Below are 41,207 nucleotides of genomic sequence, written 5' to 3' on the forward strand. Positions count from 1 at the left end.
GGGCTCGAATGCTGCCCGACCACGTCGAGACGCCGCCGGCGAAAGGCATCCGACTGAGTTGGCTGTCAACGGCGGCGATGACGGCGATCATCGCCTTGACGGCAGCTATGGCATGGGCGCTCATGCATGATTCCGGCCCAACACCGCCGCCGCCGGAAACCAGCTATCTGTCCGCGCTGAAGGACGCCGGACTGACGAACGTCGCCAACTCCGATGCGGGAGCCATCGCCCGCGGCAGACACGTCTGCCAACAGCTCGAAGACGGCGGAGCTGAGCAGGGCATGCCGGCCGACAAGTTCGCCGTCGACGCCTTCTGTCCCCAATTCGCCAAAGGCTTCCATATCCTCGAAAGCACCACCGCGACTGGAACATTCGTGCTCAACGACAGCAACGGACTGGGCGAGATCGCCTCCGACGGGACCACATGCGAGGGCGCCACCGATTTTGCCGATGTCGACCGCGACACCCAGGTGACCGTCAAGAACGGCAAGAACGAATTCCTCAACACCACCACGCTCGGGCCGGGGAAGGGCGACAGCGCGACGTGCACCTTCTCCTTCAGCTTCCCGGTCATCGAGGGCCAGGATCGCTACGTCGTCTCCATCGGACGTCGAGGCGAGTTCAGCTACACCTTCGAACAGCTCCGGGCCCGCGGCGTGCATATACGCCTGGGTCAGTGACTTCTGATCCCCCCGCCGCTCAAGCGCCGTTGCGTGTCTCGATGACACGCTGCGCCACGTCGGCCAGTTTGACGTTGCTGTCCTGCGACAGCTGTTTGAGCATCTCGAAAGCCCGGACGTCGTCAACGCCGTAGCGCTCCATGATGATGCCCTTGGCCTGGCCGATGCGGTCTCTGGTGGACATCGCCGACTTCAGCTGCTCACCTTCGCGGCTTGCCAGGATGGCCGCCGCGGCGTGCGCGGCGAGGATGGTGCCGATCGTTTCGTCATCGGAGTCGAAGGCGTTCGGTTCGAAACCGAACATGTTGAGCGCACCGGCGGTGCGGCCTGCGGTGTAGAGCTTGATCGAGAGCCCGCTGAACACCCCGTGCTCGACCGCTGCCGCCGAGTACCGCGGCCAGCGTCGCTCGTCGCGGAAGTCGTCGGTCCGCAGAATCAACTCGTCCAGTGCCGCCTCCACGCAGGGGCCCTCGCCGAACTGCATCTGTACCTCGTCGAGCTGATGCGGCAGGTCAGACGTGCCGGCCAGCGATTCGAACTTGCCGCCGGCGGCGATCAGCAGCACACCCACCGTGTCCGCGCCAGGGATCAGCTCCTTGGCCGTGGTGGTCACGTCGTTCAGCACATCGCCGACAGTGCGGGGCGGAGCTGATGCCCGTGCCAGCTCCGCCATCCGCTCGGCCAGTTCATGAGTCCGTGGCGCAGTCATAGTCCGAAGTCTTCCCTATCGGGCTTTGATCCATACGGTTGTTTTGCCTTCTGGAGTTGTGGGCATGACCGTGTGCAAGCACGTGTGGCGGTCGACTGTCACCCGTGCCGAGGTCTCGTCGGTTCAGACTGCGAGCCGGCGGGGCCGCCCCCTTACGCGCAACCCGCCGCGTCACTCTGTTAGTTGTAGTAGCGTCCCGATCATGGGCACCGCGAATGTGGAGATCGTCGCCAAATACCTCTCGACGTTGCCCGACGACGACGACCACCCGTACCGCACCGGACCGTGGCGGCCCCAGAACACCGAGTGGGACGCCGACGCCCTCGACGCGGTGGAGGGCGAGATTCCGTGCGATCTCGACGGCGTCTACCTTCGCAACACCGAGAACCCGCTGCATCCGGCGCTGAAGTTCTACCACCCGTTCGACGGCGACGGCATGGTGCACATGGTCGGGTTCCGCGACGGTGAAGCCTTCTACCGCAACCGCTTCGTCCGCACCGACGGACTGCTCGCCGAGAACGACGCCGGCGGACCGCTGTGGCCCGGTCTGGCCGAGCCGATCCAACTCGCCAAGCGTGACTACGGCTGGGGCGCACGGACCTTGATGAAGGATGCGTCGAGCACTGACGTCATCGTGCACCGTGGCGTTGCCTTGACCAGTCACTACCAGTGCGGCGACCTGTACCGCATCGACCCGTTCACCGGAAACAGCCTCGGCAAAGCGGACTGGCGCGGTCGATTCCCCGGCTGGGGGGTATCGGCGCACCCCAAGGTCGACGACCGCACCGGCGAGCTGCTGTTCTTCAGCTACAGCAAGCAGTACCCCTACCTGCGCTACGGCGTCGTCGACGACGGCGACCACCTCGTCCACCTCACCGACGTCCCGCTTCCGGGTCCTCGGTTGCCGCACGACATGGCGTTCACCGAGAACTACGCGATTCTCAACGACTTCCCGATGTTCTGGGACCCCAAGCTGCTCGAAGCCGACATCCATCTCCCGGGATTCCATCCGGACATGCCGTCGCGGTTCGCCGTGATCCCACGCCGGGGAGGCGTCTGCGACGTCCGGTGGTTCGAGGCTGATCCGACGTTCGTCCTGCACTTCACCAACGCCTACGAGGACGGCGACGAGATCGTGCTGGACGGGTTCTTCGAGGGCGACCCCTCCCCCGTCGACACCGGTGCGGGCGACCCTTGGCAGCGCGCGTTCCGGTTCCTGGCACTGGACCGTCTGCAGACGCGGCTGCGCCGCTGGCGGTTCAACCTCAAGACCGGGCAGACCACCGAGGAACAGCTGACCGACACGATCACCGAGTTCGGGATGATCAACGCCGCATACGCCGGACTCCCCTACCGCTACGCGTACGCGGCGACGGGAAGGCCGGGATGGTTCCTGTTCGACGGTCTGGTCCGACACGACCTGCACACCGGGGCCGAGCAGAGGTTCACTTTTCCCGACGGCGTCTACGGAAGCGAGACGGCGATGGCCCCGCGTGCGGACGGCACCGCCGAGGACGACGGCTATCTCGTCACGCTCACCACCGACATGAACGCCGACGCGTCCTTCTGCCTCGTGTTCGACGCCGCCCGAGTGGCCGACGGCCCGGTATGCAAACTGGCTCTGCCGGAACGCATCTCGAGCGGTACCCACTCGACATGGGCGCCGGGGCCGGAGCTGCGCCGCTGGCGGCAGACCGATACGGCGGCCTCGTCCATCGGGCTGTAGGTGCCGTCGCCGGAACCGAACGCCGTCGCCCGTATGCTCGGGCTGCTCGGCGACGAGTGGACACTGCTCGTCATGCAGCAGTCGCTGCTGGGCGCGGCACGGTTCGGCGAGTTCAGATCCCGGCTGCCGATCTCCAACTCCGTTCTGACGGCACGGCTCCGGACCCTGACCGCCGAGCGCCTCCTCGAGCGGCACGAGTATCAGATCAACCCGCAGCGCTTCGAGTATCGGCTCACCTCACGGGGACGCTCGCTGTGGCCGGTGCTGCTGTCGATCTGGGAGTGGGAGCGCCACTGGGTTCCCGACCACGCCGCCCCACTGCCCGGTATGCGCCACGCGGCGTGCCGCGCAGACTTCGCACCCGCGGTCAACTGTCATTCCTGCGGCCGGGCGGCTCGCGGCAAAGATGTTGTCGCACAATGGGGCCCGAGTGGATCGTGGCAGCGATCGATACCTTCGAGCGTCACACGCCGCCGCTCGGAACCCGGACAGCACGCCGGTGCCAGCCTGTTCCCGCAGACGATGAGCGTGCTGGGCAACCGCTGGGGTTTCGCGCTGCTCGTGGCGGCGTTCGTCGGAGTCCGGCGGTTCACCGACTTCCAGAGCCAGCTCGGCGCGCCGCCCGGCTCGATCGCCGACCGACTGTCGATCTTCACCGGCAACGAAGTGATGGTCGCCGCCGGCAGTCGGTACGAACTGACCGAGAAGGGCGCCGCACTGTTCCCGGTTCTGATCACCGCATTGCAGTGGGCCCAGCGGTGGTTCCCTGATCCCAAGGGGCCCGCTGTCGTGCTGACCCACCGGGCATGCGGCGGCCCATTCACCGCCGCGCTGGTGTGCGACCGATGCGGCGAACCGCTGCGGGGAACGCAGGTCTGGACGACCGAAATTCCGGAAAAAAAGTTCTGGCACTCTCGCATTACGAGTGCTAAAGTCGCTGGTGCACAGTGATTTGGCTGCCCGCCAGGGTGGCGGGCTCTGGATGATGTAGGAGGTGGATTGCTGTGCTTCGCTTTGATCCGTTCAGTGAACTAGATGCTCTGACCCGGGGCCTGCTGACGAGCCAGACCGGATCAAATCGTTCTCCCCGGTTCATGCCGATGGACCTGTGCAAGATCGACGACCACTATCTGCTGACCGCCGATCTGCCCGGCTGCGACCCCGGTTCGGTGGACGTCAACGTGGACAACGGCACGTTGACCATCTCGGCGCACCGCACGGCACGATCCGACGACGGTGTGCAGTGGCTGGCCAACGAGCGGTTCTTCGGCACCTACCGCAGACAGCTGTCGCTCGGGGAAGGCATTGACGCGTCAGCCATTTCGGCGACCTACGAGAACGGCGTGCTGGCCGTGACCATCCCGATGGCCGAACGCGCCAAGCCGCGCAAGATCGACGTCGCTCATGGCGGAGGCCAGAAGTCGATCGAGACCACAACCGTCGACTCCGGCTAGGTCTGCACCGGTCCGCACCGCGTCGAGACTGCGGGCAGATCGCGTTCCGGTCCGATTCCGCGATCTGTCCGCAGTCTCGGCACGCCTACGCGCGTCACGCGTGACGGTCCAGCCGGTACCGCAAATTGTTGCGTACCGCCGGCCATTCGACGTCGAGGATCGAGTACACGACCGTGTCTCGCCGTGAGCCGTCGGCAAGCAGTTGATGGCTTCGCAGGATTCCGTCCTGTTTGGCGCCCAGCCGCTCGATCGCCGCCCGACTGGCGAAGTTAAAGAGGTGCGTGCGGAATTCGACTGCAACACAGTCCAACTGGTCGAAAGCGTGGCCGAGCATCAGCAGCTTCGTCTCCGAGTTGACTCCGCTGCGCCGCGCCGGCCGCACATACCAGGTGTTGCCGATCTCCAGCCGGCGATTCGGCGCATCGACGTTGAGGTAACTCGACGAGCCGATGAACGACCCGTCGAGTCGACGGACCACGAACGTCAGCCCGCGATCGGGCGCCTGCGCCGCGAGCCGGTTCTCCACCCACTGCTCGACCGCGCCGGCCGCGGGTGCCGCAGTAAACCACAGCCGTCCCAGCTCCCCGTCGTCGGCGGCCGCCGCGATCTCTGGAATATGGTTGCGGCTCAACGGCTCCAGCGTCACCCAGCGCTCGCCGGTCAGTTCGACCGGCTCCACGAAGCCGCTCATGCCACCCGCGGGGACGCGGCCCAGGCCGCGACCATCGCCCAGACCGACGCCAGCACCGCGACGACACCGACCGCGCCGCCGAGATACAGGCCGTAGCCCGCAGCGACCGGCGCGTACACGTACAGCCGGTAGAACCACACCGTCAGAACGATAAGCAGAACCGAAATCGTCAGCGCCACAACGGATGCCAGGCGCGGCGAGAATCCCCGCGCCGCCATTGCCCCGGCGACGATCAGTGTCGAGGCCAGCAGCACGATGAGCTGTCCCACCCCGAAACCGGGCGCGGGACCGGGCAGCTCGCCGATGACCCCACCAATCGCGCTGAGGCGGCCACCGCCCGAGGTCAGCCACGGCAGCCAGCCGCAGACCGACGCGATCGCCCCGCACAGCGCGACCAGCCATCCGGGGGTCCGACGCGACATGCTCCGAGCCTATCGGCTGTGTCTACGCGATCCGGTCTCTACTGTGGAGTGTCCGACACCGAAAAGGCGGTACTGGGATGACCGGACTTCCGGACTGGGCGCGTCGCCTCGACCTGACGCCCCACCCCGAGGGCGGCTGGTTTCGGGAGACCTGGCGCAGCGACCTGACCGTGCCGCAGTCGGCGTTGCCACCCGATTACACCGGGCCCCGCAATGCCGGCACGGCCATCCTGTTCCTGTTGCTGCCCGGCCAGCAGTCGGCCTGGCACACCGTGCGCAGCGCCGAAATCTGGCTCTACCACTCCGGCAGCCCGCTACTTCTGGAAGTAGGCGCCGAACAGCACAGTGCGACAACGTACTTGCTTGGTGCCGACCTTGCGTCTGGTGAACAGCCGCAGTTCGTCGTGCCGCCCGGGCACTGGCAGCGGGCGCGGCCCCGCGACGACGAGCCGAGCTTGGTCAGCTGCGTGGTTGTGCCCGGCTTTGACTTCGCCGACTTCGCCCTGGCCGCGCCGACTGACTGAACACGATGCCAGCCGCGACCTTATTGTTACCTTAGATAGGCCTTATTTTTCTTAGAAACCCGTGTACGGTGGGTCCATCGTGGGGCGCGGCAGCGACGGAAGGAGCCCGACATGGATCACCAACCTGAACGGATCGTCCTGGTCACCGGCGGTTCGAGAGGACTCGGCGCGCGGGTCGCGCGCAAGATCGGCGGCGCCGACGCCCACGTCGTCGTGACCCGCGACATCTCCGACGAGTTCGAGTCCGCGCAGGTTATCGACACCATCGCCGACCGATTCGGGCGGTTGGACACCTTGATTCTCAACTCGTCGGATGCGCTCGACCCCGGCTGCGCGATGCGCCTGAACCGCGATGCCCAGCGACGGCTGGCGCTGGCGGCTCTGCCGCTGATGCCGTCGGGTGGACGGATCGTCTACGTCACCAGCCACCAGGCCCACTTCTTCCCCGACAAGGCGGTTCCCAAGGGCTACACGGCCGTCGCCGCGAGCATGCGGGCCGGCGAGACCGCATTGCACGTCCGGCGTTCGGAGTTCGACCGCGCCGGTGTGCATCTCACCGTGGTCTCCGGCGACATGGCCGACGGGGCCTTTGCCGACGCAGTCGTCGACGCCGCCACCACTTCGACTCCGGCGAGCATCGTGTTCGTCGGCGGCGCCGACTACCTCATGACGGCCTGAGCCGCCTCAGGTCGGGAACTCATCGCCGCGCCCATGGGCCGGGAACCCCTATCAACTTTGCCCGCGTAGCGAGCGACAACTGGGCCGGCATCGGAAATTGTCGCTCGCTACGCGGGCAATCCGGCAACTAGCTTCGGCCAGCTGCCTCAAGCGGCGACTCCGAGCACCCGTAGCGCGTTCTGCTTGTAGATCAACGACTGGACCGCCGGGTCGATGTCGAGGGTGTCGAAGTCGCTGCGCCACCGGTCGAGCTGGATATACGGGAAATCGGTGCCGAACAACACTTTCGTGCGCAGATGCCTACTCACCGCGCGGACCAGTTGCGGCGGGAAGTACTTCGGGCTCCAACCGGACAGGTCGATGTAAACGTTGGCCTTGTGGGTGGCGATCGCGATCTGGGAGTCCACCCACGGCACCGCGGGATGGGCCATCACGATCGTCAGGTCCGGGAAATCCGCGGCGACGTCGTCGAGCAGCATCGGGTCCGAGTAGCGCAGCTTGATCCGGTGCCCACCCGGCAACCCCGACCCCATCCCGGTCTGGCCGGTGTGAAATAGCGCGGGGACACCCGCTTCGGCGATCGCCTCGTAGATCGGATAGAAGCGACGATCGTTCGGCTCGAAAGCCTGCATGCTCGGATGGAACTTGAACCCCTTGACCCCGTAGTCGCGAACCAGTTCGTGGACGCGGTGCACCGCGCGGCGCTCGTGCCACGGGTCGACGCTGCCGAACGGGATCAGCACGTCGTTGTTGCGCACCGCACCCGCGACCAGGTCCTCGATCGAGTTCGGCGCGTGGCGCATCGCGGTGCGCGCGTCGATGGTGAACACCACCGCCGCCGTGTTGTGCCTGCGGTACAGGTCGGCTACCGCGTCGACACCGGCCATCGCGCCCGGCGGCATCTTGAAGTACTTCTCGGTCGCCTCGACGAGCTCGTCGACGTAGGCCTTGTGGCCGTGGCGGTCGATTTCGACGTGGGTGTGGATGTCGATCGCCGCGATGCGCTCGAAATCGACGCCGTATTCGTACTTCTGGCCGCGTACCGTCACCTACGTGACGATATATGCGCTGAACCTCTTCGACATCGCCGATCGCGACGAGTATCTCGCCTACTCGAGACGCTCGCCGCAGGAGGTTGCCAAGCACGGCGGTCGCGTCGTCGCGCTTGGACAATTTCGGGAGGCGGTCGTGGGCGACATCGAACCGCGCAAGGTGCTGATCCTCGTCGAATGGGACTCCAAGGAAGCCTTCGACAGCTACCGCGACGATCCCGACCTGGCGGACCTGCACCCGCATCGCGAGGACGGGTCGTCGTCGTACATCTGGCACCTGTTCGACCGCTTGGACGATCTGCGGCCGCTGCTCAAACCGTGAGAGCCGCGACTATCCTGCGGCAGCCTCCGGGGCGTAGCCGAGCGCGGCCTTGATCTCCAGGAACTCGTCGAACGCGAACGGCCCCCATTCGCGGCCGTTGCCGCTGCGCTTGTACCCGCCGAACGGGGCGGCCATGTCGAAGCCGTGGTTGATCGCCACCGATCCGGCGCGGATCCGCCGCGCGACGGCACGGGCCTTGTCCAGGTCGGCGCCCGAAACATAGCCTGCCAGACCGTATTCCGTGTCGTTCGCGATCTCGAGCGCCTGATCGAGATCGTCGTAGCCGAGGATGCACAGGACTGGGCCGAAGATCTCCTCGCGGGCGATCGCCATGTCGTTGGTGACTCCTGTGAACACCGTCGGCCTGACGTAGTAGCCCTTGTCGAGGCCCTCCGGGCGCCCGGGACCGCCGACGGCGACGGTCGCGCCCTCGTCGATGCCCTGCTGGATCAACCCCTGGATCTTGTCGAACTGCGCCTTGGATGCGACGGGCCCGATCGCGGTCTTGTCGTCCGGATCGCCGACCCTGACCGCGCCCGCCACCTCTTTGGCGATCGACGCCGCCTCGTCCATCCGTGAGTTCGGCACCAGCATCCGGGACGGCGCATTGCAGCTCTGGCCGCTGTTCATCATCATCACGGACACGCCCGCGGTCACGCTCTTGGCGAAGTCGTCGTCGTCGAGCACGATGTTCGGGCTCTTGCCGCCGAGTTCCTGAGTGACCCGCTTGACGGTCAGCGCGGCGTTCTTCGCGACGTCGATGCCGGCCCGCGTGGACCCGGTGAACGACACCATGTCGATGTCGGGATGAGCCGACAGCGCCGCCCCGACACCCGGACCGTCGCCGTAGACGAGGTTGTACACCCCGGCGGGAACGCCTGCGGCGTCGATGATCTCGGTGAAGATCTGCGCCGAGTACGGCGCGACCTCCGACGGCTTGAGCACCATCGTGCAGCCGGTCGCCAGCGCCGGGAACACCTTGCACGCGATCTGGTTGATCGGCCAGTTCCACGGCGTGATCAAGCCGCAGACACCGATCGGCTCCTTGACCACCAGCGTGGCGCCGTGCTGCTCCTCGAACTCGAAGTTCTTCAGCGCGTCGATCGCGGTCGCGAGGTGACCGAGGCCGAGGTTGACCTGCGGGCCGGCCGCGAGTGAGGCCGGTGCCCCCATCTCCTCGTTGACCGCGTCGGCGAGGTCACCGGCGCGCTTCTGGTACTCCCCCATGATGGTCTGCAGCAGATCGAGGCGTTCCTCCCGACTGGTCTGCGACCAGGTCGCGAAGGCGCGGCGGGCGGCCTGGACCGCCACGTCGACGTCCACCGACGATCCGATCGCGATTTTGCCGGAGACTTCCTCGGTGGTCGGGTTGTCGACGTCGAGCGTGTTCGGCCGGACCGGATCCACCCACTGGCCGTCGATGTAGAACTTCAGGTATTCGCGCATGGCTCTACTCTTCCTCAGATCGCCGGTCTACTGGGTGCCTTCTGCATACCAGGTGCGGAATCGGTCGTACTTCGGCATCTCCTCGGAGTTGGCCTTCGGGTCGATGCACACATGGACGACGGCGGTCTTGCCGCTGGCGAACGCCCGCTTGATCGCGGGGCCGATCTCGTCGTCCTTCTCGACGTACTCGCCGTGGCAGCCGAAACCCTCGGCGACCTTGTCCATCCGGACGTCCTTGCTCCAGTGCACCCCGGGTTGCGGCGACGGCTGTTCGAACGTGCGCTTGTAGACACCGACTTCCAGGCCCCACTGGTGGTCGACGCCGACGACGCAGACCAGCGGCAGGTTCTCCCGGACCGCGGTCTCGAGCTCGGCGATGTGGAACAGGAAGGCCGAGTCGCTGGTGAGCAGCATGACCGGGCGTTTGCGGCCCTCGGCCACCGAGGCGCCGACGGCGTATGGCAGGCCGGTGCCGAGGTGACCGAAGTTCTGGTTCCAGATGACGTCGCGCGGCTTGGTCTGCGAGTAGGTCCACTGGAAGATCACCGTGGCGCCGCCGTCGCGGACCAGGATGCCGTCCTCGGTGCATTCGTCGAACGCCTTCGTGGCTTCGACGACGTAGCGCGCCGGGTGGATCGGAGCCCGACCGCTCGGGGCTTCCTCGGCGACCCGGGCCAGCTCGGCGGCGTCGGCTTTGATCAGGGTCTCGAGGTTGGCCGACGGTTCGCGCGGAGCCTCGCGCAGCGCCTCTACCAGCTGCGGCACCACGCCGCGAAGATCGCCCACCAGCGGCACGTCGATCGGCCGGTTCACGCCGATCGCGGTCGGATCCTGTTCCACCAGAATCCATTTGCGGTTCGCGTCGTTGTCGGCCCAGTGCTGGGTGCGGCCGTAGTGCATGGGCTCGCCGAGTTCGGTACCCAGCGCCACGCACAGATCGGACTGCTCGACGGCCTCGTTGGCCGCCGGGGAGAACAGGTACGGGAAGGTCCGGTCCTGCAGGCCTGGGATGAACGAGGTGCCGCCCGACGTCTGGATCACCGGGCACGCCATCAGCTCGGCCAGTTCCCGGACCTGTTCCTGAGTGCGCGACGTGTGAACCCCGTGACCCACCAACAGGATCGGGCTCTTCGCCGCGCGAATCAGCTCGACCGCTTCGGCGACCTCGCGCTCACCTGCGCCCTGGTTGACCAGGCGATAACGCTCCGGCGGCAACGGGTCTGGCACGTCGAGTTCTTCGAGGATGACGTGCGAGGGGAACTCGACATAACTCGGGCCGGGGGTGCCGGACATCGACCGGCGGATGGCTTCGCGAATGATCTCGTCGGTCTGGTCGGCGTACTCGATCGAGCTGCTGTACTTGACCGACGGCGCGAAAAGGCTTTCCTGCTGGACGAATTGGATGCGGCCGCGCCGCACCCGGCGTTCGGTGATGCGGGCGCGCTGACCGCCGAGGAAGATGACGGGCGAGTTCTCGACCAGCGCGCACATCATCGCGCCGGCGATGTTGGCGACGCCGGGGCCCAGGGTTCCGATGCACAGGCCCGGCTTGCCGGTCATCCGCGACGCGGCCTCGGCCATGAAGCCGGCGCTCAGCTCGTGGTGTGGCGCGACAACGGACCAGCCGCGGGCGTCGGCCTCGGTGAACATGTGCACGAAGTTCGGGTCGGGGATGCCGAACAGAGTGTTGACCCCCTCGGCCTCGAACAGGTCGAGAATGCGCTTGTATACGGGTACGCCCATGTGAAACTCCTTTTACTGGTAGCGCTTTGCTAGTCGCTTGCGGTGTGCTGCCGGGGAACCGAACAGCGATCGGTTGAGGATGGCGCGCTTGAGGTAGACGTGGATGCCGCTCTCCCACGTGTAGCCGATGCCGCCGTGCAATTGCATTGCCTTGCCTGCGATGTCGACGGCCGCACTTGTCACGTACGACTTGGCCATGGCCGCGGCGGCCTCGGCGTCAGGCCGGTCGTCGACGATGGCATGGACCGCGGCGGTGACGAGTTGACGCGACACCTCGGTGCTGACCGCCATGTCAGCGCACGCGTGTTTGACAGCCTGGAAAGATCCGATGGCCCTGCCGAACTGGTGGCGCGTCTGGACGTAGCCGACGGTCGCGGAAAGCATGGCCTCGCTGATACCCAGGCTGTCACAGGCGATGGCCACTGCCGCGCGGTCGTTCGACCGCTGCACGGCCGCGTCGTCCGCGAACGGAAGTGTCTCAGCCGCCGGGGCGTTCGGGGCGACGGCAGCCAGCGCGCGGGTCTCGTCGACCACCGGTCGCGGCGTGGCCTGCTGTTGCGTCACTATCAGTCCCTGCTCGGTGACGACGAGGATCCGGTCCGCGCCCTCGGCGTCGGGTACGAAGTCGTACGAGTCGAGCGCGACGGCGATCCTGATCCGGCCGGCGGCGATGTCGGCGAGCAGCGCGTCACGAGTGTCGCTGGGCTGCAGGGCGTTCAGTGCGCCGACGGCGAGGACCGCACCGCCGAGGAAGCTCGTCGCGCTCGCGGCGCGGCCGAGCTCCTCGCAGATGACCGCTGCTTCGGCGAACGTCGCCCCCGCCCCGCCGAGCTGCTCGGGCACCTCCAGCCCGACCCAGCCGGCGTCCACCAGCTTCGACCAGTCGACGCTGCGATCCTTGGCGAGCAGATCGCCTGCCACCGAACGCAGCTCGTCGTGGAACTCGGTGAAGTCGGCCATCAGACGGCACTCGGTTCCCGAGGCAGCCCGAGGCCCCGCTCTGCGATGATCGTCCGCTGGATCTCGCTCGCTCCGCCGGGGATCGTCCACTCCCACGAGCCGATGAAGTCGAGCACCCACGCACCCGACTCCCAGCCGCTCGACATCGGCTTGGTTAGTTCCGTCTGGGCGGCCAACCCGCCCAGCTCGGCGCCGAAGTCGGTCATGCGCTGCAACAGTTCGCTGTAGAACAGCTTGACGATCGAGGCGTCGGCCGGGCCGGAACTCCCCGTCTCGTTGTCCTGCACCACTTTTCGGCACAGTCCGCGCAGCCCGGTGATCTCGGTCTCGAGTTGCGCCAGCCGGTCGGCGACGACGGGGTCGTCGACCGGAGCGGTTTCAAGCAGCCAGCGAAAGCCTGCGTTGCCCAGTCGCTCGGCGAGTTCGAGCATCGTCATGCCTCGCTCAGCACCCAGAGTCGCTTGTGCCACCTGCCAGCCGGTGTTCTCCGCGCCGACCAGGTTGGTGGCCGGAATCGTCACGTCGTTGAGGAAGATCTCGCAGAAGTGTGAGTCGCCGATCGCGTTGCGGATGGGGCGGACCTCCACACCGGGCGTCGTCATGTCGAGCAGGAAGTACGAGATCCCTTTGCGTTTCGGTGCATCCGGGTCGGTGCGGGCGAGCAGCAGGCACCAGTCCGCGTGCTTGGCTCCGCTCGCCCAGAGCTTCTGCCCGTTGACGACATATGAGTCGCCCTGTTTGCGTGCCGTGGTGCGCAGGCTCGCGAGGTCGGAGCCGGCCTCGGGTTCGGAGAAGCCCTGCACCCAGATCTCGCCGTCGAGGATGGCGGGCAGATGCCGGCGCCGCTGTTCCTCGGTGCCGGCCACCAGCAGTGTCGAGGCGGCGTGGTGGATGCCCACGAATGCGAGCACCAACCGCGGGGCGTCGTGGGCGGCCAGCTCCTGGTACAGAATCACCTGTTCGGCCACCGAGAGTCCGCCGCCCCATTCGGCGGGCCAGTGCGGGACCGCGAAGCCCGCCTCGTGCAGCTCGGCGAACCAGGCTTTCTGGAAGGCCACGAATTCGTCGTCGCTTGCACGGGTCTGCTTTTCGCGCCAGTCGGGCGGAATGTGTTCGGCACACCACCGCCGCACCTGCTGGCGGAACTCGTCGAGGCCTGCGCTCACAGCCGCACCGCCTTGGTCCGCAGGGCGTCCATGGCGTGCGCGGCGGCGAGACCGTCGGCGAACGACGGGACGATCTGTGTCCCGGTCCGCAACGCCTCGGCGACGCGGCCGAAGAAGGTTGTCAGCGCGGGCGGCGGCGACCGGCGGGGTGGCGGGGCGAACTCGGTGGTCTCCGGATCGGAGCCGGGCCGTCGCACGACGAGCGTGGTGTCCGCCGTCAGCTCGGCGGTGCCGTCGCTGCCGAGCAGCGTGACGGACGGCGCCGACGGGACGGCGGCGGCGAACCCGGTGTCATGTGTTGCGGTGCAGCCGTTCTCGAGGCGGAACCACGCCGAATACCCGTCCTCGGCGGTGGCACCGGGGATGTCGGTCCGGGTGACGCCACCGCAGTCGGCGATCTCGCTGCCGAACAGCCAGCGGGTGAAGTCGATCAGATGCGAGCCGTAGGCGCCGATCCACCCGCCGCCCAGGGCACTGTCGTTGATCCAGCCGAGCTTGCGGCCCCGCAAGCCGCTGCCGAAGAACGCCCAGTTCAGGTGTCGCGGTGTCCCGAGCGCTCCGCCGTCGGCGAGTTCCTTGAGCCGCCGCCACGACTCGTTGAACCGGAACTCGAAGTTGAGGAAGTGCGGCACACCGGCCTCGACAGCCCGCTCGTGCATCAGCGCGGCCTCGTCGGCGTTGCGGCCGAACGGCTTGTCGCACAATACCGCATGGCCGTTCGCGATCGCACCGGTCACGTGTTCGACGTGCAGGAACGGCGGCGAGTGCACGGAGACGAGGTCGACGTCCGAGGCGAGCGCGGGCTTCACCGCGGAGTCGTCGCGCGGGCTGACCACCTCGACGTCGAAGCCGGCCTCCGCGTACGCGGGCGCCGCCGCGTGCTTGCCGAACCCGGTTCCGATCACCGCGACCCTCATGCGAAGATCCCCGTCAGCCCTGCGCTGCCCGCGCGGCGGGTCAGCTCGTCGCGGGTCGCTGAGAGGCCCAAGGGAAGTCGCCGCAGCGGCTGGCTGTAGCGCGACAGCCACGACAGCGTGGTCTCGTCGCAGAACCCCACCGCGCCGTGCAGCTGATGGCAGACCCGGAAAACGACCTCGGCTGCCTCGAGCGCCGACATCCGAAGCGAAAGAGCGTCGTTGAGCGCCTCGGGGCGGCCGGCCGCGATGCTCCACAACGCGTACTTGGCCAGGATGTCCAGGCCGCTGCGTTCGACTTCGGCGTCGGTCAGCTGGAACTGCACACCCTGGAACGCCGACAGGGGCTGCCCGAACTGCTTGCGCAGCTTGACATGTGCCACCGTCAGCTCGATCGCCCTGTCGAGCATGCCGAGCAGAGTCCAGCACGGCAGCACCAGTCCCAGCGCGATGTCGACGGCGCCGTTGTCGTCGACATGGGTCGTCTCGAGTTCGGCGACGAAGCCCGGGCCGCCGGGTCCCCAGCCGGTCACGCTGCTGCGGGTACCGTCCAGCGTCACTGCGGTCCAACGGGTTTGAAGCCCAACGATTGGGGCGGACGGGCGATTGCGTGCGACCACGAGCAGGCCGTCGGTGTCCAGGTCGGCCGGGGCGGCGAGGCGTTCGGCCACCGGATACGGGAGCGCCCAGTAGCCGGCGCTGCGGCACAGCGCGGCGGCGGCTTCGAGCCCGTCGGCGTCGCGGCGGGGGTCGAGGTCCCAGGCGCCCAGGCCTGAGAGGATCGGTCCGACAGCCGACTCCCGGGTGTCGGGCTCCAGCTCCGCCTGCTGCACGAGGCGGTCGCCGCCGGCGCCCTCGAACGCCCGAAGAGCCTCGCGCCCATACTCTTTGGCGTCGTCGGACAGGTCCAGGATCATGTCGCTCACTTCGTCGCCCCCAGCAGCGCGCGCGACAACAGGATGCGCTGCATCTCGATGCTGCCCGACGACACGGTCGAGGCCTGTGAGTAGCGCCAGTGGTCCTCGACCTCGCCCAGGAACCAGGACGCCGCCGGGTCGTCGTGCGCGACTTCCGCCGCGATGTCCGTCAGCACCTCCGCGCTGTCCTGGTCCAACTTGGTGACCGCGATCCGGTACGCGGCGGCATCGCCCGGCTGGATGCGTCCGCTGCTCTGCAGCGACACCACCCGGTAGGCCATCAGGCGGGCCCGGCGGCAGTGCGTCAACATCCGGACCCAGCGGCCCCGCAACTCCGCGGGTAGCTCGTCCCAGCGATCGCCGAGCACCGCTGGAGCCGCCGCCAGCAGTCGTTCGCAGCGGGCGTACCGCGCGATGCCCACCCGTTCGTACGACATCACGTCCTGCACGACCGACCAGCCATGATCGACGGTGCCGAGGACGTCGGCCTCGGTGACACGCAGGTCGTCGAAGAACACCTCGTTGAGGTGGTGGGGGCCCATCATGCATCCGATCGGACGCACCGTGATGGCCGGATCGTCCATCGGCACAAGGAATATCGTCAGGCCCTGTTGTTTTTTCTCGCCTTTCGAGGTGCGCGCCAGCAGGAAGCACCACTGCGCCATGGTCGCGTAGGAAGTCCAGATCTTCTGCCCGCTGACCAGCCAGCCGCCGTCGTCCGGGCGCGCGGTGGTGCGCAGCGACGCGAGGTCGGAGCCGGCCTCGGGCTCGGAAAACCCCTGGCACCAGATCACCTCACCGCGCGCGATCGGCGGCAGATGCTTGCGCTGCTGCTCCTCGGTGCCGTGCCGCATGATGATCGGGCCGACCCAGTTGACACCCATGTACTGCGCGCCGCGCGGTTCGTGATGCGCCCACATCTCCTCGCGCACCACGGTCTGCTCCCACACCGACGCGTCACCGCCGCCGAACTCCTTGGGCCACGACAGGCACAGCAGTTCGCGTTCGGCGAGGACACGGCAGAACCGTTGCGCGACCTCCAGATCGGCGGGGTTGTCGGTGAATGCCCCCAGGTAGTCCTCGGGCACATGCTCTTTCACGAGGCGACGCAGTTCGCTGCGCAGTTCGCCCGCGGCGGGGCCCATGTCGAAGTCCATGACTACACCGGCTCCGCGGGGGCGTTGAGGCCGAGTTCGTCGAGCACGGCATCGGTGTCGGCGCCCAGCGTCGGGGCGGGACCCGTCACCTTGCCCGGGGTGCGCGAGAACCACGTCGGCACGCCGGGGAACCGCACCGGGCCGTGCGGCGTGTCGACGGTCTCGAACAGCCCGACCGCGTTGAGGTGGGCGTTGTCGAACAGCGCGTCGGGCGTGTTGAGCGGTGCTGCGGGGATCTCGAGCTCACGGAACAGCGTCAACCATTCGGCGGTCGTGCGCTCCCTCATCGTCTCGGCCAGCAGCCCGTAGACCGCGTCGATGTTGCGGGCCCGCATCTCCAGCGTGGCGTGGGATTCGGTGACCCATGGCGGCTGCACCGCGTCGATGAACGCGTTCCAGTGTTTGTCGTTGTAGATCAGCGCGGCGATGTACCCGTCGCTGGTGCGGTACGGCCTGCGGTTGGGCGCCACCGTGCGGGGATACACCGCGGGCCCCAGCGGAGGGTCGAACATGGCGCCGTTGGCATGTTCGACCAGCATGAAGGATGCCATGGTCTCGAACATGGCGACTTCGACCTCCTGGCCTTCGCCGGTGCGCTCCCGGTGGAACAGCGCCATCGTCGTCGCGTAGAGGGCGGTCAGGCCGGCCACCTTGTCGGCCATGATCGTGCCGACGAAATCGGCCTCGCCGGTCAATTGCTGCTGCACAGCGGGCAATCCGGCTTCGGCCTGGATCGTGTCGTCGTAGGCGGGCCGATCCCGGTCCGGGCCGCGGCGGCCGTAGCCGTAGCAGTTGGTGTACACGATCGCCGGGTTGATCGCCGCGACGTCGTCGTACCCGAAGCCGAGCTTGGCGATCGCCTTTGCCCGCATCGAGTGGATGAACACGTCGGCGCGTTCGATCAGCGCACGCATCGCGGCCTTGCCCGGCTCGGTTTGCAAGTCGAGCACGACGCTGCGCTTGCCGCGGTTGACGTTGACGAACACGCCGCTCATTCCCGGGGCGGGCCCGACCGAGATGAACCTGGTGTTGTCGCCTTGCGGCGGTTCGACTTTGATCACCTCGGCGCCCATGTCGGCCATGATCTGGGTGCAGTACGGCCCCATCACCATCGCGGTGAGATCAACGACGCGCACGCCGGTCAGCGGTCCGCTAGGCATGCTGGCTCTCCTGGGCGGCCATCGCGAAGCTGTACCGGATGTGATCGGCGTGGCCGTCGGGCACGACGGGAAAGACCAGCGGTTGGGTGTCGTCGCGGATCGCAGCGATGTGGTGGCCGACGTCTTCGATCGTCCACGACGGCCGATACACGCCCGGGGTCTCCGCCACGACCGCGGTCGCCACACGGCCCGCCAGCGCGATCAGTACCTCCCCTGTGACAGCACATGTTTCGTGTGCGAGCCAGGCGACCGCGGGGGCGACGAGCTCGGCTCCCATCGGCGGATAGGCCGACGTGTCGATGCCCTCGGCCATCCGCGTGACGGCGGCGGGCACGATCACGTTGCTCTTGACCCCGTGCGCGGCGCCCTCGATGGCTGCGACGTTGGACAGCCCGAGGACGCCCGCCTTGGCGACCGCGTAGTTCGCGATGTCGTGGTTGCCGTACAGCCCGCCGATCGAGGACGCCAGGACGATACGCCCGTAGCCGGCGTCGCACATATGCGGGAACGCCGGCCGAACGACGTGGAACGCACCCCGCAGGTGCACGTCGAGCACGGCCTCGAAGTCCTCGTAGCTCATCTCCCGAAGCGGCGCGCGCCGGACGATGCCCGCGTTGTGCACGAGGATGTCGATGCGGCCGTAGTGCTCGATCGCGGCGTCGACGATCGCCTGACCGCCTTCCGGCGTGGCCACCGAGTCGGTGCTGGCGACGGCTTGCCCACCGGCCGTGGCGATTTCGCCGACCACGTCGGCGGCGGGGCCGGTATCAATGCCATCACCGGACAGCGCGCCGCCGGGGTCGTTGACGACGACCTTCGCGCCTCGCTCGGCCAGCAGCAGCGCATAGGAACGGCCCAGCCCCCGGCCGCCACCGGTGACGACCGCGACGCGGCCGTCGAACCTCAACTCAGCCATGCGCCGACTGCACGCGTGATGTACGAAAATCGCGAGAAACTGTGCACGGGGCGTGCACTCGGCGGGAGGAAGGGATCACGTCCTCAACTCCAGGCCATCGAGATCGCCCTTGTCGCGCCACTGTTCGAGCAGATCTCCGAACGCGTAGAAGCCCGGCCCGTAGGGCTCGCCGAGATGCGAGCGGATGCCCTCCCCGCCGCCACCGCCCTCGTTGTTGTAGTAGCCCGGCGTGCAGGACGCGTCGAAAGCCGAGTTGTCGATCGCGGATTCGCGGATGGTCTGGCACCACTGCTCCTGGGCTTCCGGCGTCGGCTCGACGACCGTCGCCCCCCGCTTGAGCGCCTCGGCGATGATGTAGGCGATGTGCTCGCCCTGCAGTTCGTAGTTGGCCGCGATGTTGGCCGAGATGCCGACCTGGGTGAAGCCGGTGAAGAACTGGTTGGGAAAGCCGCGGCTGGTCATCCCGTGCAGGGTCTTGTAGCCGTCGCGCCAGTAATCGTAGAGCGACACGCCGTCGCGGCCGTCGATCGCGTCGATCGAGTAGCGCCTGCTGATCTCGGTCGTGATCTCGAAACCGCTGGCGTAGATGATGCAGTCGACCTCGTATTCCTTGCCGCCTGCGATCAGCCCTTTCTCGGTGATCCGTTCGACGCCTTGGGAATCGGACACGTCGACCAACGTGACGTTGTCCCGGTTGAACGTCGGCAGGTACTCGTCGTTGGACAGCGGCCGCTTGCACAGGAAGCGGTAGTAGGGCTTGAGCGCCTCTGCGGTGTCGGAGTCCTCGACGATCTCGGCGATGCGGCGGCGCAGCCGCTCCATGATCTTGTAGTCCTCTTCTTCACGGATCGCCATGAACTGTTCGGGTGTCAGCGAGGCCGGGTCCTCCAGCGCCAGCACCCGAGCCGCAGTGTTGCGGCCGAGCTCGGTCCAGAAGTCGCACACCAGATCCGGCTGCCCGAGCGCCATGCCCTCGAACGTCCAGGAGTGGAAGTTGCGCTGCCGTTCGGCCTGCCAGCCGGGCTGCAGCGTCTTGACCCATTCCGGGTCGGTGGGCGCGTTGTTACGCACGTCGATCGACGACGGGGTGCGTTGGAAAACGAACAGGTGCTTGGCGTCTCGGGCCAGGAACGGCACGACCTGGATGCTGGTGGCGCCGGTGCCGACGATCGCGACGCGCTTGTCGGCGAGCTTGTGCATGCCGCCGGTGGCGTCACCGCCGGTGTAGTCGTAGTCCCATCGCGACGAGTGGAAGCTGTGCCCCGTGAAGTCCTTCATTCCCGGGATGCCGGGCAGCTTCGGCCGGTGGAACGGCCCCGACGCCAGTACGACGAACCGGGCGCGGATGTCGTCACCCCGGTTCGTCGCAATGCGCCAGCGCTTGATCTCGTCGTCCCAGCGCATCTCGCGAACCTGGGTGGAGAAGATCGCCGAGTCGTACAGACCGAAGTGCTTGCCGATGCGCCGGCAGTGCTCGTAGATCTCCTGACCGTCGGCGAACTTCTTGCTCGGAATGTAGTCCAGCTCTTCGAGAAGCGGCACGTAACAATAGGACTCGTTGTCGCACTGGATGCCCGGATAGCGGTTCCAGTACCACACACCGCCGAAGTCGCCGCCCAGTTCGATGATGCGGACGTCCTCGACGCCGGCCTTCTTCAGCTGGGCCGCCGAGAGCAGTCCGCCGAAGCCGCCGCCGAGCACCGCGACGTCGATGTCCTCGGTGATCGGGTCACGCGGTGCGACCGGGGTGTACGGGTCGACCTCGTAGTAGCCGGCGAAGTCGTCGGACAACTCGACGTACTGCTTGGAGCCCTCGGGGCGCAGGCGCTTGGCCCGCTCCTGGGCGTACTTCTCGCGCAGCGCGTCGATGTCGATGTCGCTGGGCGTGTCCGTCGGCCCGCATGTGTGGTCAAGTGCCGTCATCAAAGCTCCTGGGGTTCGCCGGTGCCCATGTACTTGGACAGTTGATAGTGCAGGTTCACGGTGCTGCGTTCGCGGTACGGGTTCGGTTTGGTGCCCGGAAATCCGAGTGACTTCATGCCCTGCTGGACCGCGGCCATGTTCGAGAAGTCCTGGGGCAGCACCGACAGCCAGTTCGGGCTTTCCTTCGGCGTGTACTGCCATTCGGTCAGCGGCGCTTGGTCTTTCGGGTACAGCTCGTAGGTCGCGACCTCGAAGATGCACTTGTTCGGGTCGTAGCTCGGATGCGGCCTGGCGCTGTAGCACAGCGCGCTGGTCAGCCCCTGGCCGATCTGGAAGTTCGGGAAGATCTGCCACGCGGTGCCGCTCTGGCCGAGGATGTCGGACGGAATCGTCGGCCAGACCACGCCGCGGGCTTCGTCGTCGCGGCGCGCCGAGGCCAGCCAGTGCTGCAGCACCTCGTCGGCGGGAGTGCCCTCGGGCAGTTCGTCCACCAGCCGCTTGGCGGCGTTCACCAGCGTCTGGGTGGTGGTGGCGTTCGTCTCTTCCATTGTGTAGACCTGCATCTCGGCGGTGGAGATGCGCGGATCGCCGATGCCCAGGCGGATCTTCGACTTCGTCTCGTCCAGACCCTTGGGCGCGTCGTAGCCGATGTTGCTGTGCCGCCCTTGCGCTTTCGCCCAGCCCTTGAACTCGCCGAACTTGTTGAACTCCGGATGCGTGGTGAAGACGTGGTAGGTCTCGTTGAACGCCTCCATCGCGACTTTCCAGTTGCAGTCGAAATACAGCCACTTGCGCCACTTGTAGCGCATGTTCTCCAGTCCGAACGGGTCGAGGATCTTGGCGGCCGGGAACAGGAAGTCGGCCAGCGGCTCGCAGTCGGGGTCCATGTTGACGAACAGCCAACCGCCCCAGGTGTCGACCTGAACCGGGACGAGGTGGGTGTTCTGCGGCGTGAGCGCACCCTTCCAGTCGTCCTGTTCGCGGATGTGCGTACAGGCACCGTCCAAACCGTATGTCCAGCCGTGGAATCCGCAGACGAACGACTTGCGTGCCCGCCCGACGGCGTTCTTCGCACCGTCGGGGGTGTCGACGAGGCGCCGGCCGCGGTGCATGCACACGTTGTGATGTGCCGCAAACTCGTCAGGACCGGTTCGTACGACGATGATCGAGTCGTCGAGGATGTCGTAGGTCAGATAGCTGCCGACCTCCGGCAGCTCCTCGACGCGGCCGACCTGCTGCCACACCTTGCGCCACAGCTTGTCCCGTTCGGCGCGGGCGTAGGTCTCGGAGATGTAGGCCTCGACGCCAACGGTGACCGGTTCCGAGAGTTCCTCGGTCACCGCAGGTTCGGTATCGGTCATCACATCTCCTTGATCGCGGTGCGAAAGGTCTCGTCCTTGAGGAACAGCGAGGTGTTGTCGGCGCCGAGGTGCGTCCACTTCAAATTCAGGCCGCCGTCGACGAGAAGCGTCTGCCCGGTGATGTAGCTCGACAGATCGGACAGCAGGAACAGAATCGCCCCGGCCTGCTCCTCGGGCGTGCCGCGCCGTCCCATCGCGATCGCGGTTCGGTCGCGGTCGGGATCTTCGTCGACGTAGGTGCGCGACGCGGCCGTCTCGGTGACCCCGGGCGCCACCGCGTTGACCCGGATGTTGTCCTGTGCCAGTTCGACCGCCATGGTGCGCGTCATCGCGGCGACCGCCGCCTTCGCGGTTCCGTACGCGATGTGAAACGGTGCGGTGTTCATCCCGCTGATCGACGAGACCGACACGATCGATCCCGGCAGGCCCTGTGCGCGCAGTTCCCGGGCCACGGCCTGGCTCATGAAGAACGCGGTCTCCAGGTTCGCCGTGAACAGGGCCCGCCAGTCGTCGCGCGTCACCCGCGTGGCGGGCATCCACGTCGCCGGCGCGGCCCCGCCGGCGATGTTCACCAGGCCATGGAGGTCGCCGTCGGCGTGCCGGACGTGTTCGATCACGGTCGCGATGCCGTCGTCGGTGGACGCGTCGGCGGCCACGGCGACGACTGGCAGCCCCCGGTCGGCCAGCGGTGCGACGTGTTCGTCGAGATTGGCCTTCGACCGGCTCACGGCGACGACGGTGGCCCCGGCCTCCGCGGCCATCCGGGTCACCGTGGTGCCGATGCCGCCGCCACCCGCGCCAGAAACGACGACGATGCGGCCGGCCAGGCTCAGAAGGTCACCCATACCATTTGTCCGGACAACGAATGCTGCTCTCCATGTTGCAGAACACTATTGCGCAGGGGGAATCAGCTCGTCAAGGGCAGGGCGCGTCCTTATAGTCCCTATTGTCTGGACCAGTGAGCCTTGATAACGTGCCAGCTCATGACGCAGTCTGCGACGGGGTCCCTGCCAAGCCGCTATCCGGTGTCGGAGCCGGCGCTCGCCGAGGGCTGGCGGCTGGAGAGGCTCACCGCGCCAAGTCGGCTGTTCGGCGCCAACGGTCTGCGCACGGGCGCCGATGGGCGCATCTACGTCGCCCAGGTGACGGGCAGCCAGATCAGCGCGCTCGACCTCGGAACCGGTGAGTTGCACACCGTCAGCGCCAAGGGCGGCGACATCGTGGCGCCCGACGACGTCGCCTTCGATTCCGGCGGCAACCTGTACGCGACCGAGGTGATGGACGGGCGGGTCAGCGTCCGCGACGCCGGGGGCGGCACCCGGGTGCTGCGCGACGACCTGCCGTGCGCGAACGGCATCACCGTGCACCAGGACCGGCTGTTCGTCAACGAGTGCCGCGACGGCGGACGGTTGATGGAGCTCGATCGCGGCAGCGGTGCGGAACGCGTTCTGCTGGAGGGTCTTCCGTCGCCGAATGCGATGGAGGTCGGTCCCGACGGATTGCTCTACTACCCGCTGATGACGGCGAACGAGATCTGGCGTATCGACCCCGACCCAGACAAGCACGGTGAACCGCAGCGGGTCGCCACCGACCTCGGCGTGCCCGACGCGGTGAAGTTCGACGCAGCGGGCTTCCTGGTGTCCACCCAGGTGGCGACCGGTCAGGTGCTGCGCATCGATCCGCGCAGCGGCGAGAAAACCGTTCTGGCCCAGCTCAACCCGGGGCTCGACAACCTCACGTTCGCCGACGGGCGGCTCTTCGTCTCGAACTTCACCGGTGAGATCACCGAGATACTCGGCGGCGGCGAGACGCGCGCACTGCTTGCCGGCGGCCTGAACTGGCCGTTGGATCTCGCGGTGAGCGACGGCGAACTCTACGTCGCCGACGGTACCTACTTCTACCGCGCCGGCGGCGACGGGTCGCTGCAGACGGTCGGGATGCTCTTCTCCCCCGGCTATCCCGGCTTCCTGCGCGGCCTGGCGCCTGCGGGCACTGGCGAGTTCGTGGTCACCACCTCGGGCGGGCAGGTCGCGCGCTATCGTCCCGGCGCCGGTGAAACCGACTACCTGGCAGACGGCTTCGACCAGCTCTACGGAGTTGCCATCGGCCCTGATGAGCAGATCGTGTTCGCCGAACTGGGGACCGGCCGGGTGCATTCGTTGCGCTCAGGCGCCGCCGAGGTGCTCGCCGCGGGCCTGCAGGAGCCGGTCGGCGTCGCGTTCGACGCCGCCGGGCGCCCCTTGGTCGCCGAGTCGGGGGCCGGGCGGGTGGTCGCGGTGGGCGGTACGACGGAGACGGTGGTCGACGGTCTGCAGCGACCGCAGGGCATCGCGGTCGCCGGCAACCAGCTTTACGTCGTCGACGCCGGCGCCAAGGAAGTCCTCGCGATCGACCTGAACACCGGCGCTCGCACGACGATCGCGTCGCGCCTACCGGTCGGCCCGCCTCCGGGTGTGGAGCCCAAGCCGCTGCGGGGAATGCCGCCGTTCTCCGGGCCGCAGGGCCCGTTCGCGGGTATCGCCGTCGCCGCCGACGGCACCCTCTACGTGTCGGCCGACGGTGAGGGCAGCGTGCTGGCGCTGCGGCGCACATGACGACCAGCACCGACCATCGCTACCTGCAGGTGGCGCGCACGCTGCGCAAGGAGATCGTCGACGGCATCTACCCGGTGGGCTCGCAGCTGCCCACCGAACAGCAGCTGTGCGAACGGTTCGCGGTCAGCAGGTACACCATTCGCGAGGCGCTGCGACGGCTGCGCGAGGACAACCTCGTCGCGTCGCGACCCCGCGCCGGGACGCTGGTGGTTCCGCGCGCCGCGTCGAACTCCTATGCCCAGGACGTGGTTTCGATCAACGACCTGCTCGCGTTCGCGGCAGGCGCGCAGTTGACGATCGAATCGAACGCGATGGTCACCGTCGACGACGAACTGGCCGCCCGCACCGGGCTTGCCGCCGGATCGCAATGGCTGGCGGTGCGTGGGCGGCGGCAGCCCGACGGCAGCGAAGCACCGGTCTGCACGACGGAGTACTACATCAACCGCGCGTTCGCAGCGGTCGGGCGCCTCCTGCAGCGGCACTCCGGCCCGATCTTTCCCTTGATCGAGGATCTGTTCGGTGTGAGCATCGTCGAAGTGCATCAGGAGATGGCGGCCGTGACGGTCACGGCGGAACTCGCCGACGCGCTCAAGGTCAACCCCGGCAGCGCGGCGCTCGAGATGCGCAGGACCTACACCACTTCCGACGGCGAGGTCGCGCAGGTCACGATCAACACGCACCCGTCGTCGCGGTACCGGCACTCGATGACGATGCGCCGGATCAAAGGCTGACCGGTGCGGGTCGACGAGAAGCGCAGCGCCGACGCCTACCGGCGCGGGCTGTGGGTGCACGAGACGCTGGCCGACTCGCTACGTGACACCGCCGCGTCCACTCCGGATCGAATCCTGTTGGTGGACGGCGACATCCGGCTGACCTGCGCTCAGCTACACGACCAGGCGGTGACGCTGGCGCAGACCCTGATGTCACGGATGCCGGCGGGCAGCGTGGTGTCGTTCATGCTGCCGAACTGGCACGAGGCGGCGGTCGTCTACCTCGGTGCGACGTTGGCGGGCATGGTGGTCAACCCGATTCTCCCCTCGCTGCGGGAACGCGAACTCTCGTTCATCCTGGCCGACGCGGACTGCCGGGCGATCTTCGTGCCGTCGAGGTGGCGGGACCACGACTACGTCGCGATGCTCGGCCGGGTGACTGCCGCAATGGGCGGTCCGCCGGAGGTGGTCGTGGTTCGCGGCGATGCCGGCGAGCACACCCCGTACGGATCGCTGCTGTGCGATCAGGGCACCGCCGTGTTGCCGGTGCTCGACGCCGACACCGTGCGAATGATCCTCTACACCTCGGGTACCACGGGGCGCCCGAAAGGCGTGCTGCACAGCCACAATTCGATACATGCGCTGATCCGGCAGATCGGCGCGCAGTGGCGGGTCGCCGATGGTGACACCTTCCTGGTGCCCTCACCGATCGCGCACATCGGCGGGTCGATCTACGCGTTCGAGTGTCCGCTGCTGCTGGGCAGCACCGCCGTGCTGATGGAACGCTGGGACCCCGACGCCGCCGTCGAGTTGATGCTCACCGAGCGCGTCACCCACATGGCCGGGGCGACGCCGTTCCTCGACGGCCTGCTCGCGGCTGCTCAACGGGCCGGCACCCGGCTACCCGACCTGAAGGTGTTCATCTGCGGGGGGGCGTCCGTACCACCGTCGCTGATCCGCACCGCCACCGCCTATTTCGAGGGCGCTGCGGTATCGCGCGTCTACGGGTCGACCGAGGTGCCCGTCACCACCGTCGGCGCGCTGGACGACGCGGACCATGCGGCCGACACCGATGGCAGGCCGGGCATCGCCGACGTGCGGCTGGTCGACGGCGAGATCCGCGCACGCGGCCCGCAGATGCTCGTCGGCTACCTGCACCCCGACGACGAGACCGCAGCATTCGACGCCGAGGGCTACTTCCGCACCGGCGATCTCGGCCGCTGGGTGGACGACGGCTATCTCGTCGTCACCGGCCGGGCCAAGGACATCATCATCCGCAACGGCGAGAACATCTCACCCAAGGAGGTCGAGGACGTCCTCATCGGCCATCCGGGTATCGCCGAGATTGCGATCGTCGGGCTGCCCGACGAACGCACGGGTGAGCGGGCCTGCGCCGTCGTCGTGGCAGGCGACCAGCCTCCGCCGGACGTGGCGGCCATGCGCGCGCTGCTGGCCGACCACGGCGTCGCGCGGTTCAAAGCGCCCGAGCAGGTGGAGGTTTGGGACGCGTTGCCGAAGAACGACGCCGGGAAGGTATTGAAGCATGCGATTCGAGCGGAGCTGACATGCAGGTAGCGATCGTGACGGGCGCGAGCAGCGGTATCGGGTTCGGTTGTGCGACAAAGCTCGCCGAGGCGGGGATGGCGGTGCTCGGCACCGGTCGTGACGAGTCGCGGCTCGCCGCTCTTGCGGATGCGGTCGGCGATCCAGAACGCGTCGCGACGGTCGCCGTCGACCTGACCGCCGACGACGCGCCGCAGCGGATCGTGCAGGCGGCGCTGGACCGGTGGGGCCGCATCGACTTTCTGGTCAACAATGCGGGCGTCGGCAGCCCTAAGCCGTTGCACGAGACCGACGACGAATCGCTGGACTACTTCCTGGGTCTGATGTTGCGCGCGCCGTTCCGGTTGGCGCGCGACGTGATTGTGCACATGCAACCGGGTTCGGCGATAGTCAACGTGACTTCGACGTTCGCGGTGGTCGGCGGTCTGCGCGGCGGGGCATACTCGGCGGCCAAGGGTGGCTTGACGTCGCTCACGGCGCACATCGCGTGTCAGTATGGGCCGCAGGGCATTCGGTGCAACGCGGTCGCGCCGGGCGTCACGCTGACCCCGATGGTCGCGACGCGCCTGGAAGACGAGCGCTTCCGCAAGATCAACACCGAAATGACGCCGTATCCGCGCCTCGGTGAGGTCGATGACATCGCCAGCACCGTGGCGTTCCTCTGTTCGGACGGCGCCGGTTTCATCAACGGGCAGACAATCGTGGTCGACGGCGGATGGAGCTCGACGAAGTACCTGTCGGAGTTCGCGCTGAACTCCGAGTGGGTGGCACGGCAGTGAACCTGTTCGCGCTGCTCGACCAGGCGGCCAGCCGATTCGGTGACCGAGGGGCGGTGTATCACGGTGATCGGCAACTGCATACGTGGGTGCAGCTGCGCGAGCGGTCCCTGCGGTTGGCCGCCTCGCTCGGCGAGCCCGGCACCCGGATAGCCGTCGCGAGCGAGAACCGGCCGGAGATCATCGAGCTAATGTTCGCGGTGTGGGCGGCCGAGTGCGTCTACGTGCCGATCAACTACAAGCTGCATCCCCGCGAGATGGTGCAGATCCTCGAGGATTCGGGCGGCGCGCAGGTGTTCACGTCACCGAAGATCGCGTCGGAACTCGAACCGGAAACCACCGTGCCGATCGACGTCATCGGCTCCGACAGTTACGAAAGCCGGTTGGCCGCAGCGGCTCTGACGCCACCATCGACCGACCCCGCGAAGCTGGCATGGTTGTTCTACACCAGCGGGACCACCGGGAAGTCGAAGGGCGCGATGTTGTCACACCGCAACCTGATGGCGATGACCGTCTCGCACCTGGCCGACTTCGACTCCCCCGACGAAGACTGCAGCCTGGTGCACGGGGCGCCGATGTCACACGGCTCGGGGCTGTACATCCCGCCCTACGTGCTGCGTGCGGCGCGTCAGGTGATTCCGGAGTCCGGGGCGTTCGAACCCGACGAGTTCCTGGATCTGTGCGAGCATCATCCGGGCTGCAGCGCGTTCCTGGCGCCGACCATGGTGCAGCGCCTGGTGCAGACCGGGCGATCCTGTCCGGCCAACCTGCGCACGGTCGTCTACGGTGGCGGGCCCATGTACGTCGAGAGCCTGAAGAAGGCGATGGCCGCGTTCGGCCCGATCTTCGTGCAGCTGTACGGCCAGGGGGAAGCGCCGATGACAATCACCGGCCTGCGCCGGCGCGACCACCTCGACGCCGACGATGCGGTGCTCGGATCCGTCGGTTATGCGCGCTCCGGCGTGGACGTGGCGGTGCTGCGGGCGGACGGAACACCGGCGACGACCGGTGAGATCGGCGAAATCGTCTGCCGCGGAGACGTTGTCATGTCCGGCTATTGGAACAACCCCGAGGCGACGGCCGCCACGCTGCAGGACGGCTGGCTACGCACCGGCGACATGGGATCGTTCGACGACCGCGGATTCCTCACCCTGCGCGACCGGTCCAAGGACGTGGTGATCAGCGGCGGCAGCAACATCTATCCACGCGAGGTCGAGGAAGTCCTGCTCGAGCATCCCGGCGTAACCGAGGCCGGCGTCGTCGGCGCGCCCGACGAGGAGTGGGGCGAGGTGGTGGTGGCGTTCATCGTCGGTGACGTGTCGGCCGTTGAGTTGGACGCCCATCTGCTCGAGCGCATCGCGCGGTTCAAGCGGCCGAAGCGCTATGAGTTCATCGACGAGCTGCCGAAGAACAGCTACGGCAAGGTGCTCAAACGCGAACTGCGGGCGCGACTTTCCTAACGCGGCGTTGTGCCGTTATCGGCGATGTGGGTGGGTGACTGCGTGAAGCTCCAACCGTGGGATTCCTGCGAAGTCGTCGGGATTGCAGGTGTATAGCGGCACCGCGCGCGCGATTGCGCTCGCTGCGATAAGCGCGTCGTAGGCGCGGGCCGCCGGCTTGCGACCCGATGCGCGCAGCGCCGCAGCGACCCCGCCAAAAGCCCGCGCGCACTCACCATCGAATGGAACAACGCTGAAGTCCGCCTCCGCCTGCTGCAAGTGCTGCTGGCGGGCGCTGCGCTCAGCATCGTCATGCGCGACATGCGGACCTACGGATAGTTCGGCCAGTGTTATCGCGCTTATCATCGACTCGTCGGGAAGCTCTGTTGCATCGGCTATTTCACCCAGCAGAATCACCGTGGAGGTGTCGAGCATCCCCCGGCGTGGTGCTGTTGTCACAGCGACTGATCGATCAGGTTGTCAATGTCGCGCCTGAGGGCGTCCGGGTTCACCCGCGGAAAATTCCTGCGGCGACGAATGAGTTCAGTCGGGCTCACACTGGGGCGGGGTAAGGGCCGGAGTTCGGCCACAGGTGTGCCGTCACGTGTCACCACGATCGATTCCCCACGCTCCACGCGACGCAGCACTTCTCCTCCGCTGTTGCGCAGATCCCGGACCGTCACCGCTTCCATGACGACAGTGTATCACCGGTGAGACGGGCGCCGGAGCGCGTTATTTCGGGCCGCCGATTCCCTTCGCGGGACCGCGTGGTCGAACCACAGCAGGTCAAGCCGCCGGCGCGAACACGCTCTTGAACCGGTTCAGCGACTCGCGGATGTCGCCCTTGAGCGCGCCCGCCACCACCATGCCGATCGGGCCGAACAGCGCGGGACCGCCCAGGTGCACGTCGAACGTGACCGTCGACCCGTCACCCGACGGCTTGACCTTGCCGATCAACTTCACCTTGACACCGCCCACACCGTCGCCGTTGAGCGTCATGGCTTCCGGCGGGCGGTAGTGGACGATGGTCCACCTGATCCGGTTCGGCATACCCTTGACCTCGACGATGGACCCGAGCGTCGTGCCCTTCTCCAAGGTCTGCGGTAGCTTCGAGCGCCACACGCGGTGGATGCTCAGCCACTCCTTGTAGCGCCCGAGGTCCGACGCGGCCGCCCAAGCCTGCTCCGGCGACAGTGGGACGTCGACGGATACGGAGAGTTTGGCCATCTACCGCGGGTTCTGCGGATTGCTCTTGTCGACGGCCTGCTTGGCGGCTTCCTGCACCTTGTCGACATGCTGGGCGTACTTGCCCTGCGTCTTCTTGTCGACGAGATCACCGGCCTTGTCGATCGCGGTGTCCACCTTGTCGGCGTTGCGGGCCACCAGATTCTTCACCTTGTCGAGAAATGCCATGCGCCCAACCTTACTCGGCGCGCCACAGCCGGCGGTGCTCTCCCAGCACCGCTCCCTGCGCCCACCAGAACACCTCGATTGCTGCGGCGCCCGCCACCCCGATGGCCAGTGCGATCGACGTCGTCTTGAGGTTCGAGATGTCGAGCATGAAAACCCGCTGCGCCAGCGGGATCGAGAAGATCACCACATACGCCAGACCCGAAACGGCGACCAGCGCCACCCGCCACCACTGGTAGGGCCGCGCGACGACCGCGAGCACCCAGATCGCCCCGACCAGCAGCGTGATCAATGCCGCCGTCGACGCCTGCGTCTGCTCGGTCGCCGTGGCCTGCCGCCCCTGGTAGGCGACCAGGTACGACGCGAACGTCGCAATGCCCACGACCAGGCCCGACGGCAACGCAGCAGTCATCACCCGCCGCACGAACCCCGCGTGCGCGCGCTCGTTGTTCGGCGCCAGCGACAGGATGAACGCGGGAATGCCGATCGTGAACCACGCCGCGATCGTGACGTGGATGGGCTGAAACGGGAACAGCAGGGGGTCGGTGCCGAAGAACCTCGACGCCAGCCCGGCGAGGCCGACGAACACCGCGAGCAGCACCGAGTACACGGTCTTGGTGAGAAACAGGTTCGAGACCCGTTCGATGTTGCCGATCACCCGTCGGCCTTCGCCGACGACGTACGGCAGCGTGGCGAACCTGTTGTCCAGCAACACAATCTGAGCCACTGCACGCGACGCCGAGCTGCCTGATCCCATCGCGACGCCGATGTCGGCGTCCTTGAGTGCAAGGACGTCGTTGACGCCGTCGCCGGTCATCGCGACGGTATGGCCGCGCGTCTGCAGGGCGTGCACCATCGCCCGCTTCTGATCAGGGCGCACCCGGCCGAACGTCGTGTACACCTCGAGCGTGTCGGCCAGGTCTTCGGGCGCGTCCGGAAGCCGACGGGCGTCCATCGTCTCGCCGGCCAACCCGAGCGAGCCGGCCACCGCCCCGACCGAGACGGCGTTGTCGCCGGAGATCACCTTGATCGAAACCCGCTGCGAAGCAAAGTAATCCAGGGTGTCGCGGGCATCCGGGCGCACGCGCTGCTCCAGCACCACCAGCGCCGCCGGGGTGACGTCACCAGGTGCGTGCGGGTCGTCAACGGAAAGGTCGGTGACGCCGAGCAGCAGCACGCGCAGCCCCGAAGCGCCGATCTGCTCGGCTTGTTCGGCGACCTCCGAACCCGGTTCGAGCAGGACGTCGGGCGCGCCGATCACCCAGTTGCCGTGCTCGGCATAGGAGGCGCCGCTCCACTTGGTGGCCGACTTGAACGGTGCCACCGCTGTCGCGGTCCAGCCGGGCGGCATCTTGTACGCCTCGGCGACGGCCTGCATGCTCGCGTTGGGCCGGGCGTCGTCGGCCGCCAACTGGGCGAGGATGTTTCCGACGTCGTTCTCGTCGAGCCGCTTGATATCCGACACCCGCATTCCGTTCTCGGTGAGGGTGCCGGTCTTGTCCGCACAGACGACGTCGACGCGGGCCAGTCCTTCGATCGCCGGCAGCTCGTTGACCAGACACTGCCTGCGGCCCAACCGGATCACGCCCACCGCGAACGCGATCGACGTCATCAACACCAGGCCTTCGGGCACCATCGGCACCAGCGCACCCACCATTCGCAGCACCGACTCGCGCCAGCCGGCACCGGTGGTGAACAGCTGCGTGTAGATGATCAGGAGGCCCGCCGGGACCAGCAGGTAGGTGATGAACTGCAGGATCTTGTTGATGCCGCTGCGCAGTTCGGAGTTCACCAACGTGAACTTGCTGGCCTCGTCGGCGAGCTTGGCCGCGTAGGCCTCCCGGCCGACCTTGGTCGCGCGGTAGGCGCCGGTGCCGGCGACGACGAAGCTGCCCGACATCACAGCGTCGCCAGGGCCTTTCGCGATCGGGTCGGCTTCGCCGGTGAGCAGCGACTCGTCGACCTCGAGGTGGGCCTGCTCGACGACTTCACCGTCGACGACGATCTGATCGCCGGGCCCGAGCTCGATGATGTCGTCGAGCACGACCTCGCGGGGCAGCACGGCGCGGGTGCCGGATCGCCTGCGCACCAGCGGTTTCGCCTGCCCGACGATCGCGAGCTCGTCGAGCGTCTTCTTGGCCCGCAACTCCTGGATGATGCCGATTCCGCTGTTGGCGATGATCAGCAAGCCGAAGGCGCCGTTGATCACCGAACCGGTGGACAGCACGATGACCAACAGCACACCCAGGATCGCGTTGATCCGGGTGAACACGTTCGCCCGCACGATGTCGGACACGCTGCGCGCCGCGCGGGTCGGCACGTCGTTGGTCTTGCCCTCGGCGATGCGCTGCGCGACTTCGGCGTCGCTCAGCCCGGCAGCCTGCATCTCGCGGGTGGTGGTCACTTGACGAACGTGCCCTTCTTGAACGTGTCGTAGTACTCCAGGGTCAGCTTGTCGCCGTCGAACTTCGCCGTGGAAGTCGTTCCCGGCGGGGCGTTTTCGCTGACGAACGAGAACGTGAAGGTGTCGCCGGACCAGTGGTCCAGCGGCACGTCGAGCTTGGAGCCGAGTCCCAGCCTCAGCTTGCCGTCGCGCTCGGTGACTGTGGCCGGCCCCCAGTAGTCGTTGCGGTAGACCCCGACGTATCTCGACGGCGGTGCAGCAGGCGCGGCGTTGGCGGGCGGTTTCTTGCCGACCAGCGAACCCACGGGTTTGGCCATCTCGGCGAAGATCCCGCTGTACAGCTTGTACCAGTCCTCGCGCACCTCACCGAACTGCACGAGGTCGGCGAACTGGGCGGTCAACGACTCGGCGACCCCGGCGGGCGTGGCGTTGGTGAGCGCGATGATCGCGACGTCGGCCGATGGCAGGATGACGAAATTCGTTCCCGCGCCGAGCTCGAACGCGCCGGAATGGCTGATCTCGGTGCGCGCCGCCGACGTCGACCCCACGTTGAAGCCGAAGCCGTAGAAACCCGACCGCATCGCGGGCTCGGTCGCGCGACTCGACACGATCTGCGGGGTGACCGCCGGCAGCAGCGCCTTCGCGTCGACGATCTGCTTGCCGTCGTGCTTGCCGTCGGCCAACATCATCGCCAGCCAGCGGGTCATGTCGTTGACCGACGAACTCGCGCCGCCCGCAGGCGATTCCGCGTCGGCGTCCCGAACATAGGTGGGTTCGTAGCGGCCGTCGACGTGGATGTGGCCGACGGCACGGTTGGCCCTGGCCTGATAGTCGGTGAAGCGGTAACTCGTCGCGGCCATGCCGAGCGGCCGGAACAGCACCTCGTCGGCGAGCAGCTCCCACGGCTTTGCCGCGTTCGCCGCGACCGCCTCCGCACCGGCGGTGAACCCGAAGTTGGTGTAGGCGTACGAGATTCGGAACGGATCCAACGGAAGCTGGCGGAGCCGCTCGAGCACCTGCCTGCGGTCGAAGCCGAGGTCCTCGAGCATGTCACCGGCGTGGTCGGGCAGGCCGGAGCGGTGCGACATCATGTCGCCGATGCTGACCATCGGCGTGACGACCGGGTTCGACAGCGCGAACCACGGCAGTTCGGAGACGATCGGGGTGTCCCAGTCGACGGCGTTCGTTCCGACCTGGTGGGCGACCACCGTCGACGCCAGCGACTTGGACACCGACGCGAGCTGAAACACGGTGTCGGCGTCGACCCGGTTCTGCTGATCGGCGTGCGCTGCGACGTTCTTGACACCGAAACCCTTGGCGTACAACGTCTTCCCGCCATGCACCACCGCGACCGCCATGCCGGGTATCCCCGACTTCTTCATCAGGTCCTCGGCCATGCCGTCAAGCTTCGCCACGGCGTTGTCCACCGCGTTCTCGGGCAGCGGCATGGCGGGCACCAGCGGCGGCGGGACATCGGCCTGCGCGGCCGGCGGCGTGGGTTCAGCGGGCTGCGCGGGCTGTGCGGTCTCGGCGCCGCAACCCGCGACCAGCAGCAACCCCAGCGCAGCCACCTTGGCCAGTGCGTTCATGAGGTGAACGGTAACGCCTCAGAGCCGCCACCACGGGTCGACAAGCGGTGCCGCGTCCGGGTTGACCCGCTGCCCCGGCTTGGGCACCGCCACCTGGACATGTTCCGCGTCGGCGGCGCGCAGCAGCCGCTCCACGGGTTCCGCCCACGGGTGCGGGGCGAGCCGGAAAGTCGCCCAGTGCACGGCCACCAGCAGGCCGCGATCGGCCTCGGCGACGTCGAGATGGGCCCGCACCGCTTCCTCGGGGTTCATGTGGATGTCCGGCCACGCGGGGTGGTAGGCGCCGACCGGCAGCAGCGTCAGGTCGAACGGTCCGTGCTCCTCGCCGACCTGCGCGAAACTCTTGGTGTAGCCGGTGTCGCCGCCGAAGAACGCCCGGTGCTTCGGCCCCAGGATCACCCACGAGGCCCACAGCGTGGTGTTGCGGGAGAACAGCCGGCCGGAGAAGTGCCGCGCCGGCGTGCACACCAGGGTGAGATCGCCGATGGTGTGGCTCTCGTTCCAGTCGAGTTCGACGATCCGGCTCTCCGGTATGCCCCACTTGCGCAGGTGTGCGCCGATGCCGAGCGGCACCACGAACGGCGCGCGTTGCGTGCGGGCCAGCCCGATGACCGTCTCCATGTCCAGGTGGTCGTAGTGGTCGTGGCTGATCACCACGGCGTCGACGGCGGCCAGCGCCTCGAGCGGGGCGGGCACCTCGTGCATGCGTTCGGGCCCGACGGTCTGCGACGGCGAGCAGCGGCGGCTCCACACCGGATCGGCCAGCACCCGGTAGCCGTCGACCTCGACGAGCGCAGACGAGTGGCCGAACCAGCACGTCGACAGCCGCGTCGAGGCGGGTTCGGTGGCCGACGGGGTGACGACCGGGATCGGGCCGCCCGGCTTCGTGTCGCCGCGGGAACCGATCAGCTCGCGCACCAGCAGCCGCTGCTGCTCGTGGTCGATGCTGAGCGTCGACGCCGGTTCGAGGTTGACGAACACGCCGTCGCGGTAGTTCGGCGAGCGCCGGGCGGCGAGTTCGATCTCTGCGGGCGAGGCGCCCAGCGCCGCGGGGGCGCCCCGCAGCGCGCGCAGCACCCAACCGCCGGCCAGCAGAGAGGCGGTGCCGAAGCCGATGCGCAGCGCTCCGCGGATCATCAGGCGCCCTGGAACCTCGGCGGGCGCTTCTCGATGCGCGCGACCTGCGCCTCGACGATGTCCTGGCTGGCCCACGCCTTGTCGAACAGTTCCTGGTGCTCCGGCCACGGGTCCTCGTAGGCGCCGTCGTCGTTGAGCACCCGCTTGGCGTGCTGCAGCGCAAGCGGCGCGAACCCGGCGATCTCGGCGGCCCACGCCTGGGCGTCGGCGAGCGTGCCGATGCGGTTGGCCATGCCGGTCTGCATCGCGTCGTCGGCGGTGAGCCGCTGGGCGGCCAGCAGCATGCCGCGGGCCCGGCCCGCACCGACCAGCGACGTCAGCCGCCGGATGCTCCAGTTGTCAAGCGCGAGACCATATTTCGCGACGGGGAACTGGAAGTAGGCGTCGGCAGCGACGACGCGCAGGTCGCAGATCATCGCAAGGATGACGCCGGCTCCGATCGCGGGCCCGTTGATCGCGCCGATGACCGGCACGGGCGCCTTGTCGATGGCGATGTTCAGATTCTTGGCCTTCTCGGGCAGTTGCTCGGCCAGGCCCGAGGGGTCGGAGAGGTCGGCGCCCGCGCTGAACACGTGGCCGGCGCCGGTGAGCACGATCGCCCGGACGTCTTCGGCGGCGGCCCTCTCGACAGCATCCCTGAGCGCGTCGACCAGCTCGACGTTCAGCGCATTGCGCCGCTCGGAGCGTTGCATCTCCAGGGTCATCACGTGGCCCTCGCGGGTGACACCAATCATGGGGGCAAGCCTAGCGAGCCTCGTTGGACGCACGCGCCCGCCGATACGCTGCCACCGCTCTCGAAACCGACGCAATGGTCGATTCGACGGCCGGAAACCAGCCAAAACGTCGGTCTCGGGCGCCAAATCGATCGAGGCGTGTCGGTGCCGGCAGGGCTAGCCTTCGGGGGTGAGCCGGATCGGTGCCCTTGCGCTGCGCGACGCCGTGCTGGACGACGGGTCGTTCCGCAGCTGGGACGGCCCGCCGCTGGATGTCGGCGCCGGTGAGCGCTACCGGCGCGAGTTGGCCGCGGCGACCGCAAGAACCGGCCTGGACGAGTCGGTGCTGACCGGTGAGGGCACCGTGTTCGGTCGGCGTGTCGCGCTGGTGCTGTGCGAGTTCGACTTCCTCGCGGGTTCGATCGGGGTCGCGGCGGCCGAGCGGATCACCGCGGCCGTGCGACGCGCGACGGCCGAGGGGCTGCCATTGCTGGCATCGCCCAGTTCGGGTGGTACGCGGATGCAGGAGGGCACCGTCGCGTTCCTGCAGATGGTGAAGATCGCCGCGGCGGTCGAACTGCACAAGCGCGCGCACCTGCCGTATCTGGTGTATCTGCGGCATCCCACCACCGGCGGGGTGTTCGCGTCCTGGGGATCGTTGGGGCATGTGACCGCCGCCGAACCGGGTGCGCTGATCGGGTTCCTCGGCCCCCGGGTCTACGAGCACCTCTACGGCGAGCCGTTTCCCGACGGCATCCAGACCGCCGAGAACCTGCACCGGCACGGCGTCATCGACGGCGTCGTCCCGCTCGAGGCGCTGCGCGCGACGCTGGACCGCACGTTGACCGTCGTCGCGGATCCGCCGGGGCCGCCGCCACCGACACCGGAGCTGGGCAACCTGCCGGATGTGCCGGCATGGGACTCGGTGGAGGCGTCGCGGCGGCCGGACCGCCCGGGCGTCGGCTATCTGCTGCGACACGGGACGACCGATCGGGTGCTGCTGTCGGGAACGGGCCAGGGCGAGGCTGCGACGACGCTGCTGGCGCTGGCCCGGTTCGGCGGTCAGCCGGCGGTGGTGCTGGGCCAGCAGCGGGTGGTGGGCGGCATGGTCGGACCGGCAGCGCTGCGCGAGGCGCGGCGAGGCATGGCGTTGGCGCAGAGCCTGCAACTGCCGCTGGTGCTGGTGATCGACACGGCCGGTCCGGCGTTGACCGTCGAGGCCGAACAGGGCGGCCTGGCCGGTGAGATCGCGCGTTGTCTGGCCGAACTGGTCACGCTGGACACTCCGACGGTGTCGGTGCTGCTGGGCCAGGGCAGCGGCGGGCCGGCGCTGGCGATGGTGCCGGCCGACCGGGTGCTGGCCGCGCTGCACGGCTGGCTGGCTCCGCTGCCGCCCGAGGGTGCCAGCGCGATCGTGTTCCGGGATCTCGACCATGCCGCGGAACTCGCTGCGGCTCAAGGCATTCGGTCGGCGGACCTGCTGCGTGACGGCATCGTCGACGTCGTCGTACCCGAACTACCCGACGCCGCCGACGAACCGGCGCAGTTCACGCAGCGACTGTCGGCCGTGATCGCCGGCGAACTGCACTCGCTGCAGTCGGTTCCCGCCGATGACCGGCTGTCGGCCCGGCTGCGCCGCTACCGCCAGATCGGCCTGTGAGTCAGCCGCCCAGCTCGGAGACCGCGGTGTCCAGCTGGGCAGCCTGCTCGTCGACCTCGCGCTCGGACGGGCTCTCACCGATGCGCCGCACCAGGTCGTCGCGCGACACCACCTCGAGGGCACCGCGGTAGTCCGCCGACGCGAGCTTGCCCGCGCCGATCACCTCGGCGCGGCCTTCGATCACGACCAGCACCGCATCCTTCTCGTCGGACCGCAGCAGCCCGCGCACATCATCGGCGGAGATCATGACTCCCGTCCTGTCTGTTTCTGCAGCGCTCACTCATGCCCTAGCTATGCCCGCTGATCGACCGGTCTATGCGAGTGAGGGCGCAGTCGGATCCCGTGGCAGGATCCCGACATGGCAGCGATCCGCCCCTTCCGAATCGCGGTGCCCGACGCCGACCTCACCGACCTGCAGGACCGGCTGCACCGGACGCGCTGGCCCGAAGCGGAATGCGTCGACGACTGGAGCCAGGGCATCCCGCTGGCCTACACCCGCGAACTGGCCGAATACTGGGCCGACGAGTACGACTGGCGGGCCCGCGAACAGGCGCTGAACCGGTTCGACCAGTTCGTCACCGAGATCGACGGACTCGACATCCACTTCATCCACCAGCGCTCGTCGCAGCCCGACGCGTTTCCCATCCTGATCACCCACGGTTGGCCAGGTTCGGTCGTCGAGTTCGGCAAGGTCATCGAGCCGTTGACCGAGCGCGGGTTCGACGTGGTGTGCCCGTCGCTGCCGGGATACGGGTTCTCGGGCAAGCCGACGCGGACCGGGTGGGGTGTCGAGCGGATCGCCGCGGCGTGGCACACGCTGATGGGCCGGCTCGGCTACGACCGCTACGGCGCGCAGGGCGGGGACTGGGGCGCCGCGGTGACGACGCAGATCGGCCGCGATGAGGGCACGTGCGTGGGCATTCACCTCAACATGCCGATGGGCCGTCCGCCCAAGGGCGTCACCGAGTTCAGCGCCGAGGAACTGGCCGCGATCGAACGCCTCGAGTACTACCGCAAGCTGGATTCGGGCTACATGAAACAGCAGTCGACGCGGCCGCAGACGCTGGGATACGGCCTGGTCGATTCGCCGGCCGGGCAGTTGGCCTGGATCGTCGAGAAGTTCTGGTCCTGGACGGACTGCGACGGGCACCCGGAGAACGTCCTGCATCGCGACGAGATGCTGGACAACGTGATGCTCTACTGGGTGACCGCGTCGGCGGCCTCGTCGGCGCGGCTGTACTGGGAGAGCTTTTCCACCTTCGGCGGCGGCGACGCGGTGCGCCTGCCCACCGGCATCGCGTCGTTTCCCAAGGAGATCCTGCGCGCACCGCGAAGCTGGTGCGAGGACCACTACAACATCACCCACTGGACGACGATGCCGCGCGGCGGACACTTCGCAGCCTTCGAACAACCGGAGCTCTTCGTCGACGACGTCACAGCGTTCTTCGCTAGCGTGCGATAGATGAGGACTCTGCAGGCCGACTATCTGGTGGTCGGTGCGGGCGCGATGGGGCTGGCGTTCACCGACACGCTGGTCGCCGAGACCGACGCCACCGTGGTGATGGTCGACCGCAACGACCGGCCGGGCGGGCACTGGACCACCGCGTACCCGTTCGTGCGGCTGCACCAGCCGTCGGCGTACTACGGCGTGAACTCGCGCGGCCTAGGCAGCGACACCATCGACCACGCGGGGCTCAACGCCGGCTTCTACGAGCTGGCCAGCGGCGCCGAGGTGTGCGCGTACTTCGACGCCGTCATGCGCCAGCAGCTCCTGCCCAGCGGGCAAGTGACTTACCTGCCGATGAGCGAATACCTGGGCGAGGGCCGGATTCGCACGCTCGGCGGCGAGGACATCGCGGTGACCGCGCGCCGCGTCGTCACCAGCCACGTCGAGATCATCGTGCCGTCGATGCGCAAGCCGTCCTACTCCGTCGCGCCCGGCGTGGAGTGCGTGCCGCCCAACAACCTGCCGCTGATCCGCGAGCCGCGCGACCGCTACGTCATCGTCGGGGCGGGCAAGACCGCGATGGACTCGTGCCTGTGGCTGTTGCGGCACGGCATCGACGCGGCACGGCTGACGTGGATCAAGCCCCGCGAATCGTGGGTGCTGGACCGGGCGGCGATCCAGCCCGGCCGCAAGTTCGCCGGCACGGTGCTCACCGACGTCGCCAACCAGATCGCCGCGGTGAATGAGGCGTCGTCGCTTCCCGAACTGTTCGAGCTGCTCGAGGACAAGGGCTGCCTGATGCGCATCGACCAGTCCGTCGAACCGACGATGTTCCGGTGCGCGATTCTGTCGCAGACCGAGCTGACCGAGTTGCGGCGCATCACCGACGTCGTGCGCATGGGCCATGTGCGGGCGCTGGACCCGGGGCGGGTGACGCTCGACGACGGCGTGCTCGACGTCGACGGTTCCGTGCTCTACATCGACTGCAGCGCAGACGGTTTGGCGCATCGCGAACCGACGACCGTCTTCGACGGCCAGCACATCTCGTTGCAGACGGTGCGCACCTGCCAGCCGGCGCTCAGCGCGTCGCTCATCGCGCACGTCGAGGGCGCCTATCCCGACGACGAGACGCGAAACGCGTACTGCGGTCCGGTGCCCTATCCCCGCGAGCCGATCGACTGGCTGCGAATGATGTACTCGTTCAATAAGAATCAGCTGCAGTGGTTCTCCGATCCCGACATGATGGCCTGGATGGACGCCGCCCGGCTCAACGTGCTGCACCATGTGGCGTCGGCGGTGAGCGAGCGGGCCCGCGAGCGGATCATCTCGGTGCTGACGTCGACGTTGCCCACGACCAACGAGAAGCTGGAAACGCTGTTGGCCTCAGCCGGCTAGCTTCAGCCGTCCCGCCGCCGGCGTCACCGGGCGCGGCGCTCAGGCCAGCGACTCGACCCACGCGCGGTGCAATGCGGCGTAGCGGCCGCCGTCGCGCGCGATGAGCTCGGCGGGCGTGCCGTCCTCGACGATGCGGCCGTGTTCGAGCACCAGCACCCGGTCGGCGATCCGCACCGTCGAGAGCCGGTGCGCGATCACCAGCGCCGTGCGGTCGGCGAGCACCGTCTCCAACGCGCGCTGGACCATCCGCTCGCTCGGGATGTCGAGCGACGACGTCGCCAAGCGGGGCGGCCGGCTGTCGGCGGGCCAGCGCCAGCTCGTCGCGTTCGCGCGGGCGTTCCTCGCCGACCCCGCGGTGCTGATCCTCGACGAGGCGACGTCGTCGCTCGACATCCCGAGCGAGCGGATGGTCCAGCGCGCGTTGGAGACGGTGCTCGCCGACCGCACGG

42 protein-coding genes are annotated in these 41,207 nt (G+C 67.9%); 16 read left to right on the forward strand and 26 right to left on the reverse strand.

All coding sequences use genetic code 11. The features are described 5' to 3' along the window. Positions 1-680: DUF732 domain-containing protein (locus A5663_RS03280; RefSeq protein WP_197503275.1), on the forward strand; the 680-nt coding region annotated here is incomplete at its 5' end. A gap of 19 nt (positions 681-699) precedes the next feature. Here the strand turns inward: A5663_RS03280 and A5663_RS03285 are convergent. After that, on the reverse strand, positions 700-1,389 hold the full coding sequence (locus A5663_RS03285) for a GAF and ANTAR domain-containing protein (protein ID WP_068143849.1): 690 nt from the start codon (positions 1,387-1,389) through the stop codon (positions 700-702). Positions 1,390-1,591: 202 nt separating this feature from the next. On the opposite strand from A5663_RS03285, the gene A5663_RS03290 reads away from it, so the two are divergent. Genes A5663_RS03290 through A5663_RS03300 form a run of 3 tightly spaced genes read left to right on the forward strand, consistent with a single transcriptional unit; the run spans position 1,592 to position 4,569 of the window. Next, positions 1,592-3,115, forward strand: a complete 1,524-nt coding sequence (locus A5663_RS03290; RefSeq protein WP_068143851.1) for a carotenoid oxygenase family protein — start codon at positions 1,592-1,594, stop codon at positions 3,113-3,115. Positions 3,116-3,148: 33 nt separating this feature from the next. Next, positions 3,149-4,066, forward strand: coding sequence for a helix-turn-helix domain-containing protein (locus tag A5663_RS03295; protein WP_082973912.1), 918 nt, complete (start codon positions 3,149-3,151; stop codon positions 4,064-4,066). 53 nt (positions 4,067-4,119) lie between these two features. After that, on the forward strand, positions 4,120-4,569 hold the full coding sequence (locus tag A5663_RS03300; protein ID WP_068143853.1) for an Hsp20/alpha crystallin family protein: 450 nt from the start codon (positions 4,120-4,122) through the stop codon (positions 4,567-4,569). 94 nt (positions 4,570-4,663) lie between these two features. Here A5663_RS03300 and A5663_RS03305 read toward each other — a convergent pair whose 3' ends face one another. After that, a complete protein-coding gene (locus A5663_RS03305) occupies positions 4,664-5,260 on the reverse strand; it encodes a GNAT family N-acetyltransferase (protein WP_068143855.1) in 597 nt (198 codons plus the stop codon). Next, positions 5,257-5,682 (reverse strand): hypothetical protein, encoded by a 426-nt coding sequence (locus A5663_RS03310; protein ID WP_068143856.1) that lies wholly within the window; start codon positions 5,680-5,682, stop codon positions 5,257-5,259. Before A5663_RS03310 ends, A5663_RS03305 begins: the two co-directional genes overlap by 4 nt. A gap of 77 nt (positions 5,683-5,759) precedes the next feature. Here A5663_RS03310 and A5663_RS03315 point away from each other — a divergent pair, with 77 nt between their 5' ends. Next, complete coding sequence (locus tag A5663_RS03315; RefSeq protein WP_068143858.1) at positions 5,760-6,206, forward strand: cupin domain-containing protein; 447 nt, start codon at positions 5,760-5,762, stop codon at positions 6,204-6,206. A gap of 111 nt (positions 6,207-6,317) precedes the next feature. Next, complete coding sequence (locus A5663_RS03320) at positions 6,318-6,884, forward strand: short-chain dehydrogenase (RefSeq protein ID WP_068143860.1); 567 nt, start codon at positions 6,318-6,320, stop codon at positions 6,882-6,884. Between the two features lie 146 nt (positions 6,885-7,030). Here A5663_RS03320 and A5663_RS03325 read toward each other — a convergent pair whose 3' ends face one another. Continuing rightward, complete coding sequence (locus A5663_RS03325; protein WP_068143861.1) at positions 7,031-7,933, reverse strand: amidohydrolase family protein; 903 nt, start codon at positions 7,931-7,933, stop codon at positions 7,031-7,033. A gap of 4 nt (positions 7,934-7,937) precedes the next feature. Between A5663_RS03325 and A5663_RS03330 the strand changes: the two genes are divergently transcribed. Beyond that, entirely contained in the window at positions 7,938-8,258 is a 321-nt protein-coding gene (locus A5663_RS03330) for a DUF1330 domain-containing protein (RefSeq protein WP_197503276.1), read from the forward strand. Positions 8,259-8,267: 9 nt separating this feature from the next. On the opposite strand, the gene A5663_RS03335 is transcribed toward A5663_RS03330, so the two are convergent. The 12 genes from A5663_RS03335 to A5663_RS03390 all read right to left on the reverse strand — a co-directional run bounded on the left by A5663_RS03335 (position 8,268) and on the right by A5663_RS03390 (position 22,766). After that, a complete protein-coding gene (locus A5663_RS03335; RefSeq protein ID WP_068143864.1) occupies positions 8,268-9,704 on the reverse strand; it encodes an aldehyde dehydrogenase family protein in 1,437 nt (478 codons plus the stop codon). Between the two features lie 27 nt (positions 9,705-9,731). Continuing rightward, complete coding sequence (locus tag A5663_RS03340; RefSeq protein WP_068143866.1) at positions 9,732-11,447, reverse strand: thiamine pyrophosphate-binding protein; 1,716 nt, start codon at positions 11,445-11,447, stop codon at positions 9,732-9,734. Positions 11,448-11,459: 12 nt separating this feature from the next. After that, on the reverse strand, positions 11,460-12,407 hold the full coding sequence (locus A5663_RS03345; RefSeq protein WP_068143868.1) for an acyl-CoA dehydrogenase family protein: 948 nt from the start codon (positions 12,405-12,407) through the stop codon (positions 11,460-11,462). Continuing rightward, a complete protein-coding gene (locus tag A5663_RS03350) occupies positions 12,407-13,573 on the reverse strand; it encodes an acyl-CoA dehydrogenase family protein (RefSeq protein WP_068143870.1) in 1,167 nt (388 codons plus the stop codon). The genes A5663_RS03345 and A5663_RS03350 overlap by 1 nt, the downstream gene beginning before the upstream one ends. After that, complete coding sequence (locus A5663_RS03355) at positions 13,570-14,490, reverse strand: Gfo/Idh/MocA family protein (RefSeq protein WP_068143872.1); 921 nt, start codon at positions 14,488-14,490, stop codon at positions 13,570-13,572. The genes A5663_RS03350 and A5663_RS03355 overlap by 4 nt, the downstream gene beginning before the upstream one ends. After that, entirely contained in the window at positions 14,487-15,404 is a 918-nt protein-coding gene (locus A5663_RS03360) for an acyl-CoA dehydrogenase family protein (RefSeq protein ID WP_068143922.1), read from the reverse strand. Before A5663_RS03360 ends, A5663_RS03355 begins: the two co-directional genes overlap by 4 nt. A 5-nt stretch (positions 15,405-15,409) precedes the next feature. Further along, positions 15,410-16,561 carry an acyl-CoA dehydrogenase family protein gene (locus A5663_RS03365; protein WP_068143874.1) on the reverse strand — a complete coding sequence of 384 codons (1,152 nt, stop codon included), beginning with the start codon at positions 16,559-16,561 and terminating at the stop codon, positions 15,410-15,412. A gap of 2 nt (positions 16,562-16,563) precedes the next feature. Then, positions 16,564-17,721, reverse strand: coding sequence for a CaiB/BaiF CoA-transferase family protein (locus A5663_RS03370; RefSeq protein ID WP_068143876.1), 1,158 nt, complete (start codon positions 17,719-17,721; stop codon positions 16,564-16,566). Then, a complete protein-coding gene (locus tag A5663_RS03375; protein ID WP_068143879.1) occupies positions 17,714-18,637 on the reverse strand; it encodes an SDR family NAD(P)-dependent oxidoreductase in 924 nt (307 codons plus the stop codon). Before A5663_RS03375 ends, A5663_RS03370 begins: the two co-directional genes overlap by 8 nt. Before the next feature lie 75 nt (positions 18,638-18,712). After that, on the reverse strand, positions 18,713-20,560 hold the full coding sequence (locus A5663_RS03380) for an NAD(P)/FAD-dependent oxidoreductase (protein ID WP_068143881.1): 1,848 nt from the start codon (positions 20,558-20,560) through the stop codon (positions 18,713-18,715). Then, the gene (locus tag A5663_RS03385; protein ID WP_068143884.1) at positions 20,560-21,921 is read right to left on the reverse strand and encodes an SRPBCC family protein; all 1,362 of its coding nucleotides are present in this window, start codon (positions 21,919-21,921) and stop codon (positions 20,560-20,562) included. The genes A5663_RS03380 and A5663_RS03385 overlap by 1 nt, the downstream gene beginning before the upstream one ends. After that, a complete protein-coding gene (locus A5663_RS03390) occupies positions 21,921-22,766 on the reverse strand; it encodes an SDR family NAD(P)-dependent oxidoreductase (RefSeq protein WP_068143886.1) in 846 nt (281 codons plus the stop codon). The genes A5663_RS03385 and A5663_RS03390 overlap by 1 nt, the downstream gene beginning before the upstream one ends. Before the next feature lie 138 nt (positions 22,767-22,904). On the opposite strand from A5663_RS03390, the gene A5663_RS03395 reads away from it, so the two are divergent. Genes A5663_RS03395 through A5663_RS03415 form a run of 5 tightly spaced genes read left to right on the forward strand, consistent with a single transcriptional unit; the run spans position 22,905 to position 29,024 of the window. Then, the gene (locus A5663_RS03395) at positions 22,905-24,515 is read left to right on the forward strand and encodes an SMP-30/gluconolactonase/LRE family protein (RefSeq protein ID WP_068143887.1); all 1,611 of its coding nucleotides are present in this window, start codon (positions 22,905-22,907) and stop codon (positions 24,513-24,515) included. Then, positions 24,512-25,246, forward strand: coding sequence for a GntR family transcriptional regulator (locus tag A5663_RS03400; protein WP_068143889.1), 735 nt, complete (start codon positions 24,512-24,514; stop codon positions 25,244-25,246). The genes A5663_RS03395 and A5663_RS03400 overlap by 4 nt, the downstream gene beginning before the upstream one ends. Before the next feature lie 3 nt (positions 25,247-25,249). Further along, entirely contained in the window at positions 25,250-26,800 is a 1,551-nt protein-coding gene (locus A5663_RS03405) for an AMP-binding protein (protein WP_068143891.1), read from the forward strand. After that, positions 26,791-27,567, forward strand: coding sequence for an SDR family NAD(P)-dependent oxidoreductase (locus A5663_RS03410; protein WP_068143893.1), 777 nt, complete (start codon positions 26,791-26,793; stop codon positions 27,565-27,567). The genes A5663_RS03405 and A5663_RS03410 overlap by 10 nt, the downstream gene beginning before the upstream one ends. Beyond that, positions 27,564-29,024, forward strand: coding sequence for a long-chain fatty acid--CoA ligase (locus A5663_RS03415; RefSeq protein ID WP_068143924.1), 1,461 nt, complete (start codon positions 27,564-27,566; stop codon positions 29,022-29,024). Before A5663_RS03410 ends, A5663_RS03415 begins: the two co-directional genes overlap by 4 nt. A gap of 15 nt (positions 29,025-29,039) precedes the next feature. On the opposite strand, the gene A5663_RS03420 is transcribed toward A5663_RS03415, so the two are convergent. The 8 genes from A5663_RS03420 to A5663_RS03450 all read right to left on the reverse strand — a co-directional run bounded on the left by A5663_RS03420 (position 29,040) and on the right by A5663_RS03450 (position 36,277). Next, positions 29,040-29,438, reverse strand: coding sequence for a type II toxin-antitoxin system VapC family toxin (locus A5663_RS03420; protein WP_068143895.1), 399 nt, complete (start codon positions 29,436-29,438; stop codon positions 29,040-29,042). 20 nt (positions 29,439-29,458) lie between these two features. After that, a complete protein-coding gene (locus A5663_RS22455; protein ID WP_082973911.1) occupies positions 29,459-29,695 on the reverse strand; it encodes a type II toxin-antitoxin system Phd/YefM family antitoxin in 237 nt (78 codons plus the stop codon). Between the two features lie 94 nt (positions 29,696-29,789). Beyond that, on the reverse strand, positions 29,790-30,230 hold the full coding sequence (locus A5663_RS03425; RefSeq protein ID WP_068143897.1) for an SRPBCC family protein: 441 nt from the start codon (positions 30,228-30,230) through the stop codon (positions 29,790-29,792). Further along, a complete protein-coding gene (locus A5663_RS03430) occupies positions 30,231-30,416 on the reverse strand; it encodes an antitoxin (RefSeq protein ID WP_068143899.1) in 186 nt (61 codons plus the stop codon). A gap of 10 nt (positions 30,417-30,426) precedes the next feature. Further along, complete coding sequence (locus A5663_RS03435) at positions 30,427-32,799, reverse strand: cation-translocating P-type ATPase (protein ID WP_197503278.1); 2,373 nt, start codon at positions 32,797-32,799, stop codon at positions 30,427-30,429. Between the two features lie 14 nt (positions 32,800-32,813). Further along, positions 32,814-34,406: a serine hydrolase gene (locus A5663_RS03440; protein WP_068143903.1), complete on the reverse strand. Its 1,593-nt coding sequence runs from the start codon at positions 34,404-34,406 to the stop codon at positions 32,814-32,816. 18 nt (positions 34,407-34,424) lie between these two features. Further along, positions 34,425-35,543 carry an MBL fold metallo-hydrolase gene (locus tag A5663_RS03445; RefSeq protein WP_068143905.1) on the reverse strand — a complete coding sequence of 373 codons (1,119 nt, stop codon included), beginning with the start codon at positions 35,541-35,543 and terminating at the stop codon, positions 34,425-34,427. Then, a complete protein-coding gene (locus A5663_RS03450; protein WP_068143907.1) occupies positions 35,543-36,277 on the reverse strand; it encodes an enoyl-CoA hydratase in 735 nt (244 codons plus the stop codon). Before A5663_RS03450 ends, A5663_RS03445 begins: the two co-directional genes overlap by 1 nt. A gap of 169 nt (positions 36,278-36,446) precedes the next feature. On the opposite strand from A5663_RS03450, the gene A5663_RS03455 reads away from it, so the two are divergent. Next, the gene (locus tag A5663_RS03455) at positions 36,447-37,916 is read left to right on the forward strand and encodes a carboxyl transferase domain-containing protein (RefSeq protein ID WP_068143909.1); all 1,470 of its coding nucleotides are present in this window, start codon (positions 36,447-36,449) and stop codon (positions 37,914-37,916) included. A 1-nt stretch (position 37,917) separates the two neighbouring features. Here the strand turns inward: A5663_RS03455 and A5663_RS03460 are convergent, their stop codons facing one another. Further along, complete coding sequence (locus tag A5663_RS03460; protein ID WP_068143911.1) at positions 37,918-38,163, reverse strand: hypothetical protein; 246 nt, start codon at positions 38,161-38,163, stop codon at positions 37,918-37,920. A gap of 111 nt (positions 38,164-38,274) precedes the next feature. Here A5663_RS03460 and A5663_RS03465 point away from each other — a divergent pair, with 111 nt between their 5' ends. Together A5663_RS03465 and A5663_RS03470 are read left to right on the forward strand one after the other, a co-directional pair. Then, entirely contained in the window at positions 38,275-39,378 is a 1,104-nt protein-coding gene (locus tag A5663_RS03465; RefSeq protein ID WP_068143914.1) for an epoxide hydrolase family protein, read from the forward strand. After that, complete coding sequence (locus A5663_RS03470; RefSeq protein ID WP_068143916.1) at positions 39,379-40,758, forward strand: NAD(P)-binding protein; 1,380 nt, start codon at positions 39,379-39,381, stop codon at positions 40,756-40,758. Positions 40,759-40,797: 39 nt separating this feature from the next. Here the strand turns inward: A5663_RS03470 and A5663_RS23240 are convergent, their stop codons facing one another. Further along, positions 40,798-41,004 (reverse strand): hypothetical protein, encoded by a 207-nt coding sequence (locus A5663_RS23240; protein WP_068143918.1) that lies wholly within the window; start codon positions 41,002-41,004, stop codon positions 40,798-40,800. A 13-nt stretch (positions 41,005-41,017) separates the two neighbouring features. Here A5663_RS23240 and A5663_RS23245 point away from each other — a divergent pair. Then, positions 41,018-41,207: ATP-binding cassette domain-containing protein (locus A5663_RS23245; RefSeq protein WP_369816585.1), on the forward strand; the 190-nt coding region annotated here is incomplete at its 3' end.

This window comes from Mycobacterium sp. E740, assembly GCF_001672895.1.
GTDB lineage: Bacteria > Actinomycetota > Actinomycetes > Mycobacteriales > Mycobacteriaceae > Mycobacterium.

Coding starts and splice junctions, on each gene's coding strand:
- A5663_RS03345 (WP_068143868.1), bottom strand. CDS start 12,407: ATGGCCGACTTCACCGAGTTCCACGACGAGCTGCGTTCGGTGGCAGGC.
- A5663_RS03435 (WP_197503278.1), bottom strand. CDS start 32,799: ATGCAGGCTGCCGGGCTGAGCGACGCCGAAGTCGCGCAGCGCATCGCC.
- A5663_RS03290 (WP_068143851.1), top strand. CDS start 1,592: ATGGGCACCGCGAATGTGGAGATCGTCGCCAAATACCTCTCGACGTTG.
- A5663_RS03410 (WP_068143893.1), top strand. CDS start 26,791: ATGCAGGTAGCGATCGTGACGGGCGCGAGCAGCGGTATCGGGTTCGGT.
- A5663_RS03340 (WP_068143866.1), bottom strand. CDS start 11,447: ATGGGCGTACCCGTATACAAGCGCATTCTCGACCTGTTCGAGGCCGAG.
- A5663_RS23240 (WP_068143918.1), bottom strand. CDS start 41,004: ATGGTCCAGCGCGCGTTGGAGACGGTGCTCGCCGACCGCACGGCGCTG.
- A5663_RS03430 (WP_068143899.1), bottom strand. CDS start 30,416: ATGGCATTTCTCGACAAGGTGAAGAATCTGGTGGCCCGCAACGCCGAC.
- A5663_RS03360 (WP_068143922.1), bottom strand. CDS start 15,404: ATGATCCTGGACCTGTCCGACGACGCCAAAGAGTATGGGCGCGAGGCT.
- A5663_RS03305 (WP_068143855.1), bottom strand. CDS start 5,260: ATGAGCGGCTTCGTGGAGCCGGTCGAACTGACCGGCGAGCGCTGGGTG.
- A5663_RS03375 (WP_068143879.1), bottom strand. CDS start 18,637: ATGGCTGAGTTGAGGTTCGACGGCCGCGTCGCGGTCGTCACCGGTGGC.
- A5663_RS03365 (WP_068143874.1), bottom strand. CDS start 16,561: ATGGACTTCGACATGGGCCCCGCCGCGGGCGAACTGCGCAGCGAACTG.
- A5663_RS03310 (WP_068143856.1), bottom strand. CDS start 5,682: ATGTCGCGTCGGACCCCCGGATGGCTGGTCGCGCTGTGCGGGGCGATC.
- A5663_RS03425 (WP_068143897.1), bottom strand. CDS start 30,230: ATGGCCAAACTCTCCGTATCCGTCGACGTCCCACTGTCGCCGGAGCAG.
- A5663_RS03355 (WP_068143872.1), bottom strand. CDS start 14,490: ATGAGGGTCGCGGTGATCGGAACCGGGTTCGGCAAGCACGCGGCGGCG.
- A5663_RS03450 (WP_068143907.1), bottom strand. CDS start 36,277: ATGATTGGTGTCACCCGCGAGGGCCACGTGATGACCCTGGAGATGCAA.
- A5663_RS03295 (WP_082973912.1), top strand. CDS start 3,149: ATGCTCGGGCTGCTCGGCGACGAGTGGACACTGCTCGTCATGCAGCAG.
- A5663_RS03445 (WP_068143905.1), bottom strand. CDS start 35,543: ATGATCCGCGGAGCGCTGCGCATCGGCTTCGGCACCGCCTCTCTGCTG.
- A5663_RS03320 (WP_068143860.1), top strand. CDS start 6,318: ATGGATCACCAACCTGAACGGATCGTCCTGGTCACCGGCGGTTCGAGA.
- A5663_RS03395 (WP_068143887.1), top strand. CDS start 22,905: ATGACGCAGTCTGCGACGGGGTCCCTGCCAAGCCGCTATCCGGTGTCG.
- A5663_RS03315 (WP_068143858.1), top strand. CDS start 5,760: ATGACCGGACTTCCGGACTGGGCGCGTCGCCTCGACCTGACGCCCCAC.
- A5663_RS03470 (WP_068143916.1), top strand. CDS start 39,379: ATGAGGACTCTGCAGGCCGACTATCTGGTGGTCGGTGCGGGCGCGATG.
- A5663_RS03380 (WP_068143881.1), bottom strand. CDS start 20,560: ATGACGGCACTTGACCACACATGCGGGCCGACGGACACGCCCAGCGAC.
- A5663_RS03285 (WP_068143849.1), bottom strand. CDS start 1,389: ATGACTGCGCCACGGACTCATGAACTGGCCGAGCGGATGGCGGAGCTG.
- A5663_RS03465 (WP_068143914.1), top strand. CDS start 38,275: ATGGCAGCGATCCGCCCCTTCCGAATCGCGGTGCCCGACGCCGACCTC.
- A5663_RS03400 (WP_068143889.1), top strand. CDS start 24,512: ATGACGACCAGCACCGACCATCGCTACCTGCAGGTGGCGCGCACGCTG.
- A5663_RS03385 (WP_068143884.1), bottom strand. CDS start 21,921: ATGACCGATACCGAACCTGCGGTGACCGAGGAACTCTCGGAACCGGTC.
- A5663_RS03460 (WP_068143911.1), bottom strand. CDS start 38,163: ATGATCTCCGCCGATGATGTGCGCGGGCTGCTGCGGTCCGACGAGAAG.
- A5663_RS03440 (WP_068143903.1), bottom strand. CDS start 34,406: ATGAACGCACTGGCCAAGGTGGCTGCGCTGGGGTTGCTGCTGGTCGCG.
- A5663_RS22455 (WP_082973911.1), bottom strand. CDS start 29,695: ATGGAAGCGGTGACGGTCCGGGATCTGCGCAACAGCGGAGGAGAAGTG.
- A5663_RS03335 (WP_068143864.1), bottom strand. CDS start 9,704: ATGCGCGAATACCTGAAGTTCTACATCGACGGCCAGTGGGTGGATCCG.
- A5663_RS03390 (WP_068143886.1), bottom strand. CDS start 22,766: ATGGGTGACCTTCTGAGCCTGGCCGGCCGCATCGTCGTCGTTTCTGGC.
- A5663_RS03420 (WP_068143895.1), bottom strand. CDS start 29,438: ATGCTCGACACCTCCACGGTGATTCTGCTGGGTGAAATAGCCGATGCA.
- A5663_RS03370 (WP_068143876.1), bottom strand. CDS start 17,721: ATGCCTAGCGGACCGCTGACCGGCGTGCGCGTCGTTGATCTCACCGCG.